At 58.1% G+C, this 55,323-nt stretch carries 55 protein-coding genes and 1 tRNA gene; 30 read left to right on the top strand and 26 right to left on the bottom strand.

All coding sequences use genetic code 11. The features are described from left to right. Positions 1-68: 68 nt before the first annotated feature. Positions 69-857: an FKBP-type peptidyl-prolyl cis-trans isomerase gene (locus tag VMW85_06055; protein HUT27592.1), complete on the top strand. Its 789-nt coding sequence runs from the start codon at positions 69-71 to the stop codon at positions 855-857. A 54-nt stretch (positions 858-911) separates the two neighbouring features. Beyond that, a tRNA-Arg gene (locus VMW85_06050) sits at positions 912-986 on the top strand. A 50-nt stretch (positions 987-1,036) separates the two neighbouring features. Here VMW85_06050 and VMW85_06045 read toward each other — a convergent pair. The 6 genes from VMW85_06045 to VMW85_06020 all read right to left on the bottom strand — a co-directional run bounded on the left by VMW85_06045 (position 1,037) and on the right by VMW85_06020 (position 6,275). Then, positions 1,037-2,551, bottom strand: coding sequence for a mechanosensitive ion channel family protein (locus VMW85_06045; protein HUT27591.1), 1,515 nt, complete (start codon positions 2,549-2,551; stop codon positions 1,037-1,039). Between the two features lie 41 nt (positions 2,552-2,592). Then, positions 2,593-3,273, bottom strand: a complete 681-nt coding sequence (locus VMW85_06040; protein HUT27590.1) for a metal-dependent hydrolase — start codon at positions 3,271-3,273, stop codon at positions 2,593-2,595. A 6-nt stretch (positions 3,274-3,279) separates the two neighbouring features. Next, on the bottom strand, positions 3,280-3,969 hold the full coding sequence (locus VMW85_06035) for a DNA alkylation repair protein (protein HUT27589.1): 690 nt from the start codon (positions 3,967-3,969) through the stop codon (positions 3,280-3,282). A 49-nt stretch (positions 3,970-4,018) separates the two neighbouring features. Then, on the bottom strand, positions 4,019-4,357 hold the full coding sequence (locus tag VMW85_06030; protein ID HUT27588.1) for a P-II family nitrogen regulator: 339 nt from the start codon (positions 4,355-4,357) through the stop codon (positions 4,019-4,021). A gap of 5 nt (positions 4,358-4,362) precedes the next feature. Continuing rightward, positions 4,363-5,685 carry an ammonium transporter gene (locus VMW85_06025; GenBank protein ID HUT27587.1) on the bottom strand — a complete coding sequence of 441 codons (1,323 nt, stop codon included), beginning with the start codon at positions 5,683-5,685 and terminating at the stop codon, positions 4,363-4,365. Positions 5,686-5,891: 206 nt separating this feature from the next. Then, complete coding sequence (locus tag VMW85_06020; GenBank protein HUT27586.1) at positions 5,892-6,275, bottom strand: putative zinc-binding protein; 384 nt, start codon at positions 6,273-6,275, stop codon at positions 5,892-5,894. Positions 6,276-6,354: 79 nt separating this feature from the next. Here VMW85_06020 and VMW85_06015 point away from each other — a divergent pair, with 79 nt between their 5' ends. After that, positions 6,355-7,755 carry a dihydrolipoyl dehydrogenase gene (locus VMW85_06015; protein ID HUT27585.1) on the top strand — a complete coding sequence of 467 codons (1,401 nt, stop codon included), beginning with the start codon at positions 6,355-6,357 and terminating at the stop codon, positions 7,753-7,755. Here the strand turns inward: VMW85_06015 and VMW85_06010 are convergent. The 3 genes from VMW85_06010 to VMW85_06000 all read right to left on the bottom strand — a co-directional run bounded on the left by VMW85_06010 (position 7,749) and on the right by VMW85_06000 (position 10,071). Continuing rightward, a complete protein-coding gene (locus VMW85_06010) occupies positions 7,749-8,663 on the bottom strand; it encodes a PHP-associated domain-containing protein (protein HUT27584.1) in 915 nt (304 codons plus the stop codon). The two genes, VMW85_06015 and VMW85_06010, sit on opposite strands and share 7 nt — an antisense overlap. Before the next feature lie 86 nt (positions 8,664-8,749). After that, the gene (locus VMW85_06005; GenBank protein HUT27583.1) at positions 8,750-8,869 is read right to left on the bottom strand and encodes a desulfoferrodoxin FeS4 iron-binding domain-containing protein; all 120 of its coding nucleotides are present in this window, start codon (positions 8,867-8,869) and stop codon (positions 8,750-8,752) included. A gap of 29 nt (positions 8,870-8,898) precedes the next feature. Next, positions 8,899-10,071: an FprA family A-type flavoprotein gene (locus VMW85_06000; GenBank protein ID HUT27582.1), complete on the bottom strand. Its 1,173-nt coding sequence runs from the start codon at positions 10,069-10,071 to the stop codon at positions 8,899-8,901. A gap of 81 nt (positions 10,072-10,152) precedes the next feature. On the opposite strand from VMW85_06000, the gene VMW85_05995 reads away from it, so the two are divergent. Continuing rightward, positions 10,153-10,395, top strand: coding sequence for a hypothetical protein (locus VMW85_05995; protein ID HUT27581.1), 243 nt, complete (start codon positions 10,153-10,155; stop codon positions 10,393-10,395). Here the strand turns inward: VMW85_05995 and VMW85_05990 are convergent. After that, on the bottom strand, positions 10,383-12,152 hold the full coding sequence (locus VMW85_05990; GenBank protein HUT27580.1) for a ribosome biogenesis/translation initiation ATPase RLI: 1,770 nt from the start codon (positions 12,150-12,152) through the stop codon (positions 10,383-10,385). The genes VMW85_05995 and VMW85_05990 overlap by 13 nt on opposite strands. Positions 12,153-12,187: 35 nt before the next feature. Here VMW85_05990 and VMW85_05985 point away from each other — a divergent pair, with 35 nt between their 5' ends. Together VMW85_05985 and VMW85_05980 are read left to right on the top strand one after the other, a co-directional pair. Then, complete coding sequence (locus VMW85_05985; protein ID HUT27579.1) at positions 12,188-12,394, top strand: hypothetical protein; 207 nt, start codon at positions 12,188-12,190, stop codon at positions 12,392-12,394. A 42-nt stretch (positions 12,395-12,436) separates the two neighbouring features. Next, positions 12,437-13,291, top strand: coding sequence for a methyltransferase domain-containing protein (locus tag VMW85_05980; GenBank protein ID HUT27578.1), 855 nt, complete (start codon positions 12,437-12,439; stop codon positions 13,289-13,291). 54 nt (positions 13,292-13,345) lie between these two features. On the opposite strand, the gene VMW85_05975 is transcribed toward VMW85_05980, so the two are convergent. The 3 genes from VMW85_05975 to cooS form a co-directional block, all read right to left on the bottom strand. Continuing rightward, positions 13,346-13,579 carry a DUF2164 domain-containing protein gene (locus VMW85_05975; protein HUT27577.1) on the bottom strand — a complete coding sequence of 78 codons (234 nt, stop codon included), beginning with the start codon at positions 13,577-13,579 and terminating at the stop codon, positions 13,346-13,348. Positions 13,580-13,787: 208 nt separating this feature from the next. Further along, positions 13,788-14,633, bottom strand: a complete 846-nt coding sequence (locus VMW85_05970; protein ID HUT27576.1) for an AAA family ATPase — start codon at positions 14,631-14,633, stop codon at positions 13,788-13,790. Further along, a complete protein-coding gene (cooS, locus tag VMW85_05965; GenBank protein HUT27575.1) occupies positions 14,630-16,570 on the bottom strand; it encodes an anaerobic carbon-monoxide dehydrogenase catalytic subunit in 1,941 nt (646 codons plus the stop codon). Before cooS ends, VMW85_05970 begins: the two co-directional genes overlap by 4 nt. 120 nt (positions 16,571-16,690) lie before the next feature. Here cooS and metG point away from each other — a divergent pair, with 120 nt between their 5' ends. Beyond that, positions 16,691-18,910, top strand: a complete 2,220-nt coding sequence (metG, locus tag VMW85_05960) for a methionine--tRNA ligase (GenBank protein ID HUT27574.1) — start codon at positions 16,691-16,693, stop codon at positions 18,908-18,910. Further along, positions 18,907-19,569, top strand: a complete 663-nt coding sequence (locus VMW85_05955) for a PHP domain-containing protein (GenBank protein HUT27573.1) — start codon at positions 18,907-18,909, stop codon at positions 19,567-19,569. Before metG ends, VMW85_05955 begins: the two co-directional genes overlap by 4 nt. Here VMW85_05955 and VMW85_05950 read toward each other — a convergent pair whose 3' ends face one another. Next, positions 19,570-19,911 carry a roadblock/LC7 domain-containing protein gene (locus tag VMW85_05950; protein ID HUT27572.1) on the bottom strand — a complete coding sequence of 114 codons (342 nt, stop codon included), beginning with the start codon at positions 19,909-19,911 and terminating at the stop codon, positions 19,570-19,572. 109 nt (positions 19,912-20,020) lie between these two features. Here VMW85_05950 and VMW85_05945 point away from each other — a divergent pair, with 109 nt between their 5' ends. After that, entirely contained in the window at positions 20,021-21,163 is a 1,143-nt protein-coding gene (locus tag VMW85_05945; protein ID HUT27571.1) for a class I tRNA ligase family protein, read from the top strand. Positions 21,164-21,273: 110 nt separating this feature from the next. Continuing rightward, positions 21,274-22,530: a cell division protein FtsZ gene (gene ftsZ / locus VMW85_05940; protein ID HUT27570.1), complete on the top strand. Its 1,257-nt coding sequence runs from the start codon at positions 21,274-21,276 to the stop codon at positions 22,528-22,530. Positions 22,531-22,598: 68 nt separating this feature from the next. Here ftsZ and VMW85_05935 read toward each other — a convergent pair whose 3' ends face one another. Beyond that, positions 22,599-24,626 (bottom strand): phosphoadenosine phosphosulfate reductase family protein, encoded by a 2,028-nt coding sequence (locus VMW85_05935; GenBank protein ID HUT27569.1) that lies wholly within the window; start codon positions 24,624-24,626, stop codon positions 22,599-22,601. A gap of 32 nt (positions 24,627-24,658) precedes the next feature. On the opposite strand from VMW85_05935, the gene VMW85_05930 reads away from it, so the two are divergent. Continuing rightward, complete coding sequence (locus tag VMW85_05930) at positions 24,659-25,849, top strand: aminotransferase class I/II-fold pyridoxal phosphate-dependent enzyme (GenBank protein ID HUT27568.1); 1,191 nt, start codon at positions 24,659-24,661, stop codon at positions 25,847-25,849. Between the two features lie 166 nt (positions 25,850-26,015). Here the strand turns inward: VMW85_05930 and ribH are convergent, their stop codons facing one another. The 4 genes from ribH to ribB are packed head-to-tail and all read right to left on the bottom strand — an operon-like array spanning position 26,016 to position 28,046. After that, the gene (ribH, locus tag VMW85_05925) at positions 26,016-26,426 is read right to left on the bottom strand and encodes a 6,7-dimethyl-8-ribityllumazine synthase (GenBank protein ID HUT27567.1); all 411 of its coding nucleotides are present in this window, start codon (positions 26,424-26,426) and stop codon (positions 26,016-26,018) included. 2 nt (positions 26,427-26,428) lie between these two features. Continuing rightward, positions 26,429-26,893 (bottom strand): riboflavin synthase, encoded by a 465-nt coding sequence (gene ribC, locus VMW85_05920; protein ID HUT27566.1) that lies wholly within the window; start codon positions 26,891-26,893, stop codon positions 26,429-26,431. Then, positions 26,893-27,339: an adenylyltransferase/cytidyltransferase family protein gene (locus VMW85_05915; protein HUT27565.1), complete on the bottom strand. Its 447-nt coding sequence runs from the start codon at positions 27,337-27,339 to the stop codon at positions 26,893-26,895. The genes ribC and VMW85_05915 overlap by 1 nt, the downstream gene beginning before the upstream one ends. Further along, positions 27,336-28,046, bottom strand: a complete 711-nt coding sequence (gene ribB, locus VMW85_05910; protein HUT27564.1) for a 3,4-dihydroxy-2-butanone-4-phosphate synthase — start codon at positions 28,044-28,046, stop codon at positions 27,336-27,338. Before ribB ends, VMW85_05915 begins: the two co-directional genes overlap by 4 nt. A 124-nt stretch (positions 28,047-28,170) precedes the next feature. Between ribB and VMW85_05905 the strand changes: the two genes are divergently transcribed. Next, positions 28,171-29,211 carry a bifunctional phosphoglucose/phosphomannose isomerase gene (locus tag VMW85_05905; GenBank protein HUT27563.1) on the top strand — a complete coding sequence of 347 codons (1,041 nt, stop codon included), beginning with the start codon at positions 28,171-28,173 and terminating at the stop codon, positions 29,209-29,211. On the opposite strand, the gene VMW85_05900 is transcribed toward VMW85_05905, so the two are convergent. Continuing rightward, positions 29,208-33,191: a DUF4011 domain-containing protein gene (locus VMW85_05900; protein HUT27562.1), complete on the bottom strand. Its 3,984-nt coding sequence runs from the start codon at positions 33,189-33,191 to the stop codon at positions 29,208-29,210. The two genes, VMW85_05905 and VMW85_05900, sit on opposite strands and share 4 nt — an antisense overlap. 123 nt (positions 33,192-33,314) lie before the next feature. Between VMW85_05900 and glyA the strand changes: the two genes are divergently transcribed. Further along, complete coding sequence (gene glyA, locus VMW85_05895; protein ID HUT27561.1) at positions 33,315-34,592, top strand: serine hydroxymethyltransferase; 1,278 nt, start codon at positions 33,315-33,317, stop codon at positions 34,590-34,592. A gap of 31 nt (positions 34,593-34,623) precedes the next feature. Here the strand turns inward: glyA and VMW85_05890 are convergent, their stop codons facing one another. Further along, positions 34,624-35,532: a TIGR00269 family protein gene (locus tag VMW85_05890; GenBank protein HUT27560.1), complete on the bottom strand. Its 909-nt coding sequence runs from the start codon at positions 35,530-35,532 to the stop codon at positions 34,624-34,626. Between the two features lie 102 nt (positions 35,533-35,634). On the opposite strand from VMW85_05890, the gene VMW85_05885 reads away from it, so the two are divergent. From VMW85_05885 to VMW85_05840, 10 genes are all read left to right on the top strand, one after another. Continuing rightward, on the top strand, positions 35,635-36,588 hold the full coding sequence (locus tag VMW85_05885) for a replication factor C small subunit (protein ID HUT27559.1): 954 nt from the start codon (positions 35,635-35,637) through the stop codon (positions 36,586-36,588). Positions 36,589-36,640: 52 nt separating this feature from the next. Next, positions 36,641-36,790, top strand: coding sequence for a 50S ribosomal protein L40e (locus VMW85_05880; GenBank protein ID HUT27558.1), 150 nt, complete (start codon positions 36,641-36,643; stop codon positions 36,788-36,790). A 125-nt stretch (positions 36,791-36,915) separates the two neighbouring features. Beyond that, on the top strand, positions 36,916-37,869 hold the full coding sequence (locus VMW85_05875) for a DUF835 domain-containing protein (protein ID HUT27557.1): 954 nt from the start codon (positions 36,916-36,918) through the stop codon (positions 37,867-37,869). Positions 37,870-37,890: 21 nt separating this feature from the next. Continuing rightward, positions 37,891-39,162: a phosphopyruvate hydratase gene (eno, locus tag VMW85_05870; protein HUT27556.1), complete on the top strand. Its 1,272-nt coding sequence runs from the start codon at positions 37,891-37,893 to the stop codon at positions 39,160-39,162. Positions 39,163-39,211: 49 nt separating this feature from the next. Continuing rightward, on the top strand, positions 39,212-40,396 hold the full coding sequence (locus VMW85_05865) for a nicotinate phosphoribosyltransferase (protein HUT27555.1): 1,185 nt from the start codon (positions 39,212-39,214) through the stop codon (positions 40,394-40,396). A 9-nt stretch (positions 40,397-40,405) separates the two neighbouring features. Beyond that, entirely contained in the window at positions 40,406-40,834 is a 429-nt protein-coding gene (locus tag VMW85_05860; GenBank protein HUT27554.1) for an OsmC family protein, read from the top strand. 42 nt (positions 40,835-40,876) lie between these two features. Next, positions 40,877-41,317 (top strand): Lrp/AsnC family transcriptional regulator, encoded by a 441-nt coding sequence (locus tag VMW85_05855; protein HUT27553.1) that lies wholly within the window; start codon positions 40,877-40,879, stop codon positions 41,315-41,317. A gap of 316 nt (positions 41,318-41,633) precedes the next feature. Continuing rightward, positions 41,634-41,933, top strand: coding sequence for a hypothetical protein (locus VMW85_05850; protein ID HUT27552.1), 300 nt, complete (start codon positions 41,634-41,636; stop codon positions 41,931-41,933). A gap of 90 nt (positions 41,934-42,023) precedes the next feature. Continuing rightward, positions 42,024-42,623, top strand: coding sequence for a GTP-binding protein (locus tag VMW85_05845; GenBank protein ID HUT27551.1), 600 nt, complete (start codon positions 42,024-42,026; stop codon positions 42,621-42,623). Continuing rightward, positions 42,620-43,033 carry a hypothetical protein gene (locus VMW85_05840; protein HUT27550.1) on the top strand — a complete coding sequence of 138 codons (414 nt, stop codon included), beginning with the start codon at positions 42,620-42,622 and terminating at the stop codon, positions 43,031-43,033. Before VMW85_05845 ends, VMW85_05840 begins: the two co-directional genes overlap by 4 nt. On the opposite strand, the gene VMW85_05835 is transcribed toward VMW85_05840, so the two are convergent. Together VMW85_05835 and nikR are read right to left on the bottom strand one after the other, a co-directional pair. Beyond that, positions 43,017-45,533 carry a DNA topoisomerase I gene (locus tag VMW85_05835; protein ID HUT27549.1) on the bottom strand — a complete coding sequence of 839 codons (2,517 nt, stop codon included), beginning with the start codon at positions 45,531-45,533 and terminating at the stop codon, positions 43,017-43,019. The two genes, VMW85_05840 and VMW85_05835, sit on opposite strands and share 17 nt — an antisense overlap. 39 nt (positions 45,534-45,572) lie before the next feature. Then, on the bottom strand, positions 45,573-46,022 hold the full coding sequence (gene nikR / locus VMW85_05830; GenBank protein HUT27548.1) for a nickel-responsive transcriptional regulator NikR: 450 nt from the start codon (positions 46,020-46,022) through the stop codon (positions 45,573-45,575). Positions 46,023-46,093: 71 nt separating this feature from the next. Here nikR and VMW85_05825 point away from each other — a divergent pair, with 71 nt between their 5' ends. From VMW85_05825 to nth, 3 genes are read left to right on the top strand one after another with little or no spacing between them, the layout of a single operon-like run. Beyond that, entirely contained in the window at positions 46,094-46,873 is a 780-nt protein-coding gene (locus VMW85_05825) for an asparagine synthase-related protein (protein HUT27547.1), read from the top strand. Then, complete coding sequence (locus VMW85_05820; GenBank protein HUT27546.1) at positions 46,870-48,159, top strand: folylpolyglutamate synthase/dihydrofolate synthase family protein; 1,290 nt, start codon at positions 46,870-46,872, stop codon at positions 48,157-48,159. The genes VMW85_05825 and VMW85_05820 overlap by 4 nt, the downstream gene beginning before the upstream one ends. Beyond that, positions 48,149-48,805, top strand: a complete 657-nt coding sequence (gene nth / locus VMW85_05815; GenBank protein ID HUT27545.1) for an endonuclease III — start codon at positions 48,149-48,151, stop codon at positions 48,803-48,805. The genes VMW85_05820 and nth overlap by 11 nt, the downstream gene beginning before the upstream one ends. Here nth and VMW85_05810 read toward each other — a convergent pair whose 3' ends face one another. Further along, positions 48,806-49,090 carry a hypothetical protein gene (locus VMW85_05810; protein HUT27544.1) on the bottom strand — a complete coding sequence of 95 codons (285 nt, stop codon included), beginning with the start codon at positions 49,088-49,090 and terminating at the stop codon, positions 48,806-48,808. Positions 49,091-49,211: 121 nt separating this feature from the next. Between VMW85_05810 and hypA the strand changes: the two genes are divergently transcribed. Further along, a complete protein-coding gene (gene hypA, locus VMW85_05805) occupies positions 49,212-49,583 on the top strand; it encodes a hydrogenase maturation nickel metallochaperone HypA (protein HUT27543.1) in 372 nt (123 codons plus the stop codon). Then, entirely contained in the window at positions 49,580-50,653 is a 1,074-nt protein-coding gene (gene hypD / locus VMW85_05800; protein ID HUT27542.1) for a hydrogenase formation protein HypD, read from the top strand. Before hypA ends, hypD begins: the two co-directional genes overlap by 4 nt. Before the next feature lie 16 nt (positions 50,654-50,669). On the opposite strand, the gene VMW85_05795 is transcribed toward hypD, so the two are convergent. Continuing rightward, positions 50,670-51,269 (bottom strand): DUF998 domain-containing protein, encoded by a 600-nt coding sequence (locus VMW85_05795; protein ID HUT27541.1) that lies wholly within the window; start codon positions 51,267-51,269, stop codon positions 50,670-50,672. 107 nt (positions 51,270-51,376) lie between these two features. Here VMW85_05795 and VMW85_05790 point away from each other — a divergent pair, with 107 nt between their 5' ends. Together VMW85_05790 and VMW85_05785 are read left to right on the top strand one after the other, a co-directional pair. Then, a complete protein-coding gene (locus VMW85_05790) occupies positions 51,377-52,096 on the top strand; it encodes an ABC transporter ATP-binding protein (GenBank protein ID HUT27540.1) in 720 nt (239 codons plus the stop codon). Continuing rightward, positions 52,093-53,397: an ABC transporter permease gene (locus tag VMW85_05785; protein HUT27539.1), complete on the top strand. Its 1,305-nt coding sequence runs from the start codon at positions 52,093-52,095 to the stop codon at positions 53,395-53,397. Before VMW85_05790 ends, VMW85_05785 begins: the two co-directional genes overlap by 4 nt. Positions 53,398-53,675: 278 nt before the next feature. Here VMW85_05785 and VMW85_05780 read toward each other — a convergent pair. Then, positions 53,676-55,323: fibronectin type III domain-containing protein (locus tag VMW85_05780; protein HUT27538.1), on the bottom strand; the 1,648-nt coding region annotated here is incomplete at its 5' end.

Below are 55,323 nucleotides of genomic sequence, written 5' to 3'. Positions count from 1 at the left end.
TACCAAAAGATATAATTACGGGCAAACAATCAACCAATTCGCCTTAATCAGGTTTACTGGTGAAGCTCATGACTGATGAATCTATGACCATCAAGGTCTCCAAGGGTGACATTGTCCGCGTGGATTACGACGCATACATCGTTGAGAACGGTATGCTTTTCGACACCACCAGCACGGACAAGGCCAAGGAGGCCGATATCTATAACGAGAACCTGACCTACCGCGCCCTGCCTTTGCTGGTCGGCGGCGGAAGGGTCTTCCCCGGATTGGACGAGGCGCTGGAAGGCGTCGAGATCGGTGTGAAGAGCACCGTCGAGATCCCCCCCGAGAAGGCCGCTGGTCCGAGGGACCCCAAGCTGTTGGAGAACATCGCCTTGCGGGAGTTCCTGAGACAGGAGATACGCCCGGAGATCGGTATGGAAGTTAACATCCACAACCGCACCGGTACCGTCGTCACCGTGACCAACAGGATGGTCCGCGTCGATTTCAACCGCCGCTTCGCCGGTGCCGTTCTGAAGTACGACTTCACTGTTCTGGACAAGATCGAGGGAGACGAGAACAAGGTCTTGGCCATCTGCGAGATGGACTACGGCACCAATGAGGGATTCAGGGCCGTTGTCGATGGCGATAAGGTAGTTCTTTACCTACCGGACGTCTGCAAGTACGACCAGAAGTGGCTGATGTCCAAGTACAAGATCGTCGCCGACCTCCGAGAGGTCTTCGGCGCCGTGACCGTGGAGCTGGTGGAGGAGTACCTCAAGAAAGAGGAGAAGTCCGCCACCGAAGAGGCTACCGCTGAGGTTACCGAAGAGGCAACCGAAGAGGTCACCGACGAGAAGGCTCCAGAGGAGCTCTAAACCCCTTCTTTTTAAAACATTTTAAATATCTTATTTCTAATCAACGGAACGCGTGGGCGGGTGGCCTAGTCTGGATATGGCGGCAGCCTCCTAAGCTGCAGGCCGGGGGTTCGAATCCCCCCCCGCCCGCTTCTGTTCATAAAATGCATACTGTCGTCCTGATATCAGGCCGACAGGCCTCATTCCCGGTTCAACCACACCATCTTCCGGGGAAGGGCGAACTCCACTCCGTTCTCATTAAAGACCTTGTAAAGATTGGTGCGATATTCCGTGCGGGCGATGTGACGATTGAAGACCGTGTCCACCCAGATGAATATGGTGAGCAGCATGCGTCCGTCCTTGATCTCGGACACGCGCACCACCGGGGCGTTATCGCCCTGCAGTATCTGCGAGGTGCGGCGCGAGGCTTCCATCATCAGCTCCTCGATCCTTCCGGCGTTCTCGAAGTCCCCCACCCTTACCTTGACGTTCACCTTGTAGCGGACATCGGGGGCGTTCATGTTGATGATGGTCTGATTCTCTATCAGGGAGTTGGGGACGATGATATCCTCGGACGTGTCCAGGTCGTGTAGCGTTGTGATCCGCATGCCGATCTTGCGCACCTCGGCGGTATGCCCGTTCTCCAGGGGGACCCGGTCTCCGACCTTGAAAGGACGGTCGATCATCAGCTGAAGGCCGGAAAAGAAGTTGCCCAGGGTCGGCTGCAAGGCGTACCCGATGATGATCCCAAGGAAACCCAGACCCAGTATCGCCCCTCCCAGGTCCATTCCCAGGATTCCGGCCATGATGAAAATGGCCGCGACAGGGATGATGATCTTCCCTATCATCTCCACCGCGTTCACCATGGCGTCGTCCAGGTCCGAGCTGGTATTCTTGGATCGGGCGCGTCCGTAGCCGACGACCAATTTCACCAGCAATCGATATGCCAGAAGGGCCCCTATCACCACCAAGGTGAGCAGGTAGGCCAGTTCCAGGTCGGCCACCAGGCCGGGGTCCAGCTCCAGTATTTCCAGTGAGGAGATCATACCGAAGACCAGTACCAGCAGGAACAGGGGATGTTTGATCACCTCGATGATGACATCGTCCCACTGGGAGGATGTCTTTCGGGTCATACTGTGCAGGGCCGGTCCCAAACCCTTCATTATCAGGTATGCGATCCCCACCCAGATGAGTATGCTGACGGAGAACGCTCCCCAGTTGCCGTCCAAAGGAGCGGGCAGGAAGTTATCCCAGATACCCAGGACCTTGTTCTCCCTATCTAGATCGCCGTAGAATGAATGGGCGTCAAGGACCACGGAGTGCGATTCTCCGATGACCTGCTCAGTGATCATATCGGTCACGTTGAATTGCATCTGCAGCGTAAGGCTGACAGTGTACATGTCGCGGCTGGCGGTGATGTTGAGGAACACATCCTGACCCTCGCCCGGCTCGACGACCACATAGGTCGGTTCCAGCAGGTAGGTCAAACGTGACGGCAAGGCCGTATCCAGCTCAACGGTGATCAGTTGAGGGTCCGAACCGTTGTTGTAGACCACCCATTGGAAAGAGGTACCGTACCCGGCATCCACCGTTTGCTGGTCGTCCACCTGATAGATCGTGACGGCGCCAGGGTCCGCCTGGAGCGCCGGGCCGATGATGACCAGTATGAGCATCGCCACCAGCAATGACCAGACGACCTTCCCGCTTCGTAACATGTCAACCCTCCCTCATGCCCCCAGAGGATAAAACGTTTACTTCAACGAACTTCCAGACGCTCACCGGGACGCATGACGGACAAATGGAACGGGGCGTTCGCGCAACCTTTGCGTATTTCCTCCACGTCCAATGCGATGGCCTCGAACGTTCCGTAGTGCATGGGGACCAGCCGCTTGGCGCCCAGCAACCTCATGGCCCTCACGGCATCCTTCAGACCCATGGTGTAGGTGCCTCCTACGGGCAGCATCGCTACGTCTATGACGGCCTCCTCTCCGATGAGCGCCATGTCCCCGAACAGCGCCGTGTCGCCGGCGTGGAATAGGATCCTGCCGCCCATCTCGATCAGGAATGAGCAGGGGACGCCCACGTTGTGCACGTCGTCGAAGGAGGAGGAGTGCACCGCCGGGAATAGCTTGACCTTTCCGAAGGGGAAGAGGAACTCTCCGCCGATGTGCCCGGAGATGATGCTAGCTCCCATCTCCTCCAGCCTGTTCCCCACCTCGAAGGTGGCCAGGACCAGGCACCCGCAGCGCTGGGATATCTCGGCCGCGTCACCGCTGTGATCGCTATGGCCGTGGGTCACCAGTATGAGCGTGGGACGGATGTCCTTGGCCGAAGGCGGTGCTGAAGGGTTACCATCAAGAAAGGGATCTATCAACACGACCTCCTTCTCATGGCGCAGAACGAACGCGGAATGCCCCAAATATTCCAACTCGGTCATGATGGTCTATCCCCCCTCGCGGTTATTCAATCTTTGCTGGACCGCATCGCCCTTCAGCTCCCGCAACGCGTCCGCGGCCACCCATTTGGAGGCCTTGTCCCCCTTCATCTTGATCCTTTCGGCCGTCTCCACCGCTTTCCGGTTCAAGAGCACGTTTCGCTTTCCTACCTGCCTCAAGGCCCAGTTGACCGCCTTCTTGACGAAATTGCGTTCATCGGCGCTATGGCGCTCTACTGCGTCAAGGAACGACAGGAAGTCGTCGTCCTTGGCCTCACGGGCATGGACGGCCAGGACGGCCATGAGAACGAATCCCGCTCTTTTCTGGAACTCCCCATGGCGCTCGCTCCACTCCAATGCTTTCTTCCAGGCGTTGGGGGTCAGGCGGAACAGGTTGTTGCAGCATTGGTCGCAGATGTCCCAGGACGCGAACTCGTCCACCATGGCGTCCATCTGGGATTCGCTGACCTTGTCGGGTTCGTCCACCAAGGTGGCCAACATCCTGGCCTCGTGCACTTCGGTGGCCCATAGGGCGGCGGCGAGCGCGTGGTCCCGCCCGATCTCCCTGGCCAGCGATCTGATCTGCGGCAAGGTTACGCCCAAAGCACGATCGACAGGGATGCCGTACCGGGCCATACCGCTCAATCTTGATGGATCGGCCAGCTCGTTCAACCGGCGCATTACCTCGTCCGGACGCATGGTTAGGGATAATGGATAAAAAAGATAAAAAGAGGAAGGGCCGAAGATCTCAGCCCTTCATGGAACTGCTCTCTCCGGTCCTGATCCGGATGGTCTCCTCGACGGGAACGACGAATATCTTACCGTCCCCGATCTCTCCGGTCCGAGCGCATTCGACGATGGCATCGATGACCGCCTGAGCGCGATCATCGTTCACCACCACCTCCACCTTGACCTTGGGCAGCATGTCCACTCGGTACTTGCCCGCGCGGTGGGTGAACTCCAGTCCCTTCTGTTCCCCTCGGCCCAGAACATCGGTGATGGTCATGGCGTTCACGTCGATCTTCTCCAGCCCTACCTTGACCGCTTCCAACCGCTCGCCGCGGATTATCGCTTCGATCTTCTTCATTTTCATCACCTCAGGTAGTAGGCGCTCTCACCGTGCTGTATGATATCGGCGCCTATGCGTTCTTCCCTCTTGTTCATACGCAGGGGCATGAACTTGGACAGGACCTTCAGTATGATCACGGTGATACAGAAGGCGAAACCCCACACCACCGCGACGGAGATGATCTGCGCCACCAGAAGGTTCGTTCCGCCTCCGTACAGCAGGCCGTCCTTTCCGGCCGCGTTGACCGCCGTGGTGGCGAAAAGACCTGTTGCGATGGCACCGAACGTGCCGCCCAGACCGTGCACTCCCCAGACGTCCAGGGCATCATCGAACCCGAACTTCTTGCGCAGCAGTATCCCGCTATAGCAGACCGCCGCCGCTCCCATGCCTATGAATAGAGCTCCGGTGGCGTTGACGTATCCGGCCGCCGGCGTGATGGCCACCAGTCCACCCACTCCACCGGATATGAGCCCGAGAACGCTCACCCTGCCGGTATGCAGCCAGCTGATCAATCCCCAGATGATCGCGGCCATCGCGGCCGATATATGGGTGACCACCAGGGCGTTGGCCGCCAATCCGTTCGAGGCCAAGGCGCTGCCGCCGTTGAATCCGAACCAGCCGATCCAGAGCAAAGCGCCGCCCAATACCACGAAGGGTATGTTGTGCGGTTGCTCGGCATTACCATTGGTGTGGGTGATCCTTTTTCCCAGCACCAGGGCCGCGGCCAAGGTCGAAACTCCGGCGGTGATATGTACGACGGTACCGCCGGCGAAATCAAGCGCACCTAATTGGGCGATCCATCCTCCGCCCCACACCCAGTGGGCCACGGGAATGTAGACCGCCACCGTCCATATGGACAGGAAGATGACCAGGGAACTGAGCTTCATGCGTTCCGCCACACCGCCTATGATCAGGGCGACGGTGATTATGGCGAACATCCCCTGATACATCATGAACAGCAGGTGGGGGACGGTCGGCGCTATGCCGTTGGGCGAGAGATCGACGCCGTTAAGCATCAGATATCCAGCATCGCCGATGAGGCCGGAGTGATCTGCCCCAAAGGCGAGCGAATAACCGAGAACGACCCATATCACCGTGACGATCCCGACTATGATTATGCTCTGTCCCAGCATGGAGAGGAAGCTATCCTTGCGCAGCATGCCTCCGTAGAAGAACGCCACCGCCGGGGTCATTAAGAACACCAACCCGGTGGCCATCATCAGCCAGGCGGTGTCACCGCTGTCTATCTCGCCATCAGCCGCCGCGGCTGGTGAGGCGACCAAAGGCATCAGCACCAGGACCAGGGCGAAGAGTAGGGCGATCTTGATTCCAATTCGTTTAATCATGATTGTGACCTCATTTCCGTCCTTGACCGTTCTAATAACGGTACTTTGACGACATTGATAGATAAATTACTAAAAAAAGCTTACTGTATGCTACAAATGTTTACTAATATGAAATAATGGTGCATAAATGGATAATCGGAATCAAAATATTCCGATAGGCTATCTAAAAGGGCTGAAGCTGACTAAGCAAAAAGATGATGGAGAGGTCAGTTCTTTGGTAGTATGTCAAAGCAGAGCTTGACCGCACGGTCCACGTCGGAGGGGTCATGTTGGACGTCATCGACCTTCCTCAGACCAAGATCGGTCACCAGAACATGATACGTCACCTTGATCCCCGCCTTTTCCAAGGTCTTCCCCGCGCACTTGACCGGGCAGCCGTCGACCGCCAGCACCATCTTGGCCTGCTTGGCCCCGGTGACCGGTCCCGGCATGCCCGCGGATACTGCCGCCAGGCAGGCCATCTTGCCCGTCCCTCCCGTTGCCAGACGAAACACGGCGGCGTTGGCTATCTGTCCCACGTTGCACCCTCCGGAACAGGAGAAGATCATGAGGTCCTGTCCGCTGCATTGACATTCCTCGGTATCGGTCATCCAATGAAAGATGGCAGCCACCAAGACATAATCCTTGCGTCCGGAAAGTATAATCTAAGGTAGGAGTCCCTTTGTTGATATGGGTCTGCATATGAAGGAGTACGATCTGATAGTCATCGGTTCAGGGGCAGGCATGAACGTTGCCTCCAAGGCCAGAGAAAAGGGCATGAAGGTGGCGGTGGTGGAGAACGGACCCATGGGCGGGACCTGCTTGAACCGGGGCTGCATTCCCAGCAAGATCATGGTCACGCCGGCGGATATCGTGCGGGTCATCGCCGACGCCAAGCGCATCGGCATCCATGCCAAGGTGGAGAGGACCGATTTCCAGCTGGTGCGGAAGCGCATGTGGGACCTCATACTTCCTGACAGGGACGGTATGCTGGAAGCGGTGAAGGCGGACAAGGAGCTGGACTTCTATCCCACGACCGCCCACTTCACCGACAAATATACGCTGCAGGCGGGGTCGGAGCAGATCACCGCGCAAAAGATCATCATCGCCGCAGGGGCGCGCACCAAGGTGCCGGAGATCCCCGGTCTGCTGGACGTCGGTTTCCTCACCTCCGAGGATTTCTTCGATATGACCGAACTGCCGGAGAGCATGGTCATACTCGGCGGAGGCTACAAGGCCAGCGAGCTAGGGATGTTCCTCGCGTCGTTCGGCTGCCGCACCACCATCATCGGCCATAATCCCCGGCTGCTCAAGAACGAGGAGCCAGAGATCAGCGAGATAGTGCTGAAAAGATCCCTGGAATACATGGACGTGAGGGTGAACCAAGAGGTCACCTCAGTTCGCTCGGAGGGCGGAGAGAAAGTGGTGGTGCACAAGGACCGCTCCAGCGGAGAGGCGCAGGAGGTACGGGCGAAGCAGGTCCTGGTCACCACCGGGGTGCAGAGCAATGCCGATTGGCTGCGCCCGCAGGTCGCCGGAATAATCGTGGACAAGAACAACTACGTGGTGGTGGACAAGTTCATGGAGACCAACGTGCCGGGGATATACGCCATCGGGGACATCATCGGCCGCACCATGTTCCGCCACACCGCCAACTACCACTCCGAGCTGGTATGGTACAATATGTTCGGCGCTAAGAAGGTAGAGCTGGACGAGCACGCCGTCCCCCACGCGGTGTTCGGCTACCCGGAGGTTGGCAGCGTCGGGCTTACGCAGGAGGAGTGCAAGCGCCTAGGCCTCAAGGTGCTGGTAGGCAGGAAAGGATACATGGACTGCGCCAAGGGATACGCCATGGGCGAGGAGGACGGTTTCGTCAAGGTCATCGTCGATCAGAGCAGCCGGCGGATATTGGGGGCGCACATCGTCGGTTCGCACGCCGCCATACTGGTGCAGCAGGTAGTGTATCTGATGAACGCCGGCGACCAGACATACATGCCCATGGCCCGCAGTCAGTGCATTCATCCGGCCCTAAGCGAAGCGGTGACCGGCGCCTTCGCCAACCTGGTGGACCCGGAGCACCATCATCACTGATCGTTGTTGCAGGTGTGATAGGCCGCGGCACGCTTGGGGTTGTTCATGAACTTCATGACCTTCAGACCGGTGACGCTGGTTATGAACGGCATGGGCGGGGTCAGGAAGAAGAAGGAGGAGATGAGGGCCCCCAGCTTCCTATCCCCCCGCATGGAGTTGATCTTCTTGATGAGCGGGTCGTCAGGATCGTCCCCCTCTAGAATTCCAAAGAACGATTTCAGCATGAGCTTGTCCGCCTGCAGCACCACCTGTATGCTCCACTTCACGCCCATCTCCAAGGTCGATATCATTCCCTGGGCGGTGGTGGTCTTGTTCAGTATGGCCTTCCGGAAGTCCTCGGCGGTCTCTCCGGGGAAAGCAGTGTGCGAGCATCCCAGCTGGCCGAGGGCGTGGGCGTCGCTTCCGCCCACCACGGCCCATTTCCCGCTCTCCGCGTGTTTCTCCGCGGCATCGTTGGCATAGCCGTCCAGATGCCCGCCGTTCAAGGTCTCCAGCGCATCGATGTCCAGTTCGTCCACCAGGGGACCGAGCGCGGGAACGTGCCTGCTGAAGGGATGAGGCGCAACGACCAGGCCTCCCTGGGTACGTATGTTGGCGATGGCCTCTTTGGCAGAGAGCCCTCGGGGAACGTCCTCCTCGATGAACAGGCCGATGACCTCGCCGTCGTTGGTCTTGATCTCAGAACCGACGACGACCTCGATATCATCGTAGCGCTTGGCGTACTCTCTGGCGAGCAATCCGCCCTTGACGGAATCGTGATCGGTTATGCACAGCACCCTAAGCCCGATCTTTCGGGCGATGTCGACAACATCCTCAGGGCGGCATATGGATTCGGGGAACTTGAGCGCCCCGAACTGCCCTAGACCAGAGTACCTGGTATGTACGTGGACATCGGCCTTGCTGAACACGGTTTGGGGAACGTAAGTTCTTGTTTAATTAGGTTCGCACCCCTGCAGGGAAGGTCTGGAAATGAAAAAAGAGGTGGTCGAGCGGCTCAGCCGCTGACCTTGGTCATAGGCTGTCCGCAGCACACCAGGGTGCCGTTGCCAGACTCGATCAACTTCACTTTGTTCCCGCATATCTCGCACTCGTAGACCTCACCGACCTTGGTCATTTTGAACACCTGTGATATTAACGCAGCCCTCAGGTCTTAATGCTTTTCGCTATGTCCACGCCAAAGGCGTGGCTTTTCTCCACGCCGTCCTTCATGGGAGCGAACTTGATCTCCAGGTCGGGATACGGAAACTCCAGCCCAGCGCCCTCCAGGTTCTCTTTGATGGCCTTGACGGCTCCCCCGCCCCAACCGTAGGAGCCGAACACCGCGGCCTTGCGGCCCTTGGGCCTCAGCCCCTTCATGTAAGTGGTGATGTCCGCCACGGTGGGGAACATGCCGTTGTTCAGGGTGCAGGAGCCGATGACCACCACTCGGGAGCGCAGCACTTCGCGCATGACGGTGGAACGTTCGCTGACCGTCAGGCGAAGCAGTGTGACAGGGACGCCCTGCGAGCGTATGCCTTCGGTGATGGCCTCGGCCATTTTCTCCGTGGAGCCCCACATGGTATCGTAAATTACGACCGCCCTTTCCTCGGTCTCTCCTCCAGCCCACCGCAGATAGGCCCTGATGATATCCTGGATGTGGGAGCGCCACATGATCCCGTGGGAGGTGGCCACGATCTTGATGGGGAGGTCCTTGACCTTCTCGTAGGTCTTCTTGACCTGGGAGCCGAAAGGCATCAGGATGTTGGCATAGTACGTCGAAGCCTCCTCCATCACCACGCACATGTCCACCTGGTCATCGAAGCGTTCGGAGCTGCAGAGGTGCTGACCGAAGGCGTCCATGGAGAAGAGCACCTGGTCCTCCACCGCGTAGGTGAACATCGATTCCGGCCAATGCAGCATGGGCGTCTCGATGAAGCGCAGGGTGCGTTTACCGATGGACAGTTCTTCGCCGTCCTTGACCTCCCGTGTCCTCATCGGTCCGTAGTTCAAACGCAACGCTTCCACCCCCTTCTTGGAGGTGACTATCTCCGCACCGGTGAGATGCTGCGTCATAGGCAGTCCGCTGGCGTGGTCCCCCTCGGCGTGATTGGAGACGATGAGGTCGATATCCTTGGGATCGATCACCGATGCTATGCGGGACATCATCTCCGCTATGAAAGGCAACTTGACGCAATCGATGAGGGTGACCTTCTCGTCCAGTATGAGGTAGGCGTTGTAGGAAGTTCCCCTTGGGGTGCTGAAGCCGTGGAAATTTCGGGCGTTCCAATCCAGTACTCCCACCCAGTATATGCCGTCGGATATCTGAACCGCTTCCATATTATCGTATGAACGATTGTTCTGGGGATTAATACATTCTTGGCAGAAGGTTTTTGAGATGAGCGGTGCCATTACCCGTTGATGAACGAGGCCCTGCGGATGGTGATGGACGCGCTTCGCGGTGTTATGGGCGATAAGAGGTACACCACCATGGAGGTGGAGGAAATGCTGGACATCTTCGGATACCGCTGCCCCGATGATCTCGCTCGTTCGCTAAACAAACTTCGTAAGATGGGATTGGTCTGCGGTGAAGTGGACAGGGAAAAGGCTTGCTGGGTGTGGTGGGTCGAACCGTCTGAAAAAGAACCGGATCAGCCGGTATAGTAGTATTCGCCCCTTTCCTTCTGCTCCCGATCGAGCCGGGACCCGGGCTTGTTTATGCGCGGGCGGTTGGTATCGGTATCCCTTCTGAAGGTAACGTCCACATTCTTGAGGAAGAGGTTCATGCCCTTGCGCATGTCCAGAGGTCCTTGCCCCAGACCCTCCTTCCCTGCTATGCCATCGAACACCATGATGGAATCGGCAACCATGTCCAGGAAGTAGATATCGTGATCGACGACCAGGGCGCTGCGGCCCTTCTTCTCCATGGTGCGCCGCACTGTCTTGGCCGCTTCCATCCTCTGATTGGAATCAAGATAGGCCGACGGTTCGTCCAGAAGATATATGTCCGCCTCGCGGGACAGGCAGAGGGCGATGGCCACTCGCTGAAGTTCTCCGCCGGATAAGGTCATCACGTTCTTTTCCAGCAGATTTTTCAAGGTGAGCGGCCGGGCGATCTCGCTTTGGAAGAAGCCGGACTCGAAGAAGTCCTTCACCGTGGCGTTGAACATCTCCCGCACCGTACCGTCGAAATCAGGACTGATGTACTGCGGCTTGTAGCTGACCTTGAAATGGCTGTCGATCTTGCCCACGGTAGGCTTCAGCGCTCCGGCGATGACCTTCACGAAGGTGGTCTTGCCGATGGCGTTCGGTCCCACGATACCGACGGTCTCCCCGATCTTGATGGCGCCCGGTTCCACCTTGAGATGGAAGGAGGGGTACTGGCATTCGATGGTGTCGTACTCCATCAGGTTGAACTGCTCCCAGTTGGCGCGCGGCGGGCGGGACTCGAAGACGATCCGCGTGTCGCGGAAGCGCATGTTCTCCTCCTTGGCGTATCCGTCCAGGTATATGTTTATGGCCGAGCGTACTTGGCGCGGAAGGGAGAATATTCCGAAGGCTCCCTCGGAACCGAACACCAGGTAGACGTTCTCGGCCAGGAAATCCAAGATGGCAAGATCGTGCTCGATGACCACCACCTGTTTTTCCCGGGCCAATTTTTCGATGACCCGGGCGACCCTCATCCTCTGGTAGATATCAAGGTAGGAGGAAGGTTCGTCGAAGAAGTAGATCTCGGCGTCCTTCATGATGGTGGCGGCTATGGCGACCCTCTGCAGTTCTCCGCCGGAAAGCTCGGTCATCTGGCGGTTTATTGCTTCGTCCAGTTCTAGTAAGGGAACCGCCTCGTCGATGGTCATCCGTCCCTCCACCTTCTTGAGCAGCTCGCGCACGCTGCCCTTGAACACGGTCGGCAGTTTGTCCACGTACTGCGGCTTGATGGAGGTGCGCACCTCCTTTTCGAACACTCGTTTCAAATGATCGTGAAGTTCGGTGCCGGCGAAATGGTCCAGCACCTCATCCTTGCTGGGCGGGTTCTCATAGTTACCGAGGTTCGGTATCTCTTCACCGGACAGCAGGCGGAACGAGGTGCTCTTCCCTATTCCGTTGGGACCGAGGATACCGGTCACGACGCCGTCCTTGGGGACCGGGAGGCGGTACAGGCGGAAGCCGTTCTTTCCATACTGGTGAACGATGTCCTCGCGCAGTTCGTCGGGCAGGCCGATGATCTTGAGGGCTTCGAATGGACACTTATGCACACAGATGCCGCATCCTGTACACAGGTCCTCGGAAACGATCGGACGGCCGTCATCGCCTATGACCACCGCTTCCACTCCCGTGCGCACTATAGGGCAGTACTTCAGGCATTCCCGATTGCACTTCTTATATTGACATCGGTCCCGCAGGAGCACCGCTATGCGCATGCTCCCACCTATTGAGAGGAGGCATAAAAAAGTAATTGTCCTGCGCGAGGACTGGGGGAAGTTATCGAGCTATTCTACGGTCACACGAGGGTGAACATGGACCACGAGCTCAAGGACACCTGCTTGGCGCTCAGGACCTCGACGAGTTCCTGATCATGATCAAGGATAGCAACAACGAGGATCTGGCCTTGCAGGTAGGGCTGGTTAGGGACGGAGGGTGGAATTGTCCGTCTAAGAGATGAATATCTAAAAATGATTTTATAAGAAGGTGTAAATGAAGCGGTATGAGGACTTCTATCTTATCTGAAGACATTCAAGCCATCGCACAGTTGGATAAGAGACCTGCTCTGTTCGAGAAGGGTGAGAGCATCTTCTGGGAGCATCCTCACATATCGAAGATGATGTTGTCGGCACATCTCGATCAATCCACCGGTGCAGCTAGCAGACGATTCGAAGACATTGATAGATCCGTCGAATGGATCGACGGCAATCTGAAGAAGTCGGGTGCGCGGACGATTCTCGATCTGGGATGCGGTCCTGGATTGTACGCAAAGCGATTGGCTGAATTGGGATACGAAGTGTTGGGCGTGGACATCTCAAGCAACAGCATCGCCTACGCGAACGAGAACCGGGACGGGATGGAAAGACTCGACTACACGGTCGCGAACTATCTTGAGCTCGATCTCGATCGTCATTTCGATGCTGTGCTACTAATCTACGGCGACCTGTGCGCCCTGAGCGATGATGATATGAGCGCGTTTCTCGACAAGGTGAACGGCTGGCTCAACCCGAAAGGTCTTTTCGTATTCGATACGATGAAGAAGGATATCATCGAGGAACTCGGCGACGAAGTTTGGCAAGCGGCGGAGACGGGATTTTGGAGGGACTCCCCCCACATAGTCCTCCAGAGGAGATATGATTATCCAGATCATCCTGCCTCTGTCAATCAGTACATAGTCCTGGAGGGAGGGAGAGATCCGGTCGTTTATCGCGTTTGGTTCAATTACGTCGATGAGAGGCGTGCTCGATCTCTGATGGTAAGGCATGGGTTTGAGACGCTCGAGATCCGGGGCGATCTCAGAGGGACTCCGGTCAAGGCAGACGATCATTGGATGGGCGTTCTGGCAAGGAAGCCTTGATCGAGATTGGGCCGGTTAGGAACGGAGGGCGGAAGCGCCATGCGGGAAACGAGATCACTTCAACAATGATTGCATATCTTCTATCCGCTCGCTCATGTATTGGGACGAGTCCATTACTCCCTGGTTATAGAATTCCGAAGCAATTTTTTCAATTATGAAATCCAGGATCAATCCGGAAGCCAGATCTCCTATCTCCTCACCCCTCTCGTTTAAAAAATATGTCTTGATCTCTGCGACCATGTCCTCTCTCGTTTCCTTCTCTAATTTGAACTTGCTCTTTTCGCGCATAGGCAACATCCGTCGGAACAGAAGTGATATGCGCAATATAGATTGGTCTGTATCATCGGTAGTTCGAACAGTCCTTGAACGAGCTGGAATGGGTCAAATGCAAGCACTATGAATGCAGTTGGGCAGTTCAGGTTCGTCAACTGGTTCATGTCACCCCGGATCATATGTCCTATCGACGGAAAAGTGCCTATACAGTTACTAAATAATTTCAACGCGCCAGCGAGGCAGCCAATCGTCTGACGGCCTCCATGTACGGTCCTCCTTTCCCGATCAAAGGCGATACGTCCGGCTCATTATCGCGCACCGATCGGTCCAAAGGCAGCGGGTGAACGTTATCGAACACCGTCTCAGGGATCAGGCGTTTGGCCTTTTCCTCGTCCGAGCTCTCCTGGCACTTGTTCAGCACCAGGTCTACCCGGCGCATTCCGATGTCCCGGGACAGTTTGGCGATGCGGGCGGCCACCTGCAGGGAGTTGAAGGTCGGCTCGGAAACGACCAGGGCGGTTCCGAAGCCGTCAGCGACGGTCCGGCCGAACGGCTCCAATCCCGCCTGCGCGTCCATGACGATAAGGTCATCTTCCTTGGAATTCAGGAAGCGGACCAATGCGCCCAACAACGAGTTCTCCGGGCACAGACAGCCGGTCGACGCCTGCACCACCCCGCCCATGACCAGTAGGTCCAGGTTCGGTGCTATACGCACCCCGAAGCGTTCGGTGACATCGGAGACGTCCGGTGTCAGATTGATTAACCCGCCCCATCCCTGACCAGGACGGGCTCCCACCCGCTGCTCGATATAATCGAGCTCCTGAGTGATGGGGCGGAGGAAGGCGGCCTTGTCCGGCGGATAACCGAGCGAATAGGCCAGGTTCTGCTGGGCGTCCTGGTCAACTGCCAGGACTCGGCGTCCCTCGGCTGCCCCCAGCAGGCACAGCGCCGCCGACAACGTGGTCTTTCCCACTCCCCCCTTGCCGACGACCAATATTCTCTGTCCGCCCTGGTTTCCCGGTCTCCGCCGAAGCTCTTTCACCAGCTCCGCGGCCGCCTTCCGGCTCATAGTCCCAGTGCTACCCGTTTCATTTCGATGTGATCGAAGAGTATGGCCGCGGACCTCTTCGGGTCCGACTCCACCCAGAACCTGGCCTTCACTACGTCGTCCAGGTCCTCGGTCAGCATCTTGACGACATTGGGGCTGCCGCCGATCTTGGGCATTACGCCCAGCACCACGCTGATGCCCGAGCCCACGAAGTAGGCGCCGATGGACACCGCCTTGGGAGAGTACCATTCCGGAGCAGCTCCACCAACCGGCAGCTGGTCTATTCGCACTCCGGCCAAGTTGGCCAGTTCCGCCGCCAGGTTCAGTATTCTGGTGTTGTCCACGCAGGAGCCCATGTGCAGTACCGGGGGTATTCCCAACGAACGGCACACTGTGCCCAAGGACTTGCCCGCCAGGTCCGCCGCCTCCGGCCTCATCAATCCCGCCTCGGCGCAGGCGATGGCGGCGCAACCCGTCTCTACAACGATGATGTTCCGCTTGATCAGCTCCTTGGCCAGGGTGATGTGCCCGTAGTCGTGCTTTATCTTGGGATTATTGCAGCCCACGATGCCCACGCAGCCTCTGATCTTTCCCTCTAGGATAATGTCCAGCAAAGGTTTCAGCGTCCCGCCCAAGGCGGCGCGGAGCGCCTCCACCGAGAAGCCGACAACGGCGTCCATGGGCTTGCTGGGTATGAGCATCCTCATCTCATCCCGGTTCTGGAAATTGTCTATGGCTAGTTCCACCATCTTCTTGGCCTGTTCGAAGGCGTTCTCCGGTGTGACCTCCATGTATTTTCCACCAGGTATCTTGGCCTTGGGCGATGTGGTGATGACCTTGGTATGATAACAGGCGGCGGTGTTGGGCAGGGAGGGGAAGATGCACTGATAGTCGACGATCATCACTTCCAACGCCCCAGTGGTTATGACCAGCTCCTGGCTGAGATGATTTCCGGCCTGGGGGATGCCTTTGCGCATCAATAGTTCGTTGCCGGTGCAACAAAGACCGACCAGATTGATGCCCTTGGCACCTACGGCTTCCGCTCTCTTCTTCATTTCCGGCAACGCCGCTGCCTTGACCACCATCTCCGATAGCACCGGGTTGTGTCCGTGCAGCGAGATGTTCACCTGGTCCTTCTTCAGAACGCTCAGGTTCACCTTGCCCTTCTGGATGCTAGGCGTCCCGAACATCACGTCGCTGAGCTCGGTGCCGATCATGGAACCGCCCCAACCGTCTCCCAACGAGGCTCTCACCCCTTGCGCCAGTATGTTGCGGTAGTCCGCACCCACTCCCATGTGCACCCGGTGCATGGCCTCCACTATCTCCCGGTCGATGGACCTGGGCGTCAGACCGGCCTTCTTGAGCAGTTCAAGGGTTCCCGGAGGCATGCGATTATACATGATCAGCTCCCCTTTCAGAGTGCCGAATTCCTCAAGCATGGCCAATGCCAGATCCTCCGCTACCTTGTTCATCGGCTTACTGGTGTCCAACCCGTACTCCTTGGCCAGAACCATCAGTTTGGCCTCGTCCTCGATCTTGTAGTTCGGAGCTTGTCCCCTGGCGGTCTTCAATAGTGTTTCGGCCACTTCCCGTCCATGGTCGGAGTGGGCGGCCGCCCCGGTGGCGATCTGGTCCAAAAGGTTCCGAGAGACGATGAGGTCGGGCGTAGCCCCGCACACCCCGCGGTTCCTGCCATCGCCCATGATGCGGCATGGCCCCATGGCGCATCTCTGACATGACAATCCATTGTCGCAGAACTTGCAGGGAGGCTGCTGCTTCTCAAATCTATCCCAAACGGTCTCCACGCCCTCCAACATGGTCTTGGCCAAGACCTCCTTGACCGATGGGTCCATGGCCCGTGCCTCCACCTTTTCAGGCACCTGCTCCGGGGTTACGTGCCCCGGAGGTGTTCTGATGCACTCCACTAATGTGATCTCGATCTCCTGATCGTCCGCCATATGATACCACCTTCACTTTTTCAATAATGATTGCTAAAATTATTTTGTTGCAGGGTATAAGTACCTGCCTAATTTTCCTTGATAAGCAAAGTTAAATGTCGAAAAATCATTCCACCGCCGATGGAGCGACCCAAGGTATTCATAGGCGTGGCCTGGCCTTACGCAAACAGCGCTATTCACCTGGGGCACGTGGCCGGATCGCTGCTGCCCCCTGACATATTCTCCCGTTATCACCGCATGCGCGGACACCAGGTGCTCATGGTCTCCGGCTCCGACCAGCACGGCACCCCGGTGACGGTACGCGCCGAAAAGGAGAACCAGACCCCGGAGCAGGTGGCGGAACGCTACCACCTCATCAACAAGAAGGCCATCGAGGACCTGGGCATCGAGTTCTCATTGTTCACCAAGACCCATACGCCCAACCACGTGAGCGTGGTGCATGACGTCTTCCTGAGATTGATGGAGAAAGGGCATCTGGAACAGCGCCAGACCCTGCAGTATTACTGCCCCAAGTGCGTAAAGTTCCTTCCCGATCGTTATGTGGAGGGAAAATGCTCCAAGTGCGGGAACGAATCCAGCCGCAGCGACCAATGCGACAAGTGCGGCACTACCTTCGAGGTGGGGGAGATATCCGACCCGGTCTGCATCACCTGCCATTCCCGCCCGGAGATGAAGGAGACCGAGCATTACTTCTTCAAGCTCACCGACTTCGATGAGCCGTTGCTCTCCTACGTCCAAGGAAGCGAGCACTGGCGCTCCAACGTCCAGCTGTTCACCCAGAACTGGTTGGAATCGGGATTGAAGGACCGGCCCATCACCAGGGACATGTCCTGGGGAGTACCGGTCCCTCTGCCCAACACCGAGGGCAAGGTCATCTACGTCTGGTTCGAGGCGGTCATCGGTTATCTCTCGGCAAGCAAGGAGTGGGCGCAGAGCATCGGAAGACCGGATGCCTGGAAGGACTACTGGATGGACCCCGAGGTCAAGAGCTATTACTTCCTGGGCAAGGACAACATACCGTTCCACACCATCATCTGGCCGTCCATTCTCATGGGGTATGGAGGACTCAATCTCCCCTACGACGTGCCGGCCAACGAGTTCCTGACCTTCAAGGGTGAGAAGTTATCCAAGAGCAAGGGGCCCAGCATCGACATCCCCAGCATACTGAAGCTCTTCGACGCCGATCTGGTACGCTACTACCTGACGGTCAATATGCCAGAGGGAAAGGACGCCGACTTCTCCTGGGAGGACTTCGAGACCAAGGTCAACAACGAGCTGGTGGCCACGTTGGGCAACTACTTCCATCGGGTTCTCAGCTTCACGCACAAGAACTTCCAGGAGGTCCCCTCGCTCCCGGAGGGCATTGAGGCCGAGGAAGCTCAGGTCCGGGGCGCCATCTCCCAAGCCTTGTTGGAGGTTGAGACCTACATCTCCGCCTGCCAGTTCAAGAAGGGACTCAAGGCCATCATGGACCTGGCGCAGTTCGGAAACCGCTTCTTCGATGCTGTGAAGCCGTGGAGCCTGATGAAGACCGACCGGGCGAAGTGCGGCGGCGTTCTGAACCTCAACCTGCGGATCGTCCAGGCATTGGCGGTGCTGGGCCATCCCTTCATGCCCTTCTCCTCCCAGCGTCTCTGGGGCCTACTGGGCAATGATGATACCATCGGCGATGGCTCGTGGGACTGGGTCACCAAGGACCTGAACGTCGGACGTCCGCTGCCCGAGCCCAAACCGCTCTTCAAGAAAGTGGAGATCGACCGCGAGGAATCGCCCTTCGCCGCCTACGAGGCCTTGGACCTGAGGGTAGGCCTGGTGGAGGAGGTGAGCGATCACCCCAACGCCGACAAGCTGATGGTGCTGAAGGTCGACATCGGCCGGCCGATACAGCTGGTCGCCGGGTTGAAGAACTACTACACCAAGGAACAGCTGACCGGGAAGAAGGTGGTGGTCATCACCAATCTGCAGCCGGCGAAGTTGCGGGGCGTGGAGTCCCAGGGCATGGTGCTGGCAGCTGAATCGGGAGACCTCGTCAAAGTGCTGACGCCTTCCGGTCCCGCCGAGCCCGGTGATAGGGTGACGAGCGGCCTCAGCCCGGTAAGCAAGGTCCTGACCTTCCAGGAGTTCCAGACGTTCGTGCTGCGCGTCGGCACCGTGCTCAACGATCAGGAGGCGGACCTGGGTCGGTCGGTCAAAGCGGACACCTCATCACTGACAAAAGGCACGCAGGCGGCCTTCTTCCTGCCCAAGGAAGGGGCGGAGACGGCGCTGCCGCTCTTCACCGAAAAGAAGGTCAGCATCGGTGTCGATGGGGAACTTGATAACGGAGCCAAAGTGAGATGAGGTTCGACCTTCACGTGCATTCCAGCCATTCCAACGATTCCACCAGCAGGGTGGAGGATGTTCTGGACGCCTGCGTGAAAAAGGGAATGGCCGGGGTGGCCATAATGGACCACAACTCCTTGGAAGGATCTCTCTACGCCCGCTCGCTGTGTCGGGAGGACCTGCTCATCATCCCCGGCATGGAGATATCATCTGCCGAAGGGCATATCCTGGCCTACAACATCCGGGAGCTGGTCCCCAGGGATCTTGCGGTGGCGGAGACCATCGATCTCATACACGCGCAGGGAGGGATCGCCGTGGCGGCGCATCCCTACCGCCTCTGGTCGGGGCTGGGAGAAGAGAACACCGCCTCCAATCAGTTCGACGCCATCGAGATCCATAACGGCCGCTCCACCCTTTCCAGCAATGAAATGGCCGAAAGATTGGCGATAGACCTGTGCCGGCCGTTCACCGCCGGCAGCGATTCTCACGAACCGGCCACGGTGGGGACGACATACTTCGAGACCCGGGGAGATTGCCTGACCGTGGACGACGTCATCCAGGAGATGCTCTCAGGTCAAGGCAGCACCGCCGGGGTCAATCGGCAAAGGTCCGGAACCGTCGGTTACGGGGTAAAATGCATCAGGCAATGGATGGGTCGCGGCTTCAAGAGAATGTGATCATTCGGTGATCAGTGCCCGGACCTTGGAAAGAAGCTCGTCCACGTTCGCTTTATGGTCGACCAATATTCCCATGAGATGACGCGATCCCAAGGAGATGATGAGCAGCCGCTTTTCAGAGAAATTGAGGGAAACGTGCTGCAGATTGTCGTTCATCTCATGGCCGACCTGCTCGGCAGTGCCGAACGCCAGGGAGGTGATGGCGGAATACATGTTCCTGTCGGCCATCTTTGGCGTGGCGCCATCAATATAGGTTCCGGCCCGGGAGCAGACATATGCGGATATCACGTCATCGACAGCGGAAACACTAATGAGCAATCGTTCAAAATCCTTTTCGTCCATTCCCGCACCCCACTCTATAGGGATGGAAATGGCTATAGCAAATAAAACCTTTGCTGAATAAAATATCTGGAAACAAAAGAATTTATCGTCGTAATCTTATAAGACCAATATGCCACCGACCTCGTTGCGCGACATCCTACCAGCATCCACCAAGGTCCGGACCGAGGCGGAGAGGTTGGAACCGATACTCATAGATTCGCTGGCATCTCCTTTGTCCATCGAACGTAGCCGCATGGAGACGCGCGTTCTAAAGATCGCCAAGGAAGAGACCGAGGCCATGGTCACAGTGCTCCTGCGCAATTATGACACCAGGAACGTCAAGGCCCGCAAGGGGATCGATCGCCTGCTCAAGACGATCACCAAGGGCCGCGAGGGGCAAGTGGCGGTGCTGGAAGGGCTTTCGAACCCGGACCAGGACGTGCGCAAAGGGGTCAGGATGCTGATGGTGGAGATATGGGGGGAGAAGGCCGCGGTGTTCGCGACCAATTTCGAGCAGACCATATTCCTCACCAATCTGGCCAGAAGTCGGGATATTTTCGTGGACGACATAATCACACTGGTCGAGCTTTCCAAGGTCACCTTCCTGGAAGGGGACATGGAGCGGGCCGTGGAGGACTCGGTGCTCATCGTGGGTCTGCTGAAGCATCGCTACCGATCGGTCGAAACGATGAAGAACTACCTGGCGGAGATGCTCAGGATCACCCCCGAACTATCGAAGCTTGGCATGATGAGCGGTCGTATCGAGGAATCACTGCGCACCGCGATGAGGGCCAACAAACAGCGCAGCTTTGATTACACCGACGACCTGATCGACGATCGCTTGAGGGAGGTCGAAACGATCGACCATCTGCGCGCCTTGGGATCGATGGTGAAGGAGCAGATCACGGAGCTTCCGCACATGTCGTTGAAGGACATGAGCGGCGTGGACATCTGGGCCTTCACCCGCCTCAAGGAACTGGTCAGGGAATGTTCGTCGTTCAGCGTCACCGGGCACAAGGACGAGGCCATCGGGCTCATCCGTAATTTTCTGAACGATGAGTTCTCCCCCTACCTGTTGGAACAGGCCCAGGATCGTTTGGCGGAAGAGGACCCCTCGATATTCTTCACCATCTACACCGTGGGGTTGACCTGCTTAAAACTGATCTCGGAACCTCTGCCCAAGGTGGCCGAGGAGCTGTACCTGGCGTACTTCCGGGACCTGGAAGAGTCCCCGAGCATAAAAGCCGTCTCCTGGCCAACGAACGTTATTTGACCCTGAGCACGGGTATCACGTCTGACATCCGTCATCCCATGTCCAGGGTTTTCAAATTCCGTAAAATTTATATTTGCGTTTTTCGTTATCTTTGTTAGAGGGATGCACTTATGACCAGTTCTTTGGTTAAGAACGCTTTAGCGAACACTAAGTATGAGAACGCCAACGGCAAGTCGGAAGCCCCGGTCAAACCGGAACCCGCTCCGTCCCAGCCAGCCCCCAAGTCTAACATAGATGAGGAGCTGGAGAAGATCGCCGCCCAACTTGATGTCTGCATCAAGATCATCGGCTGCGGTGGCGGTGGATGCAACACCATCAACCGCTGCTGGGAAGCGAACATCGACGGAGCTCAGCTGTGCGCCATCAACACCGATGCCAAGCACCTGCTGACCGTCAAGGCTCCGCGCAAGATCCTCATCGGCAGGACCGCCACCCGCGGTATGGGTGCCGGGGCCAAGCCGGAGATGGGAGAGGCTGCCGCCCGTGAGAACGACAGTGACATCAGGGAGTTCCTGAACGGCTCCAACATCGTATTCGTGACCGCAGGGATGGGAGGCGGCACCGGTACCGGTTCCGCCCACTACGTAGCCCGCATCGCCAAGGAGCAGGTGCGCGCGCTGACCATCGGTGTGGTCACCCTGCCCTTCAAGGCTGAAGGCACTGTACGCATGGAGAACGCCCTGGACGGTCTGAACAAGATGAGGATGATCTGCGATACCACCATCGTCATACCCAACGACAAGCTGCTGGAGCTGGTGCCCAAGCTGCCGGTCGATGCCGCCTTCAAGGTGGCTGACGAGGTGCTCATGCAGACCATAAAGGGGCTCACAGAGATCATCACCAAGCCCGGCCTGGTCAATCTGGACTACGCCGATATCATGACCGTCATGAACGAGGGCGGAGTGGCCTTCGTGGGCATCGGAGAAGGGAACAGCGACGAGGACGACCGCGTGAAGTCGGCAGTCCACGAGGCACTGACATCCCCCATGCTGGGCGAGATCGAGATGAAGGAGGCCAAGGGCGCCTTGATCCGGGTCGTAGGCGGTCCGGACATGACCGTGGGCGAGGCTCAGAGGGTCGCCGAGCTGGTGACCAACAGCGTGAGCCCGAGGGCACGCATCATATGGGGATGCTCCATCGACCCCGAGCTGGAAGGCGTGGTCAAGGTCCTGTTGATCGTCACCGGTGCGAAGTCCAAGTACATCATAGGCAGCCGCGGCGGTCCCATGGAGATGAACCGCAGCAACCAGGGAGGCTACCCGCAGCAGTACCAGCAGCAACAGCAGCAATATCAGCCGCAGCAGCAGTACCAGCAGCAACAGCAAAGGCCGAGAGGCCGGGACGAGGACATCGACTTCGTGAACTGATGCGGAGGGGGTCAACGAGGGTTGAGCCGGCTGACCGGCCACCGTCCACTTGATGTTGACGGTGGCCTCTAAAAGTCAAAGGCGGCGTCGCCAAAGCTGATCGCCGGGCAAGGTTCCATGCACCCACTGCAATGGGTGCATCTATTCGCCTCAACGCGTATCCTTCCCTGTGTCAGCACAAGTGCACCCTCTTTGCATCTGGCGATACAAACTCCGCATCCGACGCATTCCTCGGCCTTAACCACCGCACGGCGAACCTTTTCCAAATCCCTTCTTATTTTTTCTTGGTCCGCTCCCTTGGCGATGACCGCTCCCTCACGGAAAACGGTCACGTTGCCGACAGCGCACCAGCCCTCGTTCGCCCCGATATCTACCTCCCCGACCATGTTGAGCACGTTGGAGACCTGTTCCAGGTCCAGATCGCGGGAGAACGCCCCCTCTATGCTGAACCCCAAGGTGCAGGGGGAGAAACCCTCCTGCATCCTGAGGCGCAGGTTGCCCTCACCGGTGCGCGGCCCTTCGTTCCTGGTGATCTCGAAGCCGGGTATGTTGCGCTTCAGCTCCTCGATCACCGACGGCGGGACCTTCTTCCACCGCCACAGTCCATGCTCCACCCATTCCGGTCCCAGTCCCTTGCGTTCGGCATAGCTTTTCAGGAAGCTTTCCCACCGTTCGAAGGAGGGGCTGCTGTGCACCAGGCTCAGCTCGGCCATGTCCGATGCCGGGCATAGGAAGCAGCCTATGCGGTCCAGCCCCCGCTCGTACCAGGGATTGTAACTGACCCCGCTCTGGAATATGTACAGCCAAACGTGCAGCGAGGTCCAATCCTGTATGGGCGAGGCGCCTATCTGCCCCGGTGTCCAGGGATTCTGCCATACCCTTGGTTTGTTAGCGCGCTGTTCCGATTCGTAGCGGCGCTGCCCGATGAACGATAGGACCCCATCAGGATAATGCTCGACTATGGCCTTGACGGTAGGACCGAGCTTATTGGTCTTGCAGCACCAGCGATAGTCCTTGCCCGGAGGGCCGAAGAACTCCAGATTGCCGAAGAAGGCCTCCTCGTCCGCCTTTCCGATGACCAGGTTGAGATCCAGCTCCTGCTTCAGCTGGTGCACGTACTCCACCGTCTCCGGGAACTCCAGTCCGGTGTCTATGAAGAAGATCGGCAGGTCCAGGCCCGCCTCGCGGGTCAGCAGCAGGCAGGCCAGACTGTCCTTTCCGCCGGAGAAGGATACCACCTGCGGTATGTCCTTGTACTGTTCCACCAGTCGAAGGACGAAGTCCCTTCCGTCATAGACCCGTCGGCTCATGACCTTGGCGTTGGCCTCCAATGCCTTCGGCCAATCCGCGGTATTTCTAGGCTCAGGGTCCGCGGGCCTCTCCGACCATCGCACCTTGACCGCCACGCCCCTTTCCGCCGAGCGCATCTCATCCGAGCTCATGCGGGCCACGCCGGTGGCCAGGGCCCGTTGCTCCGGGTCCAGTACGATGACCTCCTCGCCCTTGGAAAAATCACCGACGACCTTTCCCACTCCCGGTGCCATCAGATTCTGCGATCCGAGTATGGGCTCGACCGCCCCGATGTCGGCCACCACCAGGTTCTTGCTGGCCTTCTTCAGGATATGGGCCGCTCCCTTGACGCGGAGAAGGACCCTCCAGCCGATCCCCAGATCGTAACGGAGGGTGGCCACCACCGCTCCGTTGGAAATGATCTCGTCCAACCGGTCCAGTCCCGGGACCTTGCTCATGACGAAGACCTGGTCGTGGGGCAGCAATGCCTCCCCGGACCCCGGTCCGAACTGCTGGTCGAGCAGACCCCTCACCAGATCGAGATTATATTCGAAACCGGGCCTGGCGTCCCCGGGCGGGGTCATGTTGACCGCTTCGGTCCGTCCGCCGCATCGTCCGCAGACCTCCTCTTCCAGTACTGGGACGTTGCATTCCTGGCACCAACGCAGATGCATCTTACCGAGACGGACCAAGGCCATGTTGCGGCAAGTGCAGGATTCCCTATTAAAGCTCTCCTGCATCCTTCGGATGACCACGTCATAGGTGAGCGTCCCGGCCGAAACGATGATGGAACGTCGAATCCTCAAATAGCAGTAATTTCATCATCCCGCTCGATACCATGAAAGCCACCAAGCGCACGATGGGTATCAGCTATGCGATCCGGGACATGCTGCTGCCGGCCAGGGAGCTGGAGAAGCAAGGCCACGAGATCATAAAGCTGCATATCGGGGACCCCAACAAGTTTGACTTCGAGACGCCGAAGCATGTAAGGGACGCCCTCTGCGCAGCAGTGGAGAAGTGCGACAACGGGTATGAGGAGTCCGAGGGCAACGTCGAGCTGAGGAAGGCCCTCATCGAGAAGGAGAGGGTCCAGAACGATCTGCACGTTGGTCTGGACGACGTGATAATCACCAACGGCGTCACTGAGAGCATTCAGATGATATGCGCCGCCACCATTGATGCTGGCGACGAGGCCCTGGTCCCCGGTCCCAGCTACTCATCCTATTTGGAGTTCCCCAAGTTCTTCGGCGGTAAAGCGGTCACATACCGTACCATCGAAGAGGAGGGTTGGCAGCCGGACATCGACGATCTCAGGAGGAAGATCACCCCCCGCACCAAGTTCATCGCGGTGATCAATCCCAACAATCCCACCGGGGCGGTGTACTCCCCGAAGATGCTGAAGCAGATAGCCGATCTCGCCGGTGAATACGATCTGTTCCTCATCTCCGACGAGATATACGATCTGATGACCTTCGAGGGGGAGCACCATTCCCCCGCTACATTGGCCAAGGACGTGCCGGTCATCCTGGTGAACGGTTTCTCCAAGGTGGACCTGCTTCCGGGATGGCGTCTGGGATATTCGGTCTTCCACGATCAGAACGGACGATTGAACGAGATCAAGGAGGCGGTGCAGAAGCAGTTGCGCCTCCGATTGAGCGCCAACGCCCCCTGCCAGATGGCGGTCATCGAGGCGCTGAACCACCCCAAGGACCACCTGGAGGGGATGCGCCAGAAGCTCAAGGAACGCGGCGAGTTCGCTTACAAGAGGATCAACGAGATCCCCGGGCTGAGCTGCACCATGCCTCAGGCGGCCTTCTACATGTTCCCTAAGATCGAGTCCGACCACTGGAAGACCGACAAGGAGTTCGTGCTGGACGTTCTGCACAACTGCCACGTCCTGGTCGTTCCCGGGTCCGGGTTCTGCCCCGAGTACGGCAAGGACCACTTCCGCATGGTGTTCCTGCCGAACATCGATATCTTGGGAAAGGCCTTCGACTCCATCGAATCGTTCATGAGGAAGAACGCCTGAAAAAAGAACTTTCAAGGAGGGTATGCCTCCTCATTTCCATTTTTTATCCACTTGTATGGGCATGCCTAGGCAAAGTATTGCCAATGAGATCACTTAGGCGACCAACAGTGTGCGTTCCAACTCTTCCCTATGGTTGGATCTGTAAATGAAAAAAAGGAAAAAGGTTTCAGTAAAGGCGTTTCAGCATCTTGACGACGGATTCCACGGCGTTCTTGGCGTTGTCGATGCGGTCCTCGGCCTGCAGGCGGGTCATTCCCGGCCCGGTGATGCCCAAGGAGACCGGCTTCATGAACTCCAGGGACAGGTCGGTGATCTTCCTGGCGGCGTTCTGTATGATGATCTCGTCGTGTCCCGTCTCCCCCTCGATGACACAGCCGATGGTGACCACACCGTCGATGCTGCCGTCCTTGAGCATGGTCTTCACGGCCAGGGGAATGTCGTAAACGCCCGGCACGTGCACGATCTTGGTCACCTTCGCCTCTAGGAACTCAGCGTGCGACTTCGCCCGCTCCAGCATCATGCTGGTTATGTCGTAGTTGAACTCCGAGACCACTATTCCGATGTTGTACCTCGTCATTTTCATCTCTCCCTTGCCGGGCCTACGTCCTCGTAGCCCTGCCTCAATCCCCGTCCGGCGTTCTTGACCAACCGTTCGGGCTTGAATATCATATCAAAAGCGTTCCTGGCGTGTTCCCTGGAACGTTGTTCCATGAGCCAGGCGAGCTTCTTCTCGTCCGCCTCGTCCTCATGGACGAAGACCTCGATGATGTGCTTGCCGGTCATCAGCTGGGCGGCGATGATGCCCGTCGACGCCTCATGAGCGCACATCTTGTCCGTCGGCTTGCTGCCCGGCATGCCCAGGGCCATGACGATATCGCACCCCTCGTCCAAAAGTATCTTGGCCGCCACCGGCAGGTCCTTGATGCCCGGAACGGTGCGGCGTACGACCTTGTACCCGGTGCCGTAGTTCTTCAGTTCGTCGATGGCCGCCGCCCCCATGTCGGCGCGTGCGAAGGTGGTGTCCACGATCCCGATGGTCTTCATCAGTCCTCCTTGACGATCGACTTGTTCTGTGAGTACCAGTCGATGATCTTGCCGATGATCTTCCTGGTGCCGTTCAGGTCCTCGCCGTGTTGCGACAGGCGCACGACCTTGACGGACAGACCCCTTTCGGCCATGGCCTTCTCTATCATGCCTTCCTCGAAGTTCTGATCGTAGCCCAGGGCGATGATGTCAGGACGTATGCTTTCCACGACGCCGAACATGTCCCCGTCATTGCCCAGGTAGGCCTTGTCGACCATCCGCAGGGCTGATATGAGCTCCAAACGCATGTTCTCCGGCGTTATCGGCTCATGCTTCCTCCGGCGGACCGTAGCGTCAGTGGCCACAACGACCACGAGCTCGTCCCCCAGGTCCTTGGCCTCCTGCAGATAGCGCAGGTGTCCCGGATGCAGAATGTCGAAAACACCACTGGCCATGACCCTGGTCATTTCTTATTACCGCCTCTCTTCCAGAAGTCGATTATATCCTTTCCCTCCAGGAAGCAAAGGTCAAATCGATCCGCATACCTTTTAGCCTTTTCTTTGCTGAGGGCGTTGCCATCGTCCCCCATCATCTCGCAGATGGTGGCGCTTGGTGTGACCCCCGCCATCACCATCATGGCCGTGGCCAGTTCGGTGTGCCCCTTGCGCTTGCTCAGCAGCTGGGGAGTGGAGTTCAGAAGGTGGATGTGCCCCGGGGAGCGGAATTGCTTCCCGAACTCCACCTGGGCCTCCTCCTCGTTCATGGAATAGGATCCCTTCGCCAATTTGGCGAACTCGGAAACGGTGAGCGCCCGATCATTATCGGTGATGCCGGTGAAGGTCCGGCGATGATTGATGGTGATGGAGAAGGCCGACTTGGTATCGTAGGGAATGTCGTTCGGTGTAAGGTTCTGCAGGACAGGGTGCTTGTCGTGATTGGCGGCCAGCACATCGGCCAGAAATGGCATGTCCAGCTTACGGCAGATATCGTTGTGCGCGGTGGTGCAGATCAACCCCCCGGCGTTCTTGCGCATCTCTCTGATGGAGGCGGGGGTAACGAACTGAGAGGCGATGGTCATGTCCGTCTCCTTCTCCCGGTCATCAGCATCGAATATCAATACCATCTTCCCACGGCTGATGGAGTCCAACGCTCTCTTCATATCATCGTCGCTCATGATGGCTTCTTGAAACAAAGGGTAGCATATTATTTATTGCGTTACTACAAATTCATTGGTAAACGATCATATCCAGATATCCAAGAGGTCAAAAACTTATATTCGGAATCGATTACTCGTAACGATGGTCAAAAGACTGGACGACGTGGCGGGCATGAAGGCCGCCGATCCCTCTAACATATTATCTCAGATGGCGGCATTCCCTGATCAGCTGGGATGGTCCCAGGGTCTGCATCTGGCAGACATCGCGGGCATCAATAATGTGGTGATATGCGGCGTGGGCGGTTCGGCCATCGCGGGTGACGTGATCACCGACCTATTGACGCCGACCTGTAAAAGCGCCATAATCACCTCCCGCAACGTCATCATGCCCGGTTTCGCTTCCACGGACACATTGGCGCTGATCATCAGTTATTCCGGGAACACCGCGGAGAGCCTGAACCTCTACCACGATGCCATGCGCCGAGGGTGCCAGATCGTGGTCATAACCTCCGGCGGGGAGCTGGAGAAACTGGCGCTGAAGAACTCGCAGCCTTTGCTGAAGGTGCCGGCGGGAAATCAGCCCCGGGCCTCGCTCGGTTATTTGCTGGGCGCGGCGGCCCTAGCTCTGCAGAGATCCGGATTATGCCAGCCGCATCGCGACATGATCGAGGCCGTTCCTCGCCTCCGTTCTTACGTTCAAAGCATATTGGCCGAGATACCGGCCAAAAGCAATCAGGCCAAGAAGATCGCCTTCGCCCTACGGGACGGCGTGGCGGTCATCTACTCGCCCAGGAACATCCGGTCGGTGGCCCTTCGCTGGCAGAACCAGATCAATGAGAACGCCAAGGCGGTGGCCTTCTCCGGGGAGATACCGGAGATGAACCATAATCAACTGGTCGGTTGGCTGGAGGGTGGAAAGGGCTGCTCCTGCCGCCCGGTCTTCCTATTGCCCACTGATTCTCACCCCACGGTGCAGAAGATGACCGAGGTCACTCTGCAGATGTTCAACGAACGGGGTCTGGACCCGGTGATGGCCACCCTGCCCGGCAACGGCCTGATCGACAACGTCCTACAGGGGATCGTCCTGGGGGACATGGTCAGCTACTATATGGCGGTCCTGAAGGGCGTGGACCCGGCGCCGGTGGCGGCCATCAAGGAGTTCAAGGAACGCATCTGCCACTAGGCCTTTCCGTTCTTTTCCTTGCGCAATGCTTCCTCTATCCTGTCCAGCTCACCCTGGGGATTGCGGAACCAATCCGTGCTCCAGGTCCGGTGCAGTTTCCATCCCAATCTCTCCAGCTGCGTCTGGCGTATGCGGTCCCTGTCCCTGACCGTCCTTCCGGAAAGGTAATGCGCCCCGTCGCACTCGATCCCTAATAGGAACCGGCCGGGTTCCTCCGGGTCCTCGACGGCCAGATCTATCCGGTAGTCCGAGGTGCCCACGTCCTTCTTGATGCGATGACCGCGAGCCTCCAGCGCTTTTCCCAATTGCTCTTCGAAGGGCGAACCCTCCTCCCAGGAGCGCCCGGCGGGCAATGGCAGCGCCCGGCGGTCCCCCGCGGCCTCGGCGAAGGCCAGATACTGTTTCAGAAGGCGCGTCCCCGCGCTCTTGGACCCTCCCAGGTCGATGTCGTCGGAACCTATGGAGGAAACGATGTCCAAACACTGCCTCGCCCTGGTGATAGCTACGTTCAACCTCCGTTCACCGCCGTCCTTGTTCAGCGGTCCCAGGTTCAGAAGGAACTTGCCGTTCTCGTCCTTCCCGTATCCGACGCTGAGGATGACACGGTCACGTTCGTGACCCTGTACGTTCTCCAGATTATAGAGCAGGAAGGGCTCTCCTTCCTCCGAGCTAAGTCTCTCGTCCAATCCCTTGTCGCCCTGGCGCAGTTCCATGAGCGACTGGTCGATCGCTTCCATCTGAGCTTCGGAGAAGGCGATGACCCCCAGGGACCTGCCGTCCTGAAGGGCGTAATGCTCCTTGATCATCCTGGCCACGACCTTGGCCTCCTCCCGGTTCGTCCTGCTCCTTCCGCGGTCGAAGACACCTTGGGGAACGAGCACGTGATGCACCCCGAACCCCTCCCTGCCGAACAGGGGGCTGGGGAAGGTGTTCAACCTTCCGCCGTAGAACTGGAGATTGGAGAAGGCGATCAGCGATTCGTCCCGGGACCGGTAATGCCACATGAGCATGCGGCGGGACATGCCGCAGGTCTCGCATTCGTCGAGTATGCTTTCCAGGTCCGGCTCCTCGACCTCCTCGTCCTCGGAGATGGTGAAGAAGGAGGTGGGGGGCATCTGTTTGCTGTCGCCCACCACGATCACCTGTTTCCCTCTGGCGATGGACCCGATGGCGTCCTCCGGGCATATCTGCGAGGCCTCGTCGAAGATCACCACGTCGAACATGGTCCGTTCCCGGTCCAGGAACTGGCTGACGGAGAGGGGGCTCATGAGCATGCATGGTTTAACCAGCCCGATGAGGTCCCAGCACTCGCTCATCATGGTCCGCACCGCCTTCCTCTGCCGCTTCAGTTTGGCCAGGCGGGCGATCTCCATCCTCTGCTTCTGCAGCGAGACCTGGTCCGCCCCCTCCTTCCGCTTGTTCAGGTTCTCCTCTATCCTGATCCGGACCCGGCGCCTGCTGCTTTCGATGTACTGCCTGTCCAGATCGTTGAACTGCCAGATGAGGCCCATCTGACGTTCCCTTCGGAAGCCATGCAGCAAAGGGTCAGAGGCCAACGCCTCCTCGGTCCACGATCGGCGGAACCTCTTCTGGAAAGCGGGCAGAATGTTCTGGGCCGGGATGCGGCCTTCCCGAACCTCCCTCATCATATCAGAGAGACCCAACGACTCCATCCTCTGGACCAGGGACCTCAGGTCCAGCCATTCCTGGTAACGGAACCTTTCCTCCCAGGCCCTGTCGGTCCAGGACCTCAGGTCCTCCAGGTGAGCGTCGCGCAGAGGCCGCCCGTTCAGCCTATGTTCGGAAATGAACCGCCCTGCCAGAATGTTCAACGCGGGATCGAAGCGTTCCAGGTATCGTTCCAGGTCCACCGCCGTGTCCTTGATCTCCAGCGGCACGTTCTCCGAGGTCAGGGCGTTCAGCACCGCGTCGTTCATCAGGACGGCGTGGGTGATGCGGAAGTGCCTGGTCCAATCGAGACGGTCGACCAATCCCTGAAGCTCGTTCCCCTCTCCGGAGAACGAACCTCGTAGCGAGGTCATCAGCTCATCACGCTTGACCTTCCATTCCTCCAGAGACCGCTGGTAGCGCTCCACGTTGCCCACCATGGTCAGGGCCTGAAGATAGGTCATCTCATGGCCGGAGATGGCCTTCAGGATCTTCATGTCCAGGCGAAAGCCGCCTTTCAGAACGCGCATCCCGCCCGAGTAATCCACCTCGAAACGGTGCTTGAAGGTCTTCCCGTCCAGATGCAGTATGTCCGGGGAACCCGTGTCCAGAAGGGACTTCTCCAGACCCACCATCTCCCGATACAAGGCCAGGCCTTCCTCGGCCATTCCGAGCAGCAGTTCCAGATCGCCCTCCAGCCATTCCTTGCGGATGGACGGTCGCCCGGCCAGGTCCTTGAACAACTGGCGCCATCGTCGTACCTCGGGCAATGATTCCGGGTATGTCAGGCCGAGCATCCGGGCGGCCGATGACAGTCCGTCGAAGAGCTTATCGCGCGCCTCGATGACCGACAGCAGCTCCTCCTGCACCATGGCCTGAAGCCCATCGCTCCACTCCGTCCCGGTAGCCCCCGACCAGGGATGCGACCCATCGTAGAACGCCGGGGCCATCTGCGAGAGGCGGTTCACCGCCGCTTCCAAATTGCCCAGCCGTTCATCGTCCACATTCAGAAGGCCAGAGAGCTTGAACTGGAGGTCCGGCGCGTCGGGCAGCGCGGAATACAGGCCGATCATGCTGAAGGCGCTAATCCCCTGCAACCGCCCCCGGGGGGCGTGCAGCGCTCTCACGTAGTCGGCCAGTTCCTTTCGCACGGTCACGAGCTCCCGGACCTCCGGCACCGTACGCCCGATGCTTTCAACGACATCCAGACTGGTGGCGATATCCTTCACGATGTCCATCCGGTTGCGCTTAGGATCGTGCAGTTCCAGGCAACGGTCGCCCAATCCACACTTCTCCATATTTCCGCGCACCACGTCCAATGCGGCCATCTTCTGGGAGACGAAAAGTATCGTCTTGCCCTGGACCATCAGCTCGGCCATCATGTTCGTGATGGTCTGGCTCTTGCCCGTTCCCGGGGGGCCCTGCAGCACGAAGCTGACCCCGGCCAACGCTGCCTGGATGGCCTCCTGCTGGCTGGAATCGGCGTCCAGCACCTGAAAGGAGTCCTCCGGGTGTAAACGGGAATCGTAGTCGCCGGGGGAGAGCGCCCCCTGAGGCTCAGGCGGCAACGCTGAAGGATCTCCGGACAACGCCCTGATGACCGGGGAGGCCGTCAGAGCGACTCCTCCGGTCTCCAGGTCGGCGTACATGAGCAGCTTGGAGAAATGGAAAAGTGCCAGATACGAGGTGGTGGTGACCTGCCAGCCAGCGTTGGCCGGTAATGAGGACCGCAATTGCTCCAGAACGGAGCGCAGGTCGAAGCCGTTGTCCATATCGAAGTCGGGCAATCTCAGGTGAAAGTCCATCTCCAGCCTCTTGCGCAGGCTGGGATTGAACACCGCGTCCTCGTCAATGGGTACCAGGCGGTAAGGGGAGAAGGAGTTCGGCCTTTCCAGGCTGACCGGCAAAAGGAACAGCGGCGATTCGTTGAACTCCTCACTGCTCGCGTCCTCCTTCCACAGGAGGGAGCCGATGGAGACGAACAGGATGTTCACCCCGTGATCGGAGCGGTACGTCCGGGACCTGGTCCTCAGGTTGTACAGCACCTTTTCGATGGGCTGCTCCGGTGCGTGGGTCGTAACCAGTATGCTGGCGCCGGTGATCTCCGATCGGGCGTCAGGGTCGGTGATCACGGTGAACTGCTTTCCCTGATCGAGCTCCCGATAAAGAACGGCGGGATCGGGCATCGCTATGGTCAGGGTAGATGCCTTGCGCTTGTGGAACCTGATGAGAGGGTTCCGATTGGAAACGTCCAGCAGTTTGTTCTTCCATTGCTCGACCTTCTTGGCCACCAGTCGCTCAGCCTCTGTCATCTCTCTCCGCCTTCCGCAAGGTCTGTGGTCTAATAAATGATTGGACAGCATGATCAACAGGCGAAATATGGGGGGACGCCAACATTTTTAACCCCTCCTCTTAATGAGGGTCCAGGTGACCTTATGAAAGAGGACGCGTACTGGATCCGGGACCAGGTGCAGAAGCACAACAAGTGGTTCGAAGAGTCGTTGCCTATGATAGCCTCCGAGAACCTGATGAGCCCATTGGCCAAAGAGATGATGATCTCTGACTTTCACGACCGCTACGCCGAGGGACTTCCCGGCAAGCGTTACTACAACGGTAACATCTACGTGGACAAGGTCGAGCTGAAGTGCATCGAGCTGGCCCAACGCATATTCAAATGTCAGTTCGCCGACGTACGGCCGATATCCGGCACCGTGGCCAACATGGCCGCGCTGATGGCCCTGACGAAACCGGGCGAGACCATCACCTGCACCTCGCTGGACCACGGGGCGCACATCTCCACCGCCAAGTTCGGGGCGGTAGGGTTCCGCGGGGTGAACACCGTCACCTATCCGTTCGACACCCATGACATGGTGATCGACGTGGACGGCGCGGCCAAGCTGATACGCGAGGTAAAGCCGAAGGTGGCGCAGTTCGGTCTTTCCGTTTTCCTGTTCCCCGCTCCCCTGAAGGAGCTGAAAGACGTTTTCAACGAGGTCGGCTGCACCGTCTGGTACGACGGGGCGCATGTCCTCGGGCTCATAGCCGGCGGCAGATTCCAGGACCCCCTGCACGAGGGCGCCCACGTGCTGACGGCATCCACTCACAAGACCTTCCCCGGTCCCAATCACGGGATCGTGCTGGGACACAATCTGAACGAGGAACTGGGCAAGAAGCTCAACTCCGCGGTGTTCCCCGGCGTCACCTCCAGCCACCACCTGCATGCCATGGCCGCCCTGGCGATCACCATGGCCGAGTGGGAGATATACGGTGAGAAATACGCCGCCCAGGTATGCAAGAACGCCAAGGCGCTCGGGCAGGCGTTGCACGAACTGGGGATAGAGGTCCTCTGCTCGCACAAAGGGTTCACCGAGAGCCACACCATCGCCGTGAACGTGGCGGCGCACGGCGGCGGAGCGGAGGCGGCCAATCTAATGGAACGGGCCAACATCATCGCCAACAAGAACATGATCCCTGGAGACAAGAGCGCCATGAATCCATCGGGCATCAGGCTCGGGTCCCAGGAGCTCACCCGGGTGGGGATGAAGGAGAGCGAGATGAAGGAGGTCGCCGTCCTCATCCATCGTGTGGTGGTCAAGAAGGAATCGCCAGAGGCCGTCAAGAAGGACGTCATGGCCCTGAAGCGCAACTTCACCAAGGTGCGCTACTGCCTGAACGAGGGCGAGGAAGCCTACGCCTACCACAAGCTGGTCTGAAACCCCTTTCCCTAAAACCTCTTAATGGAGCTCATTTTCCCAATTTTAAGAGCATCTCGCAGGCCATGCACCGTTCGTTGAGGGTCGGTTCCCCGCAGCCACAGGTGGACAGGGAGGCCTGAGGAAAGCCCTCCCTCATCAGCGGTCTCAGCCGGTCGAAGCTTCCGAGAATGGAATGGCGGGTGCCAGGGTGCCGGTGCTCCATGCTGTCGACGATGTCCCGGTACTCGTTCCTCAAGGCGTGGACGGCGTATGGGCATTCGGCGTCGGAGAAAGGCAGTCCGGTCAGCAGGGCGTAAAGGTAGGTTTCCTTCTCCGGTATCGAACGTACCGGCTGCATGCGCGGCACCAGACCCGGTTGGACCCGTTCATGCGGTCCCAATCGGGCAAGTCTCTCCACGTCGCCCCGCGTGAAGTTCATCAGGATGGACTGGGCCATGTCGTCCAGGTTGTGCCCCAATGCCAGCACGTTCACTCCCAGCTCCTTGGCGGCGAGGTTCAGGCAGCGCCGGCGGAAGACCCCGCAGTAGGTGCAGGCCTCTTTCTCGCCGGTCCTTCCCACCATGCTGTCCAATGACATCTTGGTTACATCTTCAAAGGAGGTGACCACGTGATCCAGCCCCAGCGAGGAGCAGAGCTCGCGGACCTTCGGTATGGTCTCTTGGCGATATCCCTCGATGCCCTCGTCCACGGTGATGGCGGTGATGCGAACCCCTTGGCGACAGCCCAGGATGCGATGGAGCAGGTACAGGGCCGCTTGACTGTCCTTGCCCCCGGAGGCCCCGACCCCGATGTGAACCTCTCCGTTTATCTGCAACTGCGATCGGACCTCGCGCTTCACCCTCTTCTCCACGTATTCCAGGAAGTGGCCTTGGCAGAGATGGGAGCCATTGTACCTGATGAAGGTTACGGCCGGAGCAGAGCACTTGGAGCAGCGCATCGCTCCGTTCACGCCCGCCGGGATAAAAAAGGTTTGCCGTCATTTTTACCGTTCCCCAGGAAACCTTTTAACTACGGTACGGCCTTGATGTGGCCGGAGACCATGCAGGAGATTTGGACCGAGAAGTACCGCCCGCGAAAGCTTTCGGACATCGTGGGTCAGAAGGACATCATTGAGAGGTTAGCCTCCTATGTACGCTCTGGCAACCTCCCGCATCTAATGTTCGCCGGTCCTGCCGGAACTGGCAAGACCACATCGGCCCTGGCTATGGCCAAGGAGATGTACGGTGAATCGTGGCGGGACAACTTCATCGAGCTCAACGCCTCCGACGAGAGGGGGATAGACGTGGTACGGGGCAAGATCAAGGAGTTCGCCCGTACGGCACCCCTGGGCGGTGCCGACTTCAAAATAATCTTCCTGGACGAGGCGGATGCGCTGACCTCGGACGCCCAGGCCGCCTTGAGGCGGACCATGGAGAGGTATAGCCGCAACTGCCGTTTCGTGCTGTCGTGCAACTACTCGTCCAAGATCATCGAGCCCATTCAATCCCGCTGCGCCATCTTCCGATTCCGGCCCCTGAGGAGCGAGGATATCAGGCTCTGCCTTCAGACCATCGCCGAACGCGAGGAAGTGAACATAGACGATATCGCTTTGGACGCCATAGTCCACGTGGGCCAAGGGGACATGCGCAAATCGATCAATTCATTGCAGGTCGCGGCCACCATCGGCAAGGATATCACCATCGATGTGGTCTACCAGGCCACAGGCAATGCCCGTCCGGAGGAGGTAGTGGACATGGTGGAGACCGCATTGTCGGGTGACTTCATCGGTTCCCGCGCGAAGCTGGACGAGATGATGATCACCTACGGGCTGAGCGGACAGGACATCATCAAGCAGATCCACCGCTCCTTCTACGACCTGAGCATACCCGACCGGGACAAGATCAAGTTGATCGACCGCACAGGCGAGATCGAGTTCCGTATCGTGGAGGGGAGCAACGAGCGCATTCAGCTGGAGGCGCTCCTCGCCTACCTGGCCCTGGTAGGTAAGGATTAAAGATAGCCAACATATTTATACCGGCTTCTTATTTCAAGGCCGGAGAATGTAAATGGCGCGTTTCAAAGAAGCTGATGACAGGCTGTTAAACAAGAAGATCTGCCTGAGCTGCTATGCACGTAATGCCATCAAGGCCACCAGGTGCCGCAAGTGCGGGTACACCCAGCTGCGCTTGAAGGCTAAAGAGAGCCGTAAGGCTTAAACAAACCACCGAAACCCCTTCTTATAAAAATTATCCATCCCATAATTCATGGGATAGGATTTTTAATTTAGTTCGTATATGACCCATCGTCTCTAAGCTTTGGGGGAATATCAATAAAGAAAATAATGGTCGTGGATGATAACTCAGCCATCTTAGAGATTGTTTCTGAGCTAATATCCGCAGCTGGATATCAACCAATGACCGCTTCCGGCGGAAAGGACTGCCTGGAAAAGATATCTAAGGATAAGCCAGACCTTGTTCTCCTGGACATCAACATGCCGGACATGGACGGTTGGCTTGTCCTGCGCACCCTCAAAGAGAGAGGTCTCACCGAAGGCCTCAAGATCATGATGCTCACGGCCACCACCGATATCGGCACCGACATCTTCGGACTGCAGGACGTGGTGTCAGGTTACATCCGGAAGCCGTTCAACAATGACGAGCTCGGTGTCCGGCTCAGAGAGGTGCTGGGGGACCAGCCTTCATTGAAGGAGGGGGTCAAGGTCGAGAAGGAGCGCAAGGGCCTGTTCGGCTTCAAGGGCCGGAAGAAAGAGGACCCCGTCGGAATGGAAGAAGCTCGGATCAGCGCCAAGGAATACGACCTGCGCCAAGGCTTCACCTACCTGGTCAAGGAGAGCAAGCCTCACAAGTCCTTCGAGATATTCGTGGACCAGGTCACTCACAACATTCAAGGTCTGTGCGTCACCAGGCAGCACCCCAACATCATGCGCAAGGAATGGGGGCTGGAGAAGACGCCCATCATATGGCTCAGCAACCAGCTGGGCAAGGTCTATGTCAATCCATCTAACATCGGCATCCTCAGCGATACCATCATACGCTTCGTGGAGAAGAGCGGGGACAGTGTGGTGATCATCGATGGCGTGGAGTTCCTCATCGTGAACAACGACTTCGAGAAGGTGCTGAGAATGATACACCATATCACCGAGGCGGTCATGGAGAACCGTTCGCGACTGATAGTCTCGGTGGACCCCCGCACTCTGGAGATCAGGGAGCTGGCGCTTCTGGAGCGCAACATGGAGATCATCGAGGTGGAACCGGTAGAGACCAAGCAGCGATAGTTTCGTTCAGAGGCGAACATCATGTCGGATCATAATATCACCAGGGTTTGGAGCAGAGAGGTATTGGACTCGAGGGGGAACCCTACTGTGGAGGCGCAGGTCGAGACCTCTGTCCTGAAGGTTACGGCCATAGCGCCCTCGGGGGCGTCCACCGGAACGTTCGAGGCGCTGGAGCTGAGGGACGGCGGCACCCGGTACGCGGGAAAGGGGGTCACCAAGGCGGTGAGGAACATCAGGGACCTCATCTCCCCCCGGCTCAAGGGCATGGACGTCACCGACCTGAAGGCCATAGATCTGGCTATGAAGGAGCTGGACGGCACCAGCAACATGGGCCTCCTGGGCGGGAACGCCACCACCGCGGTGTCCTACGCCGTGGCCAAGGCCGGGGCGCTGGCGAAGAACGTAGAACCGTACGAGCACCTGGGTCCCGGGAGCAGGGTGCTGCCGGTACCGACGATGAACGTCATCAACGGCGGAAAGCACGCCGGCAGCAATCTGAAGATCCAAGAGTTCATGATCGCCCCCTGCGGTCCGAGCACCTACTCCGAAGCGCTGAGGGTCGGCACCGAGGTCTATCATTCCTTGAAGCAGGTCCTGAAGAAGGAGTGGGGTCCCCTGGCCATCAATGTGGGGGATGAGGGCGGTTTCGCTCCCCCGTTCGACACCAGCCGCCAGGCCATGGACACGCTGCTGAAGGCCATCGAGAACGCCGGCTACGTTCCGGGGAAGGACGTATACCTGGCCATGGACGCCGCGGCCAGCGAGTTCTATTCCAACGGCGTTTACGAGCTGGACGGAAAGAAGATGTCCCCCGGGGAGATGGTGGACTTCTATGTTGCTCTAAGTCAAGAATACCCGCTCATAAGCCTGGAGGACCCGGTGGAAGAGAACTCCTTCGAGCTCATGGCCGAACTTACTAAGAAGATCGGCAGCAAGTTGCAGCTGTTGGGGGACGACCTGTTCGTGACCAATCCGGTGCGTCTGCGAAAGGGCATCGAGATGGGCGCGGGGAACGCCTTGCTGTTAAAGGTCAATCAGATAGGCACGATCACCGAGGCCATGCAGGCGGCCAAGATCTCCTTCGACCATGGTTACAACGTCATGGTCAGCCACCGTTCCGGAGAATCCGAGGACACCACCATGGCCGATATCGCCGTGGCCTTGGAATGCGGACAGATCAAGAGCGGAGCGCCGGCAAGAACGGAACGGACCGCCAAGTACAACCGCCTTCTGCGTATCGAGGAGGAGCTGGGACCCAAGGCCAAGTTCATGGGTCGGGACGCCTTCTTCTGAATAATATTGAATAGAGCGCAGGGACATTGCCAGCCGATCGAGTGATGACATGAGCAAATTCTTCTCGGCCGATGACGAGGACATCCGCAAAGGGTTGACGACGGACGTTTACTTCCAGCGTACGGAGGAAATACTGCGCAGCAAGGGTCTGCTGGACACGCATACCCGTGCGGAGTTCACCGTCTCTTCCCTTCCTGAGGGATGGCCCTGGGCGGTGCTGTGCGGCAACGAGGAGATGGTCCGCATCTTCGAAGGGCGGAACGTCGACCTGTACGCGCTCCCCGAGGGGACGCTGTTCACTCCCCGTTCCAAGAAAGGCATCAAGCTGCCGGTGGCGCGCATCGAAGGCCCCTATGGCCAATACTGCTCTCTGGAGACGCCTTCATTGGGGTTCATCTGCTACGCTTCGGGTGTGGCCACCATGTCCGCCCGCTGCAAGCTGGCCGCGGCCGGTAGATCGGTACTTTCGTTCGGCGTGCGCCGCATGCATCCGGCCATGGCCCCGGTCATCGACCGTTCTTCCTTCATCGGGGGATGCGACGGCGTGTCCTCCCTGAAAGGGGCGGAGCTGGTCGGTCGCCCGGCAAGCGGCACCATGCCCCATGCACTGGTCATCATGATGGGCGATCAGAGGGCGGCCTTCAAAGCCTATGGGGAGATAATCGATCCCACCGTTCCAAGGGTGGCGTTGACCGATACCTTCTGGGACGAGAAGACCGAGGCCATCATGGCCGCGGAGGAGATGCCCGGATTGCAGGCGGTCCGCCTGGACACGCCGGGATCGCGTCGTGGTTCCATGGTCGATATCGTGCGCGAGGTGCGCTGGGAACTGGACCTCCACGGATATCCTGACGTCGGCGTGTTCGTGTCCGGCGGTCTGGACGAGGGAAAGATAAGGGAGCTGGTCACCGCTGGTGTCAACGGCTTCGGCGTCGGTACGGCCATAAGCAACGCGCCCACGGTGGACTTCGCCTTGGACATTGTGGAGAAGGATGGAAGGCCGATATCCAAGAGGGGTAAGTTCGGTGGGCGCAAGTTCGTCTTCCGCTGCCCGGACTGCCTGGAGTTCGAAGTGTCCTTGGAAAAGGAACGCCCTCCGGTCTGCTCCTGCGGCAAGGAGATGGTCTGGGCCGAGGTGAAGCTGTTGGAGAACGGTCGACGCCTGGTTCCCGAGGAGCCCGCCGAGACCATACGGAACAGGGTGCTGCGCCAATTGGAGATCGCTTTGCTGTGAGGTGATGGGATGCAAGAGGAGTGGCTGACGGAACTGGAGATGGTCCAGGACTATCAATTTCGAATTAGTTTCGACGACAAGGGTCTGGCGGACATCATGACCGACGAGCCTTTACCGTTGGGGAAGGGCGAGCATCCCAACGCCACCCGTTTCCTGGCCGCGGCGGTGGGTAACTGCCTCTGTGCCTCCTTGGCCTTCTGCCTGCGTAAGACCAGGACAGAACCGATATCCATCAAGGCCGTGGTCCGGACGACACTGGGCCGGAACGAGAAGGGCCGTCTTAGGGTGCAGGGGATGCAGGTGAGGATATTCCCGGAAGTGGATGACCAGGCGAAGCTGGAGCGTTGCCTTCCTCTCTTCCAGGACTTCTGCACCGTCAGCGCCGCGGTCAGAGAGGGCATAGATATCGAGGTCTTGGTCGAACCTCCGAAAAAATGATGGGCATAACCTATTTTAGAAGGTGGGGCATTTCCAACTCCTATGCTCGATGAGAAGGACCGGGCCATACTTACTGAGCTGGAGAGGGACTCTAGGCGTAGCACTAAATCCATCGCCAAAGACCTCAACATCCCCCGGGCCACGGTTCACGAGCGCATCCGGCGCATGACCGAGAGGGGTGTCATCAAAGGCTTCACGGTAGTGCCGGACTTCGGAAAGCTCGGTGAGCCGGTCACCGCTTTCATTTTGGTATCGTTCCTGCCGAACAACAACATGTCCCAAAGGGAGCTGGCTGATATGATCGGTCGTCTGAGCGGAGTGCATGAGGTGCACCTTATATCTGGCGAACATGACATTCTGCTGAAGGTTCGAGGGGCATCCATGGAGCGCATCGGGGACCTGGTGATAGACAAGATACGGCAGATGGAGGGAGTGGGCCGCACTCTGACCTGCACCTGCTTCGCCACGGTCAAGGACGAGTGATCCTTCCTCCGGGGGGATTCGGCATAATATTTAAAATCAATTGTTAACTAAATATGAGTAGATGCCTGAAAATCAGGTAACGACCGCTTTCTTTTTTATATGAAACGGATAGTGCTCTTTATCGTACTGGATAATATAAAAAATCGTATGGGATGTTAAGGAAATCTTTAAAATACCTCAGGGCGTTAGGCATTTTTGTTCAGATAAGTGCCAAGGGGTCGAACTCTCCGGCCAGTAACTTGTGGGCTGCTGGTCAGAGGGTGGCTAGATCTGAATATGGAGTGGTTTATTGCATAACGGTCAAATAGCGCAAGCTATGCTCAGATCCGAAGGGGAAGCGTTCAAACCCCGCATGGAGGTCGTCAATAGAGGGCGGCTTGTGGTCCTGCCCGATCTGATGTCCGAGAACCGTTCCAATGGTCTTTCGATGTTCGGCGATTGGCGGGGCTTCACCGTGCTATGCACCTGTGGCTCCTTGGTACGTTTGGACCAATCGATGGTCATGCGCAAAAGGTACATGGGCAAGCCTGTTGAATGCCATCAATGCCGGAACCGGCGCATCGCCGCGGAGCGGGAGGACCTGGACAATGAGTTTTACGATCGCGAGGGGGAATAACCCCCTCCGTCACCGTTCTTTCGCGGTCTTTAGAAAAAATCTTCTTATACATCCCCCTGAATTGATTTTTGCATCTATTGAGGTTTTTAAATGGACATGATCATAATCTCCGGCTTCCTGGGCAGTGGAAAGACCACGCTCATCATGAACACTGTTGGAATGATATCCGAGCGCACTGGTGGTAAGATCGCCGTCATCGTCAACGATTTCGGTAACTTAGGCATCGACGGAAAGGTGATGGAGAAGTTCGGACTGAAGGTCCAGGAGCTTCCCCGGGGATGCATCTGCTGCACGTTGGGACCGAGCTTCCTGGACACGGTGAGGACCATCAACGACAAGTACCAACCGGACCTGATACTGGTGGAGCCGTCAGGCATCGCCGACCCGGATGCGATCCTGGCCACCATGGAGCACTACCGCGGACCTCCTCTGGGATACATCAAGGTGGTCATCCTGCTGGACACGGTGCGCTTCCCCATACTCATCCAGGCCATGAAAACCCCGCTCAAGCTGCAATTGCGGGCGGCTGACATCGTCCTCATGAGCAAGGCCGACGAAGTGGACGCTTCGCGACTCGAAGAGGTTGAGAAATATGTGCGCGAGTTGGTAGGCGATAAGCCGATAATTCCAATTTCGAGCACCAACGGGCACAATTTGGATGTATTCGTTGAAAGATTAATGGGAGCATGATCACCGAGGATTTCGCAGCCTATGCTGCACGGGTGCGAGTGAGATTCGCCGCACCGACAGCTCCGGAAAGGATGCAGGAAATGCTAGAATCCTTCATGAACGGTGTGGCCATGGACTGTTTGGAGGCGGGGACAAGGCTCATCGGGCACATCAAGAGCGTTGTGGAGAGCGACGAAAAGCTCATCGCCTGCAGCGTGACAGATCATGACGCCAAGGTACGTTGCCGGGGGCGCTTCGAGACGGCGCAGACCAACGTGGACGTGATCATCAACGTTCTTCAGTACGGTCTGGCAAAGAAAGACCTGGTCCGCATCGTCGAAGGTGGCAGCAACCGCAACTTCACCGGCACCATCTCCATCGGCATCGAGGACCTGGAGATAGAGGAGAAGGACCTCATTCGGCTGGGTTGACCTTCTTCTTTACCGTCCTTTTGGCCGGGGCCTTCTTAGGTACGGTCCCATCGGCGCTCTCGGCCTTCTTCACCACCTTCTTGGCAGCGGTCTTCTTCTTAGGGGTCTCAACCTCCCCCTCCGCCTTGGCCGCGGGTTTCTTGGCGGCGGTCTTTTTGACCGGAGCTTTCTTCGCCGTCTTCTTGGCCTTAGGCTTCTCTCCTTCCCCGGCCGGCTCCGTCTTCCCCTTCTTGCTGGTAGGACATTGCATGTTGGCGCAGAACTGCCAGCCGCCCTTGCCCTTGACCCTCATGATGGGGGCTCCGCATTCCGGGCACTTATCGCCGGCCACCTGCAGCACTCCGTATTGCGGCAGCGGATAGGTCCGCTTGCATTCCGGATAACCGGAACAACCGATGAATCGCTTGCCGGCGCGTGAATAGAGGATGCGCAGTTCCTTGCCGCACTCCGGGCACTCGCCCACGCTCTCCTTGCCCTTGTTGCTCTCGCAATCGGGATCTATGCATTGTATCTTGACCGGTGAGCCCCGACGAATGACCTTTAACATGGGCAGGCCGCAGGTCTCGCACTTCTCTTCCGTCGGCTGCACCAATGCGCCGCCGGGCTTGGGGAAGGTGACGGTGCAGTCCGGATAACCGGTGCAGCCGATGAACTCGCTGCCCTTGCGGGTGCGAATGATATGCAGGTCCTTTTTGCACTGGGGACATTCTCCGATGAAGCGCTGCTCATTCAGCGCCCCGCGGATCTCGTCGCCGATCTCCTTGCGGTTCTTGGTCATGAAGGCCACGATGTCCAGGAGCATCGCCTGGGACTCCTCGACGACCGCGGCCAGGGTCGATTCGCCGTTGGCGATGGCGTCCATGTCCTTTTCCAGCTGAGCGGTCATGCGGCTCTCGGTCACGATCTTGGCGTGCTTCTGCAGCGCGTTGACCACCGCCATGCCGCTGAGCGTGGGAACGAGGTCGTTGCCATCGACGTACTTCCGATCGTAAAGTTTCTGGATGATGTCATGCCTGGTGCTCTTGGTGCCCAGTCCCAGCTTCTCCATCTCCTGGAGCAGCGTTCCCTGGGAGTAGCGGGAGGGAGGTCTGGTCTCCTTGCGTTCACAGCCCACCTCCTTCACCTGCACCTGGTCCCCTTCCTTAAGCTCGGGGAGAAGGACCTCGGTGACCCTCCAATAGGGATAGTACTTCCTCCAGCCGGGGTACAGCACCCGGTAGCCATCGGCATGGAAGGGCTCGCCTCCCAGGTCCAGCACGCACTTGGCCGATTCGGAACGGGCCGACGGGGCCAGAGTGGCCAGGAAACGACGGGTGACCAGTTCGTACATCGTCCATTTCGTACCTTTCAGCTCCTTCTTGGTGGCCGCTTCCGTGGGGTAGATAGGTGGATGGTCGGTGGTCTCCATCCTGCCTCGGGACGGTCGGATGCGTTCTTGGGCCAGGATCTCTTCCGCCTCTTTTCCCAGATCGGATTTCCTCAACTTTTCCAGAATGTTCTTGAGGCTCAGCGAGCGGGGGTAGACGGTGTTGTCCGTTCTTGGATAGGATATGTAACCGGAGGTGTAGAGGTCCTCGGCCACCTTCATGGCCATGGACGGTGATAGGCCGAGCTTGTTGGCCTCGCTCAGCATGCTGGTGGTGTTGAAGGGCGGGGGAGGATAATCGTCCTTCTCCTTGCGCTCCATGGAAATGACGTTCCCCACGCCGCAATCCGCCTTCTTCCTGGATTCCTCGGCCAGCTTCTCGTCCTTGAAAGGGTTGGAAAGATGGTCGCCAAGGAAATCCTGTCCCTTCTCCAATTTGGCGCCGACGGTCCAATAGGATTCGGGAACGAACTCGGATATCTCCTTATGCCGGTCGACGATCAATGTCAAGGTAGGGCTCTGCACCCTCCCTACTGAAAGGAAATTGTTTCCCATCTGTCCGCTGGCCAATGATATGAAGCGGGTGAGGACCGCACCCCATGCCAGGTCGATGACCTGTCTGGTCTCGGCAGATTCCGCCAGGCGGTGGTCCGGGGCGGTAAGTTCGTTGAAAGCGCGCTCGATCTCGTACTTGGTCAGGGCGCTGAACTTGGCTCTCTTGACGGACCTGGGCTGGTTCTCCATCAGGGAGACGGTCTCCAGGCCTATGAGCTCTCCTTCACGGTCAAAGTCAGTGGCGATGATGACCTCATCGCAATCCATGGCCAGCTCGCTCAGGGTCGCCAGGATGTTCAGGGCGGTCACGCGCTTGGTGGGATTGGTCTTCACCAGTTCCAAGGGGTCCACCTTGGACCAGTCGTTTAACTCTGGGGGATAATCGAGCTCTATGATGTGGCCTCGCAGCCCCACCACGGAGAACTCATCGTCCCCTCTGTTGAACTGAAAGACCTGAACTCCCCGAACGCTCTTCCGGCGCGAGCCTCCATCGGAAAGTATGGTGGCGACACGCGCAGCGGCGTTGGACTTCTCCGAGATGACCAGCCTTCTCATCGGTGGGGTATCAAGAGTGACCATCTAAATAAGTTATCCACCAAGTTCCGGCTTACGGCAGTCTTAATGCTCGTGCACATGCGGTCTGCCGTGATCATCGCTGGTGGTCACTGGCGTTCGGTGCAGGGTGCGATGGGTGACGCCTTTGACGCTGCCAAGTTCGTCAGACAATTGTCGGACCTCTTTGACCGACCCGTGCACTATGAGCACCTCTAGGCACTGCTCGATATCAAGATGTACGTGTATCGAGGACAGTATCTTCTGATGATGCTCGTGCTGTATGTCCATCAGTCTATCCTTGACCCCACCCTTGTGATGACTGTAGAAAAGTGTGATGGTACCGAAGATCACCGCGTTCTCGTCCTCCTTGAGGATCTCCTTGGCCAAAGCGCTCCTTATGAGATCTCTGATGGCCTCGGACCGGGTGATGTACCCTTTGCGGTCGATGAGCTTATCGAAATCCTCTAGAAGCTCCGGTTCAAGGGATACACCTATCCTGGTGACATTGTCCATGGTACTCGACTTGATATTATTCTAATCATTAATAATGCTATTCTGACACCCAAGATAAAATTATCAGGACGGTGGTCATACCGGATGATGACATGGACCTCTCCGAACTTCGTTCGCCGCTCACCAAGTGTATCCAACAGGAACTTCAAGGTGAGGTCGGGGTGCTCTTCTCCGGCGGTCTGGACAGTGCAGTGCTGACCGCTCTTTCCCGAGAGCACTGTCGACCGGTCCTCTATACCGTAGGCTATCCGAACAGCCACGACCTGAAGGCCGGGGAAAAGGGGGCGCAGGAGCTGGACCTTCCCTGGAAGGCCGTAATACTGAACGACGATGAGCTGCGAAAGGGCGTGCGCTTCCTGCGCGACCGGTTGGGGCTTAGCGATCCCCTGGTGATATCGTTCGAGCTTCCGCTATACTTCGTCTGCTCTCAGGCAAAGGAGAGCATATTGGTCAGCGGGCAGGGGGCGGACGAGCTCTTCGCCGGCTATGACCGGTACCGCTCTCTGGCGGCGGATGAGCTGGAAAAAGCTCTCTTGGGCGATCAGGAGCGATTGCTGGCCGAAGGCGGACCTCGCGAAGCGGACCTCGTCCGAATGTTCGATAAGAGATTGGTATGCCCCTATCTCTGCCCCGACGTCGTAAGGGTGGCACGCACCTTCTCCCCTGGGGAGATGATCGGTCCCGAGGGCAACAAGCTTCCCCTGCGAAGATTGGCGGCCGCTCTGGGACTTTCTGCGGCGAATTCGCCCAAGAAGGCGGCGCAGTACGGCTCAGGGATCATGTCGGCCATGAAAAAATGTTCGTCCCGAGAAGGAAAGGAACTGAGAAGTTGGGTCGCGGAGGTCGAATGATGGGGGACACCCTGAACGACGACCTTCGCTGGCTGTACTCGCTGGAGAACATGGGCATCAAGTTGGGGCTGTCCAACGAAAGGGCGCTGCTGAAGGCCTTGGGCGATCCTCATGAGAGGTTCGGGTCGGTACACGTCGCCGGTTCGAACGGCAAAGGCTCCGTATCGGCCATGACCGCCTCGATACTGCGGTCGGCCGGCCATCGCACCGGCCTCTATACCTCGCCCCATCTGGTCAGGTTCACTGAGCGCATCACCGTCGACGGCCAAGAGATGGCCGAGGGACGTCTGCGCAAGAAGATCGCCGAGGTCCGGGAGCTGGTTGACGGAGGCGCGTTCCCCCGGCCGTTGACCTTTTTCGAAATAACCACCGCCTTGGCCTTCCTGCACTTCGCGGATGAGAACGTCGAGGAGGCAGTGGTGGAGGTGGGCATGGGCGGAAGGCTCGACGCCACCAACGTCGTTCATCCCCGCTGCTCGGTCATCACCCGCATAGGCGTGGAGCACACCGCTTACCTGGGAGATACCGCGGCGAAGATCGCCTATGAGAAGGCCTCGATCATCAAGGAAGGGGTTCCGGTGGTGTCCTCCCCCCAATCCCCGGAGGTGCTCAGGGTGATCAGGTGGATGGCCCAATGCCGCAACGCCCCTTCGAAGATCATGGGCCACGACTTCTCGGCGGAGCGAATAAGCTCCGATATGAACGGTTCGAAGGTCCACCTCTCTTCGCTGAACAGGGAGGTACGCGTCGGACTGCTCGGCGGGTATCAGTGCGAGAACGCCGCGGTGGCCGCGGAATGCGCTATGACGTTGGCCAAAAATATCGAGATCACCGGGGAGAGCATCGTGGTCGGATTGTCCAAGGCAAGATGGCCTGGTCGCCTGGAGGTCGTCGGCAGGCATCCCCTGACCGTATTGGACGTCACCCATACCCCCGAAGGAGCAAGGACCGTGGCCTCGGAACTAGCCATGTTCCCGGGGTCCCCGCGGGTGTTGGTGGTGGGCATGCTGAAGGACAAGGACGCCAAGGGGGCCATGGCCGCCCTGGGCCCCCATTTCGATCAGGTGATATGCACCGGGGCCAACACCCCGCGCGCGCTCACCCCGCAGCAGATGGCCGAGGCGTGTGGGCGCACCCTCCCTCAGGTCCGAACGGTGGAAGGGGTGGACGCGGCCCTGGAGACCGCTCTGAGCGTGGCCGGCGAAAGCGGGTTCGTCATGGTCTGCGGATCGCTCTACACCGTCGGAGAGGCCATTCAGTTCCTGGGAGGTAAGAATGGACCTTAGGTGGCTGCTGACGAGCATGAGGGAGTCGATAAAGGGGATGGCCTTCCCCGGTCTCATCGATGAGGGGGACATATGGTGGGAGCGCGATCCCTTCCACGTCCTGGTGGCCACGGTGCTCTCGCAGAGGACCAGGGACCTGAACACCCACCGGGCGTCGTCAGACCTGTTCCGTCGGTTCTATACGCCCGAGGAGATGGCCGACGCCCCCCTGGAGGAGCTGGAGGCCCTCATACGCTCCGTGGGGTTCTACCGGGCCAAGGCCAAGGCGCTTAAGGAGATAGCCAGATCGGTGCATATGGACGGTGACATCGTGCCCAAGGACATCGACGCCATGGTCAAATGGCCGATGGTGGGACGCAAGACGGCCAACTGCGTGATGGCCTACGCTTTCAAAGAACCGGCGATATGCGTCGACACGCACGTTCATCGCATCAGCAACCGTTTGGGACTGGTTGAAAGCCGTACGGCGGACGAGACCGAAATGGCCTTGCGGAAGATATTTCCCAAGGCGCTTTGGTGCGACATCAACGCCACCATGGTCCGCTTCGGTCAGAAGGTATGCCTGCCCCGCAACCCACGTTGTGCCACGTGCCCGGTGCGTAAGGTCTGCGCCCATTACGAGAAGATGCCCGCCGATGAAAAATGATCATACCCTCAGGGTATCGTCGATCTTCTTGGACATCTCTTTTTCCAGCTGGATCTCCGCTTCCCACTGGTCCAGTCCATCCAACATCTCTTTCAAGGAGCGCAGGCAGTCGATGCATATCCATTTAGTTCCGATCGGTCTCATGGGGCGCTTGCGGTAGCCAACGCTGCCGCAGAGGGAGCACTGATGCATATCCTTGGTCCGGTGCTCCGCATACGCCTCCATCTTCTTGCCTTCGATGATGGACTCGATGGCGGCATCATTGCGCGAGTTTTCCTCTGGCATGATCTTCAAGATTCGTATTTCCCTGGTCGTATTTCTAGCTTACTTAATACCAGTCTTCCTTCGTCCCATATTTATGGAACGAGGGCAGTGATTAATATTGGTTGATGAATTGGCCTAATGGATGCATGAAGTATCGGTCATGTCCGGCATCGTGGAGAGCGTGCTCGAGGAGCTGAAGAAGCACGAGGTGCTCAAGGTGGAGGAGGTGTGCCTGACGCTCGGTGAACTGACGTTCCTCGGCGAGGAGCAGCTGCAGTTCGCCTATGAGATCATCACCCGCGACACCATCCTGGAAGGTTCAGTACTGGCCATAGAGACGGAGGAGACCGAACTGCTCTGCTCCGCCTGCGGCTATCAGGGCAAGGCCGATTACCTGGGCGAGGAATATCACATGTCCATGCCTTCTCTGATATGCCCCAAGTGCCGGGGTAAGATCAAGGTCTTGAAGGGGCAGTCCTGCCGGGTCACGTCCATGAAGGTGGTGCAGGAATGATGGACCTAAGATACCGGGACGAGGGAATGGCGGTCAAGATCATCGACAAGCTGAAGGGCATGGACCTGGACCTGCGGTTCATGCACGTCTGCGGGACGCACCAGGACACACTGGTCAAGTTCGGGCTGGAGAAGATGCTGTCCGACGTGGGCATCACCATCGGCCAGGGACCAGGATGTCCGGTCTGCGTCACCACCACCAAGGAGGTGGTGGAGGCCATCACCCTGGCCAGGTCCGGCGTGACGTTGACCGTGTTCGGCGACATGATGGCCGTTCCCACTCCCATAGGTTCGCTGGCGGATGTGAAGGCCGAAGGTGCGGACGTCCGCGTGGTGTACTCCGTGGAGGACGCCCTGCTCATGTGCAAGGACGTGGAACGCATGGTCTTCATGGCCATCGGTTTCGAGACCACCAGTCCCTCCACCGCCTACGCTCTGCTGCACTCCCCGCCTGAGAACTTCAGTGTGCTCAGCTGCCATCGTCTGCTCCCCCCGGCACTGAAAGCGCTCTTCGCCATGGGGGAGGTGCGCATAGACGGGCTCATTCAACCGGGGCATGTGGCCACCATCATCGGGCTGGAGCCCTTCGCCCCGTTCGCCGGCCCCCAGGGCGTGCCCCAGGTGGTCACCGGCTTCGAGCCACTGGACCTGTTGATGGGCGTGTACATGCTGGCCAAACAGGTCAAAGAGGGGAGGAACGATGTGGAGAACGAGTATCCTCGAGTGGTGCGCCCGGAGGGCAATCCCAAAGCGCGGGACATGCTGGCCAGGGCCTTCAAGGAGGAGGACAGGGCCTGGCGCGGCTTCCCCGTTCTGCCATTAAGCGCCCTGGAGGTTCGCGACGAGCTTTCGGAGCATAACGCCCGCGTGGTCCACGAAGACGTTCTGAAGGACGCCCCTCAGGTCAAGGAGGACATGGGCGGCTGCCGCTGCGGAGAGGTGCTGCGGGGGATAATCCGTTCCGAGCAATGTCCGGCGTTCGCCCGAGGCTGTTCTCCGAAACGTCCTATGGGACCGTGCATGGTCAGCCGCGAAGGCAGCTGCAACATCAGCTATCGTTATCGTGAGTGACGCATCTTCCAGAGGATCATCGGGTGAGCATCTCATGCAGTAATGAGATCCCCATGGAGATGGTCCATATGAGCAGGGAAATGACCACCAACGCTTCGCTGAGGGCCAGTTCCATGTTCTTCGTCGCCACCAGGATGATGGTGATATAGCCGACCATGACCGTTCCTAAGGTCACGATCACGATCGGCCTGCCCAACCTTTTGAACATCCAGATAGGGCGCAGCATGATCGTCAATGAGATGATGACCGTGCTGAAGAAAGCCCAGCTGAAGAAGGTGTGCGGAGTGCCGGTATTGATGGGGAAGACCCCGATGCCGATCAGGGAGATCGCCGCGAGGACGAACGTGGCGGTGGATATCCTTCCTAGGTTGGTATGCTCGAACCTGCGATAAAGGACGGCGCCGAAAGGTATTGAAAGCAGTCCCATGACGATCAACCCGGTATTGAAGAAGCAGCGCCCGGGACGATGGCCTCCCAGTTCGCTCAGGGTCTCCACACCGAATATCCAATGCCCGTCGGTTATGATGGCCAGGCTCCAAAGCGTGCTGAAAGCGATGGCGCCGATGATACCCGCCAGCGCCCCCCACATGATAATTTTTTCCTTGTTCATATCCATGGACCGTCCTCCAAGACCATCAGAACCACGTTCGATCATCGGACAATAGATTCGTAGGATAATATTTTTTTATCGGTATTAGTTACCATGTCCTAGGAGAGGCAACAATGTACGCGGTAGAAGTAAAGGACCTGGTCAAGAACTATGGTTCCTTCCAGGCGGTCAAAGGCATATCGTTCAATGTCCGGGAGGGCGAGGTCTATGGTCTCATCGGTCCCAACGGAGCGGGCAAGACCACCGCACTGCGCATCCTATCCACCTTATTGGAGATAACCGCCGGGGAGGTCAAGATCTACGGCATAGACCTGGGTCATAAACCGGATGAGGTGCGGCGCATAATCAGCTATCTGCCGGAGGATGCCGGTGCTTACAAGAACCTGACTGGGAGAGCCTACCTCAAGTTCATCGCTCAATTCTTCGCCGAGGGCGATAAGGCCGAGGAACTGGTCTCCCGGGGATTGGAGATAGCCCATCTGGAGGAAAGGATCGATGATAAGGTGGAGACCTACAGCAAGGGCATGGCAAGGCGCCTGCTGGTGGCCCGCGCCCTGATGATCAAGCCTAAGTTGGCCATACTGGACGAGCTGACCTCAGGTCTGGACGTGATAAACGCCCAGGAGATCCGCAGGACGGTCAAAACGTACGCTTCCCAGGGGACCACCATGCTGCTCTCTTCGCATAACATGTTGGAGGTGGAACTGCTCTGCGACCGCATCGCCCTCATCAATGACGGGGAGATCGTGGCCGAGGGGACCCCCGACGAACTGAAGGAAAGGTATGGGGCGAAGAACATCGAGGAGGTCTTCGTCAAGGTGGTGAGCGAATGAGCAGTCTTTCAAAGATAGCCAAGAAAGAGGTCAAGGAACTGCTGACCCCAACCACCATCGTTCCGATAATCATCATGGCCGTTCTGTTCGCTTCCCTGGGGAACGTCTTCGGTGGGGTGGGCGATCAGCTTTCGGAACCTCCAAAGATCGCCTTCATCAACAACGACGACGGGATGCTCTCTCAGGTCGCCTACGGTGTACTGGAGCATAGCGCGAACATTGTCTATGAGGGGGACAACGTGCAGGATGCGCTGAACGCCCTGGACGATGCTGGGGGCGTTTCATTGTTCATCATACCCAGTGATTTCACCTCTGATATATTGGCCAATAGGACCGGCACCATCGAGGCCTACTGGGTCATGCGTGGGGCCGGAATACTGGACACCATACCCGGGTCCGCCGCGGACGCCCTGCTGGGCAATGTGGACCAGGCCATCTCCGCCGCGCTGATAACGGGCGACCTGAGCGATAACGCCTCGATCATCCTAAATCCGACCCATCTGAACGAGACCACCATATTCAAGGGCAAGGAGATGGCCGGCATATCTCCGCCGACCATAGCCGGGGTCATCTCGCAGCAGTCCTTGGTCATGCCGCTAATCGTGGTGATGATGATCATCTATGCCGGTAGCATCGTCATAACCTCCATGGGAACGGAGAAGGAGAACAAGACACTGGAGACGCTGCTGACCATGCCGGTGAGCCGTACCTCCATAGTTTTCGGCAAGTTGCTCGGGGCCGCGGTGGTGGGACTGATCATGGCGGCCATCTACATGCTGGGCATGGGCTACTATTTCAATTCCCTGCTGGCATCGACCAGCATTGACCTGGCCCAATACGGTCTGACGCTGGACCTGCTGGACTACGTTCTGGTGGGGATATCGCTCTTCGCCGCGTTGGTGTTCGCGTTGGCATTATGCATGATACTGGGCATATTCACCAAGAACTACAAGGCCGCCCAGACCATGACCATGCCGGTGACGTTCCTGGCACTTATACCCATGTTCATCACCCTGATGACCGACTTCGACACGCTGCCGTTGGCGGCCAAGGCGCTGGTCTTCGCCATACCGTTCTCACATCCCATGATGGCCATGCGTTTGCTGATGTTCGACGACTACGGCCTGGTGCTGGCAGGCATCGCCTACTCCACCATAATGGCTCTGGTGGTCATGTTCATCGCCGTCACCCTGTTCAAGAAGGACATACTGCTGACGGGCAGGGTCGCCAGCGCCGAGAAGTACAGTCGGTGGCCGCTATTGGCGCTGATGCAGAAGATGTTCACCAAGCGTCGCAGGTGATGGGACCTCTTACCAGAACGGCCTCTCGGCCACCTCTTTTCTTTTTTTTAATATACTCCCTTCCACCGCCATCCAGCTGAGCGAGATCGTTGCGGTGAACGCCCTATTGCGCCAGTCTCGTTCGTAATTGACGGGTTCGACCGACCCTGGGCTTGACCAGGTTCCAGCGTTTCATTTACAATTTACGGGGCACAGGGAACGATATATCGGTGTTCGGAGGTCCCGATCGATGTCGGATGAAAAATAAGGAACGGGAAAAGGTTTGGACCGCCTGTCGCTCACTTCTTCCTGCGGAGGAAAAACACCACGACCACCAGTAGAGCGGCGACGACGATGATGACCAATAGGATCAACATCAGGTCATTGCCCCCGCCGTTATCGTCTATCGCGGTAGTGGTGATGTCATCCATCTCCAGCCCAGGACCGCCCACGTTGATGGGGATGTCCCTGGTCTCTATGCTATCGCCGCTTACGGTCAAGGTGTGAACGCCCTGGGAGGTCATGATGATGAAGTTGCCCGAGGCATCGGTCTCTGCAGATGAGTCGTCCTCCAGGGTGACGGTCACCCCCGGGATCCCATTTCCATCCGCATCCACTATCTTCCCGGTCACGGGAACGAGAGCTGGCCAAGGCACGTCGATGGATGCGGCGGTGCTCAAGGCTCCCTCTCCTTCGGCGTTGACGGCGCTCACCTTGTAATAATAGGTGGAACCGGACGTTACCATGGTATCAACGAACGTCAATACGGTGCTGTTACCGATCAGGGTGAGGTCATCGGCCGAAATCCCACGATATACTAGGTAACCGGTGATGGGGCTGAAACCGTCCGATGCCGGCGCGGTCCAGCTCAGCGTTACCTGAACTTCGGTGGTGACGTTCGATAAGGCGGAGGGGGCGCCAGGCACAGTGATCAGGGTGGCGTTGAGCATGTTCGATAGAGACGAGTTACCGACCGCATTGACCGCCATGACGGCGAAGAAATATTGAGTACCGACGGTCAGGCCAGTGACGTTCGCCGTCAAGGTCCCTGCCGATATCACGTTTCCGAACTGGGTCGTGACATCGCTCGTTCCGTAGAACACATAGTAACCGGTGATGGGGCTGAAACCGTCCGATGCCGGTGCGGTCCATGTCAAGATCACATCGAGGCCGCTCGCAGTAGCGCTTACCAGCGTAGGGGAGCCAGGAACGGTCATGAGCGTTGAATTGACCTCTGAACTGTTCTGTCCGTATCCCTCGGCGTTATGTGCGGATATCTTGAAGGAGTACGTTTGTCCATTGGTCAGTCCGGTGATAACGGTCGAGGTGCCGTTGACATGTTGGACATCGACGCCATCCTGGTAGACGATGTAATGGTCTATGTCTAGACCGCCATCGTTCGCAGGCGCCTCCCACGATAGGGTGATGTTAGTATCGCCCGGAACAGCGATGAGACCGGTTGGAGCCCCGGGAACGCTGTACGGCAGAGCGGTCAGGTGGTTGGACATGACCGAGCTTCCATCGGCGTTCATCGATTTGACGCCGAAGTAATACTCCGTTCCACCGACCAGTCCGGTCACGGTCTCGCTGAGCACCAGGTCATCGACGGTGTCGAACAAGGTCCAGGTGGCGCTGTCCATTTCGGTTCCATAGTATAACCCGTAGCCAGTGATGGGACCGCTGCCATTATTGGCCGGGGCGGTCCAATTTAGGGTGGCGCTCATGTAGCCTGCGATGGCGCTTACCAGTTCAGGACTGTCTGGATAGGGGTTCGGTGTGGCGCTGACCGTATCAGAAGGCAGCGATTCACCGATGCTATTGACGGCGGTGATGTTGTACCAGTAGATCTGGCCGTTGGTCAGTCCACTGTCGGTATGGTTCAGTTCGACGGTCGAATCGATAAGGACGAACGGACCGCTGGCGTCCGTGGACCGATAAACGTTGAAA

The sequence above is a fragment of the Methanomassiliicoccales archaeon genome, from assembly GCA_035527755.1.
Classification (GTDB): domain Archaea; phylum Thermoplasmatota; class Thermoplasmata; order Methanomassiliicoccales; family UBA472; genus UBA472.
Note: the sequence above shows the minus strand (reverse complement) of the source record. Positions and strands in the feature narration are given on the sequence as shown.

Bases quoted from the DNA above. Each gene is read 5' to 3' on its own strand.
- VMW85_06055 (HUT27592.1), top strand. From the start codon at position 69: ATGACTGATGAATCTATGACCATCAAGGTCTCCAAGGGTGACATTGTC.
- VMW85_06045 (HUT27591.1), bottom strand. From the start codon at position 2,551: ATGTTACGAAGCGGGAAGGTCGTCTGGTCATTGCTGGTGGCGATGCTC.
- VMW85_06040 (HUT27590.1), bottom strand. From the start codon at position 3,273: ATGACCGAGTTGGAATATTTGGGGCATTCCGCGTTCGTTCTGCGCCAT.
- VMW85_06035 (HUT27589.1), bottom strand. From the start codon at position 3,969: ATGCGTCCGGACGAGGTAATGCGCCGGTTGAACGAGCTGGCCGATCCA.
- VMW85_06030 (HUT27588.1), bottom strand. From the start codon at position 4,357: ATGAAGAAGATCGAAGCGATAATCCGCGGCGAGCGGTTGGAAGCGGTC.
- VMW85_06025 (HUT27587.1), bottom strand. From the start codon at position 5,685: ATGATTAAACGAATTGGAATCAAGATCGCCCTACTCTTCGCCCTGGTC.
- VMW85_06020 (HUT27586.1), bottom strand. From the start codon at position 6,275: ATGACCGATACCGAGGAATGTCAATGCAGCGGACAGGACCTCATGATC.
- VMW85_06015 (HUT27585.1), top strand. From the start codon at position 6,355: ATGGGTCTGCATATGAAGGAGTACGATCTGATAGTCATCGGTTCAGGG.
- VMW85_06005 (HUT27583.1), bottom strand. From the start codon at position 8,869: ATGACCAAGGTCGGTGAGGTCTACGAGTGCGAGATATGCGGGAACAAA.
- VMW85_06000 (HUT27582.1), bottom strand. From the start codon at position 10,071: ATGGAAGCGGTTCAGATATCCGACGGCATATACTGGGTGGGAGTACTG.
- VMW85_05995 (HUT27581.1), top strand. From the start codon at position 10,153: ATGAACGAGGCCCTGCGGATGGTGATGGACGCGCTTCGCGGTGTTATG.
- VMW85_05990 (HUT27580.1), bottom strand. From the start codon at position 12,152: ATGCGCATAGCGGTGCTCCTGCGGGACCGATGTCAATATAAGAAGTGC.
- VMW85_05980 (HUT27578.1), top strand. From the start codon at position 12,437: ATGAGGACTTCTATCTTATCTGAAGACATTCAAGCCATCGCACAGTTG.
- VMW85_05975 (HUT27577.1), bottom strand. From the start codon at position 13,579: ATGCGCGAAAAGAGCAAGTTCAAATTAGAGAAGGAAACGAGAGAGGAC.
- VMW85_05970 (HUT27576.1), bottom strand. From the start codon at position 14,633: ATGAGCCGGAAGGCGGCCGCGGAGCTGGTGAAAGAGCTTCGGCGGAGA.
- cooS (HUT27575.1), bottom strand. From the start codon at position 16,570: ATGGCGGACGATCAGGAGATCGAGATCACATTAGTGGAGTGCATCAGA.
- metG (HUT27574.1), top strand. From the start codon at position 16,691: ATGGAGCGACCCAAGGTATTCATAGGCGTGGCCTGGCCTTACGCAAAC.
- VMW85_05955 (HUT27573.1), top strand. From the start codon at position 18,907: ATGAGGTTCGACCTTCACGTGCATTCCAGCCATTCCAACGATTCCACC.
- VMW85_05950 (HUT27572.1), bottom strand. From the start codon at position 19,911: ATGGACGAAAAGGATTTTGAACGATTGCTCATTAGTGTTTCCGCTGTC.
- VMW85_05945 (HUT27571.1), top strand. From the start codon at position 20,021: ATGCCACCGACCTCGTTGCGCGACATCCTACCAGCATCCACCAAGGTC.
- ftsZ (HUT27570.1), top strand. From the start codon at position 21,274: ATGACCAGTTCTTTGGTTAAGAACGCTTTAGCGAACACTAAGTATGAG.
- VMW85_05930 (HUT27568.1), top strand. From the start codon at position 24,659: ATGAAAGCCACCAAGCGCACGATGGGTATCAGCTATGCGATCCGGGAC.
- ribH (HUT27567.1), bottom strand. From the start codon at position 26,426: ATGACGAGGTACAACATCGGAATAGTGGTCTCGGAGTTCAACTACGAC.
- ribC (HUT27566.1), bottom strand. From the start codon at position 26,893: ATGAAGACCATCGGGATCGTGGACACCACCTTCGCACGCGCCGACATG.
- VMW85_05915 (HUT27565.1), bottom strand. From the start codon at position 27,339: ATGACCAGGGTCATGGCCAGTGGTGTTTTCGACATTCTGCATCCGGGA.
- ribB (HUT27564.1), bottom strand. From the start codon at position 28,046: ATGAGCGACGATGATATGAAGAGAGCGTTGGACTCCATCAGCCGTGGG.
- VMW85_05905 (HUT27563.1), top strand. From the start codon at position 28,171: ATGGTCAAAAGACTGGACGACGTGGCGGGCATGAAGGCCGCCGATCCC.
- VMW85_05900 (HUT27562.1), bottom strand. From the start codon at position 33,191: ATGACAGAGGCTGAGCGACTGGTGGCCAAGAAGGTCGAGCAATGGAAG.
- glyA (HUT27561.1), top strand. From the start codon at position 33,315: ATGAAAGAGGACGCGTACTGGATCCGGGACCAGGTGCAGAAGCACAAC.
- VMW85_05890 (HUT27560.1), bottom strand. From the start codon at position 35,532: ATGCGCTGCTCCAAGTGCTCTGCTCCGGCCGTAACCTTCATCAGGTAC.
- VMW85_05885 (HUT27559.1), top strand. From the start codon at position 35,635: ATGCAGGAGATTTGGACCGAGAAGTACCGCCCGCGAAAGCTTTCGGAC.
- VMW85_05880 (HUT27558.1), top strand. From the start codon at position 36,641: ATGGCGCGTTTCAAAGAAGCTGATGACAGGCTGTTAAACAAGAAGATC.
- VMW85_05875 (HUT27557.1), top strand. From the start codon at position 36,916: ATGGTCGTGGATGATAACTCAGCCATCTTAGAGATTGTTTCTGAGCTA.
- eno (HUT27556.1), top strand. From the start codon at position 37,891: ATGTCGGATCATAATATCACCAGGGTTTGGAGCAGAGAGGTATTGGAC.
- VMW85_05865 (HUT27555.1), top strand. From the start codon at position 39,212: ATGAGCAAATTCTTCTCGGCCGATGACGAGGACATCCGCAAAGGGTTG.
- VMW85_05860 (HUT27554.1), top strand. From the start codon at position 40,406: ATGCAAGAGGAGTGGCTGACGGAACTGGAGATGGTCCAGGACTATCAA.
- VMW85_05855 (HUT27553.1), top strand. From the start codon at position 40,877: ATGCTCGATGAGAAGGACCGGGCCATACTTACTGAGCTGGAGAGGGAC.
- VMW85_05850 (HUT27552.1), top strand. From the start codon at position 41,634: ATGCTCAGATCCGAAGGGGAAGCGTTCAAACCCCGCATGGAGGTCGTC.
- VMW85_05845 (HUT27551.1), top strand. From the start codon at position 42,024: ATGGACATGATCATAATCTCCGGCTTCCTGGGCAGTGGAAAGACCACG.
- VMW85_05840 (HUT27550.1), top strand. From the start codon at position 42,620: ATGATCACCGAGGATTTCGCAGCCTATGCTGCACGGGTGCGAGTGAGA.
- VMW85_05835 (HUT27549.1), bottom strand. From the start codon at position 45,533: ATGGTCACTCTTGATACCCCACCGATGAGAAGGCTGGTCATCTCGGAG.
- nikR (HUT27548.1), bottom strand. From the start codon at position 46,022: ATGGACAATGTCACCAGGATAGGTGTATCCCTTGAACCGGAGCTTCTA.
- VMW85_05820 (HUT27546.1), top strand. From the start codon at position 46,870: ATGATGGGGGACACCCTGAACGACGACCTTCGCTGGCTGTACTCGCTG.
- nth (HUT27545.1), top strand. From the start codon at position 48,149: ATGGACCTTAGGTGGCTGCTGACGAGCATGAGGGAGTCGATAAAGGGG.
- VMW85_05810 (HUT27544.1), bottom strand. From the start codon at position 49,090: ATGCCAGAGGAAAACTCGCGCAATGATGCCGCCATCGAGTCCATCATC.
- hypA (HUT27543.1), top strand. From the start codon at position 49,212: ATGCATGAAGTATCGGTCATGTCCGGCATCGTGGAGAGCGTGCTCGAG.
- hypD (HUT27542.1), top strand. From the start codon at position 49,580: ATGATGGACCTAAGATACCGGGACGAGGGAATGGCGGTCAAGATCATC.
- VMW85_05795 (HUT27541.1), bottom strand. From the start codon at position 51,269: ATGGATATGAACAAGGAAAAAATTATCATGTGGGGGGCGCTGGCGGGT.
- VMW85_05790 (HUT27540.1), top strand. From the start codon at position 51,377: ATGTACGCGGTAGAAGTAAAGGACCTGGTCAAGAACTATGGTTCCTTC.
- VMW85_05785 (HUT27539.1), top strand. From the start codon at position 52,093: ATGAGCAGTCTTTCAAAGATAGCCAAGAAAGAGGTCAAGGAACTGCTG.